45 protein-coding genes (1 of these 45 running past the window's edge) are annotated in these 57671 nt (G+C 42.5%); 20 read left to right on the top strand and 25 right to left on the bottom strand.

Features of this window, described 5'->3' with window-relative positions; genetic code table 11:
- A protein-coding gene (locus tag ACFFGT_RS00465) for a glycoside hydrolase family 76 protein (RefSeq protein ID WP_377020520.1) crosses the window boundary here: on the top strand, window positions 1–1156 show its 3' portion. The gene continues 2 nt to the left of window position 1, outside the view; the window shows 1156 of its 1158 coding nt (coding positions 3–1158); the start codon is cut by the window's left edge — 1 of its three bases falls inside, at window position 1; the stop codon is at window positions 1154–1156.
- 114 nt (window positions 1157–1270) lie between these two features.
- On the opposite strand, the gene ACFFGT_RS00460 is transcribed toward ACFFGT_RS00465, so the two are convergent.
- Together ACFFGT_RS00460 and ACFFGT_RS00455 are read right to left on the bottom strand one after the other, a co-directional pair.
- Window positions 1271–3178 (bottom strand): DUF294 nucleotidyltransferase-like domain-containing protein, encoded by a 1908-nt coding sequence (locus ACFFGT_RS00460; RefSeq protein WP_377020519.1) that lies wholly within the window; start codon window positions 3176–3178, stop codon window positions 1271–1273.
- Complete coding sequence (locus ACFFGT_RS00455) at window positions 3162–3866, bottom strand: 3'-5' exonuclease (protein ID WP_377020518.1); 705 nt, start codon at window positions 3864–3866, stop codon at window positions 3162–3164. The genes ACFFGT_RS00460 and ACFFGT_RS00455 overlap by 17 nt, the downstream gene beginning before the upstream one ends.
- 123 nt (window positions 3867–3989) lie before the next feature.
- On the opposite strand from ACFFGT_RS00455, the gene ACFFGT_RS00450 reads away from it, so the two are divergent.
- Window positions 3990–6662, top strand: a complete 2673-nt coding sequence (locus ACFFGT_RS00450; RefSeq protein WP_377020517.1) for a glycoside hydrolase family 2 TIM barrel-domain containing protein — start codon at window positions 3990–3992, stop codon at window positions 6660–6662.
- A gap of 140 nt (window positions 6663–6802) precedes the next feature.
- Here the strand turns inward: ACFFGT_RS00450 and ACFFGT_RS00445 are convergent, their stop codons facing one another.
- The 3 genes from ACFFGT_RS00445 to ACFFGT_RS00435 form a co-directional block, all read right to left on the bottom strand.
- Window positions 6803–7624: a DUF4249 domain-containing protein gene (locus ACFFGT_RS00445; RefSeq protein WP_377020516.1), complete on the bottom strand. Its 822-nt coding sequence runs from the start codon at window positions 7622–7624 to the stop codon at window positions 6803–6805.
- A 4-nt stretch (window positions 7625–7628) separates the two neighbouring features.
- Window positions 7629–10292 carry a TonB-dependent receptor gene (locus tag ACFFGT_RS00440; protein WP_377020515.1) on the bottom strand — a complete coding sequence of 888 codons (2664 nt, stop codon included), beginning with the start codon at window positions 10290–10292 and terminating at the stop codon, window positions 7629–7631.
- Window positions 10293–10354: 62 nt separating this feature from the next.
- The gene (locus ACFFGT_RS00435) at window positions 10355–11347 is read right to left on the bottom strand and encodes a FecR family protein (RefSeq protein WP_377020514.1); all 993 of its coding nucleotides are present in this window, start codon (window positions 11345–11347) and stop codon (window positions 10355–10357) included.
- A gap of 176 nt (window positions 11348–11523) precedes the next feature.
- On the opposite strand from ACFFGT_RS00435, the gene ACFFGT_RS00430 reads away from it, so the two are divergent.
- On the top strand, window positions 11524–12078 hold the full coding sequence (locus ACFFGT_RS00430; protein WP_377020513.1) for a dihydrofolate reductase family protein: 555 nt from the start codon (window positions 11524–11526) through the stop codon (window positions 12076–12078).
- Window positions 12079–12090: 12 nt separating this feature from the next.
- On the opposite strand, the gene ACFFGT_RS00425 is transcribed toward ACFFGT_RS00430, so the two are convergent.
- The 3 genes from ACFFGT_RS00425 to ACFFGT_RS00415 form a co-directional block, all read right to left on the bottom strand.
- A complete protein-coding gene (locus ACFFGT_RS00425; RefSeq protein ID WP_377020512.1) occupies window positions 12091–12678 on the bottom strand; it encodes an RNA polymerase sigma-70 factor in 588 nt (195 codons plus the stop codon).
- A 203-nt stretch (window positions 12679–12881) separates the two neighbouring features.
- Window positions 12882–15656, bottom strand: coding sequence for a TonB-dependent receptor (locus tag ACFFGT_RS00420; protein WP_377020511.1), 2775 nt, complete (start codon window positions 15654–15656; stop codon window positions 12882–12884).
- A gap of 279 nt (window positions 15657–15935) precedes the next feature.
- Complete coding sequence (locus tag ACFFGT_RS00415) at window positions 15936–16271, bottom strand: hypothetical protein (protein ID WP_377020510.1); 336 nt, start codon at window positions 16269–16271, stop codon at window positions 15936–15938.
- A gap of 266 nt (window positions 16272–16537) precedes the next feature.
- Between ACFFGT_RS00415 and ACFFGT_RS00410 the strand changes: the two genes are divergently transcribed.
- Both ACFFGT_RS00410 and rlmF read left to right on the top strand, forming a co-directional pair.
- Window positions 16538–17008, top strand: a complete 471-nt coding sequence (locus ACFFGT_RS00410) for a pyrophosphohydrolase domain-containing protein (RefSeq protein WP_377020509.1) — start codon at window positions 16538–16540, stop codon at window positions 17006–17008.
- 22 nt (window positions 17009–17030) lie between these two features.
- The gene (rlmF, locus tag ACFFGT_RS00405; protein WP_377020508.1) at window positions 17031–17999 is read left to right on the top strand and encodes a 23S rRNA (adenine(1618)-N(6))-methyltransferase RlmF; all 969 of its coding nucleotides are present in this window, start codon (window positions 17031–17033) and stop codon (window positions 17997–17999) included.
- Window positions 18000–18112: 113 nt separating this feature from the next.
- Here rlmF and ACFFGT_RS00400 read toward each other — a convergent pair whose 3' ends face one another.
- Window positions 18113–19261, bottom strand: a complete 1149-nt coding sequence (locus ACFFGT_RS00400) for an acyltransferase family protein (protein ID WP_377020507.1) — start codon at window positions 19259–19261, stop codon at window positions 18113–18115.
- A 276-nt stretch (window positions 19262–19537) separates the two neighbouring features.
- Between ACFFGT_RS00400 and ACFFGT_RS00395 the strand changes: the two genes are divergently transcribed.
- From ACFFGT_RS00395 to ACFFGT_RS00380, 4 genes are all read left to right on the top strand, one after another.
- Window positions 19538–20215, top strand: coding sequence for a pseudouridine synthase (locus tag ACFFGT_RS00395; protein ID WP_377020506.1), 678 nt, complete (start codon window positions 19538–19540; stop codon window positions 20213–20215).
- Window positions 20216–20274: 59 nt separating this feature from the next.
- Window positions 20275–20544 carry a hypothetical protein gene (locus ACFFGT_RS00390; RefSeq protein WP_377020505.1) on the top strand — a complete coding sequence of 90 codons (270 nt, stop codon included), beginning with the start codon at window positions 20275–20277 and terminating at the stop codon, window positions 20542–20544.
- A 207-nt stretch (window positions 20545–20751) separates the two neighbouring features.
- Entirely contained in the window at window positions 20752–22053 is a 1302-nt protein-coding gene (locus ACFFGT_RS00385; RefSeq protein WP_377020504.1) for a DEAD/DEAH box helicase, read from the top strand.
- Window positions 22054–22077: 24 nt separating this feature from the next.
- On the top strand, window positions 22078–22326 hold the full coding sequence (locus ACFFGT_RS00380; RefSeq protein WP_377020503.1) for a DUF1456 family protein: 249 nt from the start codon (window positions 22078–22080) through the stop codon (window positions 22324–22326).
- A gap of 195 nt (window positions 22327–22521) precedes the next feature.
- Here the strand turns inward: ACFFGT_RS00380 and ACFFGT_RS00375 are convergent, their stop codons facing one another.
- The 10 genes from ACFFGT_RS00375 to spt all read right to left on the bottom strand — a co-directional run bounded on the left by ACFFGT_RS00375 (window position 22522) and on the right by spt (window position 34782).
- A complete protein-coding gene (locus ACFFGT_RS00375; RefSeq protein ID WP_377020502.1) occupies window positions 22522–23079 on the bottom strand; it encodes a CAP domain-containing protein in 558 nt (185 codons plus the stop codon).
- A 109-nt stretch (window positions 23080–23188) separates the two neighbouring features.
- Complete coding sequence (locus tag ACFFGT_RS00370; RefSeq protein WP_377020501.1) at window positions 23189–23989, bottom strand: tetratricopeptide repeat protein; 801 nt, start codon at window positions 23987–23989, stop codon at window positions 23189–23191.
- Window positions 23990–24234: 245 nt separating this feature from the next.
- Window positions 24235–25170, bottom strand: coding sequence for a phosphatase PAP2 family protein (locus ACFFGT_RS00365; RefSeq protein WP_377020500.1), 936 nt, complete (start codon window positions 25168–25170; stop codon window positions 24235–24237).
- A gap of 1 nt (window position 25171) precedes the next feature.
- Window positions 25172–25795, bottom strand: coding sequence for a sterol desaturase family protein (locus ACFFGT_RS00360; protein WP_377020499.1), 624 nt, complete (start codon window positions 25793–25795; stop codon window positions 25172–25174).
- Between the two features lie 283 nt (window positions 25796–26078).
- On the bottom strand, window positions 26079–26816 hold the full coding sequence (locus tag ACFFGT_RS00355; RefSeq protein WP_377020498.1) for a CDP-alcohol phosphatidyltransferase family protein: 738 nt from the start codon (window positions 26814–26816) through the stop codon (window positions 26079–26081).
- A gap of 27 nt (window positions 26817–26843) precedes the next feature.
- Entirely contained in the window at window positions 26844–29408 is a 2565-nt protein-coding gene (locus tag ACFFGT_RS00350; RefSeq protein WP_377020497.1) for a DUF5686 and carboxypeptidase-like regulatory domain-containing protein, read from the bottom strand.
- Window positions 29409–30013: 605 nt separating this feature from the next.
- Window positions 30014–31336, bottom strand: a complete 1323-nt coding sequence (locus tag ACFFGT_RS00345; RefSeq protein WP_377020496.1) for an inositol-3-phosphate synthase — start codon at window positions 31334–31336, stop codon at window positions 30014–30016.
- Window positions 31337–31368: 32 nt separating this feature from the next.
- Complete coding sequence (locus tag ACFFGT_RS00340; protein ID WP_377020495.1) at window positions 31369–32355, bottom strand: NAD-dependent epimerase/dehydratase family protein; 987 nt, start codon at window positions 32353–32355, stop codon at window positions 31369–31371.
- Window positions 32352–33470, bottom strand: a complete 1119-nt coding sequence (locus tag ACFFGT_RS00335) for a GNAT family N-acetyltransferase (RefSeq protein WP_377020494.1) — start codon at window positions 33468–33470, stop codon at window positions 32352–32354. Before ACFFGT_RS00335 ends, ACFFGT_RS00340 begins: the two co-directional genes overlap by 4 nt.
- A 103-nt stretch (window positions 33471–33573) precedes the next feature.
- Window positions 33574–34782, bottom strand: coding sequence for a serine palmitoyltransferase (gene spt / locus ACFFGT_RS00330; RefSeq protein ID WP_377020493.1), 1209 nt, complete (start codon window positions 34780–34782; stop codon window positions 33574–33576).
- Window positions 34783–35155: 373 nt separating this feature from the next.
- On the opposite strand from spt, the gene ACFFGT_RS00325 reads away from it, so the two are divergent.
- From ACFFGT_RS00325 to ACFFGT_RS00305, 5 genes are all read left to right on the top strand, one after another.
- Window positions 35156–36508 (top strand): TolC family protein, encoded by a 1353-nt coding sequence (locus ACFFGT_RS00325; protein WP_377020492.1) that lies wholly within the window; start codon window positions 35156–35158, stop codon window positions 36506–36508.
- A gap of 51 nt (window positions 36509–36559) precedes the next feature.
- Window positions 36560–37735, top strand: coding sequence for an efflux RND transporter periplasmic adaptor subunit (locus ACFFGT_RS00320; RefSeq protein WP_377020491.1), 1176 nt, complete (start codon window positions 36560–36562; stop codon window positions 37733–37735).
- Window positions 37736–37810: 75 nt separating this feature from the next.
- A complete protein-coding gene (locus ACFFGT_RS00315; RefSeq protein ID WP_377020490.1) occupies window positions 37811–40987 on the top strand; it encodes an efflux RND transporter permease subunit in 3177 nt (1058 codons plus the stop codon).
- Window positions 40988–41389: 402 nt separating this feature from the next.
- Window positions 41390–41962, top strand: a complete 573-nt coding sequence (locus ACFFGT_RS00310; RefSeq protein WP_377020489.1) for a hypothetical protein — start codon at window positions 41390–41392, stop codon at window positions 41960–41962.
- Window positions 41963–42079: 117 nt separating this feature from the next.
- Window positions 42080–42655 carry a hypothetical protein gene (locus tag ACFFGT_RS00305; RefSeq protein ID WP_377020488.1) on the top strand — a complete coding sequence of 192 codons (576 nt, stop codon included), beginning with the start codon at window positions 42080–42082 and terminating at the stop codon, window positions 42653–42655.
- Window positions 42656–42860: 205 nt separating this feature from the next.
- Here ACFFGT_RS00305 and ACFFGT_RS00300 read toward each other — a convergent pair whose 3' ends face one another.
- Window positions 42861–44054: a pyridoxal phosphate-dependent aminotransferase gene (locus ACFFGT_RS00300; RefSeq protein ID WP_377020487.1), complete on the bottom strand. Its 1194-nt coding sequence runs from the start codon at window positions 44052–44054 to the stop codon at window positions 42861–42863.
- A gap of 92 nt (window positions 44055–44146) precedes the next feature.
- On the opposite strand from ACFFGT_RS00300, the gene ACFFGT_RS00295 reads away from it, so the two are divergent.
- Genes ACFFGT_RS00295 through ACFFGT_RS00280 form a run of 4 tightly spaced genes read left to right on the top strand, consistent with a single transcriptional unit; the run spans window position 44147 to window position 47432 of the window.
- Window positions 44147–45121, top strand: coding sequence for a cation diffusion facilitator family transporter (locus ACFFGT_RS00295; protein WP_377020486.1), 975 nt, complete (start codon window positions 44147–44149; stop codon window positions 45119–45121).
- Window positions 45121–45561, top strand: coding sequence for an NUDIX domain-containing protein (locus tag ACFFGT_RS00290; protein WP_377020485.1), 441 nt, complete (start codon window positions 45121–45123; stop codon window positions 45559–45561). The genes ACFFGT_RS00295 and ACFFGT_RS00290 overlap by 1 nt, the downstream gene beginning before the upstream one ends.
- A complete protein-coding gene (bioA, locus tag ACFFGT_RS00285; RefSeq protein WP_377020484.1) occupies window positions 45558–46823 on the top strand; it encodes an adenosylmethionine--8-amino-7-oxononanoate transaminase in 1266 nt (421 codons plus the stop codon). The genes ACFFGT_RS00290 and bioA overlap by 4 nt, the downstream gene beginning before the upstream one ends.
- A 3-nt stretch (window positions 46824–46826) precedes the next feature.
- On the top strand, window positions 46827–47432 hold the full coding sequence (locus ACFFGT_RS00280) for a hypothetical protein (protein WP_377020483.1): 606 nt from the start codon (window positions 46827–46829) through the stop codon (window positions 47430–47432).
- Between the two features lie 127 nt (window positions 47433–47559).
- Here the strand turns inward: ACFFGT_RS00280 and ACFFGT_RS00275 are convergent, their stop codons facing one another.
- The 4 genes from ACFFGT_RS00275 to ACFFGT_RS00260 all read right to left on the bottom strand — a co-directional run bounded on the left by ACFFGT_RS00275 (window position 47560) and on the right by ACFFGT_RS00260 (window position 52762).
- Window positions 47560–49437 (bottom strand): LTA synthase family protein, encoded by a 1878-nt coding sequence (locus ACFFGT_RS00275; RefSeq protein WP_377020482.1) that lies wholly within the window; start codon window positions 49435–49437, stop codon window positions 47560–47562.
- A gap of 72 nt (window positions 49438–49509) precedes the next feature.
- On the bottom strand, window positions 49510–50154 hold the full coding sequence (locus ACFFGT_RS00270; protein WP_377020481.1) for a hypothetical protein: 645 nt from the start codon (window positions 50152–50154) through the stop codon (window positions 49510–49512).
- A gap of 79 nt (window positions 50155–50233) precedes the next feature.
- Window positions 50234–52336: a ComEC/Rec2 family competence protein gene (locus tag ACFFGT_RS00265; protein WP_377020480.1), complete on the bottom strand. Its 2103-nt coding sequence runs from the start codon at window positions 52334–52336 to the stop codon at window positions 50234–50236.
- A 90-nt stretch (window positions 52337–52426) separates the two neighbouring features.
- A complete protein-coding gene (locus tag ACFFGT_RS00260; protein ID WP_114940357.1) occupies window positions 52427–52762 on the bottom strand; it encodes a MerR family transcriptional regulator in 336 nt (111 codons plus the stop codon).
- A 230-nt stretch (window positions 52763–52992) separates the two neighbouring features.
- On the opposite strand from ACFFGT_RS00260, the gene ACFFGT_RS00255 reads away from it, so the two are divergent.
- On the top strand, window positions 52993–54873 hold the full coding sequence (locus tag ACFFGT_RS00255; RefSeq protein WP_377020479.1) for a transglutaminase-like domain-containing protein: 1881 nt from the start codon (window positions 52993–52995) through the stop codon (window positions 54871–54873).
- On the top strand, window positions 54870–57110 hold the full coding sequence (locus ACFFGT_RS00250) for a DUF3858 domain-containing protein (protein ID WP_377020478.1): 2241 nt from the start codon (window positions 54870–54872) through the stop codon (window positions 57108–57110). The genes ACFFGT_RS00255 and ACFFGT_RS00250 overlap by 4 nt, the downstream gene beginning before the upstream one ends.
- Window positions 57111–57246: 136 nt before the next feature.
- Here the strand turns inward: ACFFGT_RS00250 and ACFFGT_RS00245 are convergent, their stop codons facing one another.
- Window positions 57247–57447, bottom strand: coding sequence for a hypothetical protein (locus ACFFGT_RS00245; RefSeq protein ID WP_377020477.1), 201 nt, complete (start codon window positions 57445–57447; stop codon window positions 57247–57249).
- Between the last annotated feature and the right edge of the window lie 224 nt (window positions 57448–57671).

The raw sequence follows: 57671 nt of genomic DNA, 5'->3' as shown, positions 1-57671 counted from the left end.
GAAAAATAAGCTATTCAACAATATAGCCTTTGCTGCCCTGATGGGCTGTATGGCCCTACCTTTTTCATCGTGCTTAAAGGATAAACCCTTTCCGCTGTATGGCAACAAAGCTTCGGCAAAGGTGGAATATAAGTACGCCGAAACAGCAGATTCCTTACAGGAAAAAACATATACCACTTTCATATCGGCAAACGGCAATTATTTTGTGCAAAATAATGCCGGCAGCACCCAGTTTAACTACTGGCCTAACGCTCATACGCTGGATATTTTTACCGATGCCTACCTGCGCACCAATAATGATATCTACAAGCAACGAATGAGCTCACTTTTAGCCGGGATTAAAACCACCAATGGCGGTCTTTCCAATAATTTTTATGACGATATGGAATGGCTGGATCTGGCAAGCCTGCGCGCTTATAGCGCCACAAATGATGCCGCTTACCTCACCGCGGCCCATACGCTTTGGACAGATATCCAAACCGGCGAAAACAGTAACCAGGGAGGTGGGATAGCCTGGCGCAAAAATCAGTTGGATTATAAAAATACACCTGCAAATGCGCCTGCCATTATTTTTGCCGCCCGCTTATACGCGCTGGAAAAGAACGAAGCCGACCTCGCGACAGCAAAACGCTTGTACACCTGGCTGAAGAAAACCCTGCTTGATCCTTCAGGCATTATCTGGGATGGTATAAACGCCAATGGCGACGGGCAGATCAGCAAGTGGAAGTTCACCTACAACCAGGGGGTATTTATTGGTGCTGCTTTGGAGCTCTATCATGTTACCAAAGATGCTGCCTATCTTACCGATGCTGTAAATACGGCCAACGCCACTATTAATGATACGGATATTTCACCGGGCGGCATCCTGAAATCAGAAGGGCAGGGTGATGGTGGATTATTTAAGGGCATCCTGATCCGGTATCTTACACTATTGGCCCTTGATCCCGATGTATCAGAAACCGACAAAACTAAGTTTATCAGCTTCCTGAAATTTAACGCTGAAACACTATACACCACAGGTATAGAACGTCCATCACTCATGATCAGTCCGGATTGGAAAAAGCAACCATCAGGTACTACCGACCTTACTACGCAGTTAAGCGGTGTAATGATGGTTGAAGCTGCTGCTACTTTAAAGAAGGCAGGGAAGTTGTAAGGGAAATGTTTTTATGTCATTGCGAGGAGGAACGACGAAGCAATCGCATGCTATACAGGGCGACCATGCTTCCGTGCAATTGCCGCGCTACGCTCGCAATGACATTTTTTTGTTTTACCCAAACAAATTATTAGTAAACTCCAGCTTTATCCTTGTCTGAAAATTGTCTATCGTTTTAAAGATCTCCTTTAAGGCTACTTTTTCAATTTTGGTGAGTTTATCCGGGTCAATGTAGTTGTCTGGTTCGGTACGGTCCTGGATAATTTGAGAGGCCTGGTTACGGAGACGCAGGCTCATTAAAAAATAGTACGACTGGATCAGCTCGTGGACCTCCTTTTCATTGAACACGTCTTTTTCTTTCAATGCTTTCAAACGTTCGCCGGTGTTAACCTCAAAAATACGGTGGCGCAGGGCATACATTCGCACAAGGTCAACAATGGGTGTCATCGACTTTTTAATATCAAAAACCTCCTGGCTGCCTTTGGTGAACGTTTTGATGTTTTTGAAAAAGGTGAGCGGCGGCTCATACTGCAACGCATTTTTAGCCATATGGAAAAAGATCTTGCCCAAAGGCTTTTGTAGCTCCTCGTCCAGAAACTCCTTCAACTCGTCCATAATGCCGGCTTCGCCGTACAGGTAGCGGCAATCAAAAAAAGTAGAGAACTGGATCACGGTTTCGGGAACAGCCTCGGTCATCCAGCTTTCATAATTGCGTTTCCAGTGGGATAGGGAGTGTGTCCATTTAGGGTTTTGGGCCATATAGCCCCCGGTACAAAAACTGAAACCAATATGGTCCAGCTTTTCAGAGACTTGTTGTGCGAAGCTCAGGAAATATTCTCGCACCTCTTCCCGGTGTTCATTGGCTTTATCTTCATAGATAATGGCGTTATCCTGGTCGGTTTTAAAGGTTTGTTCTTTACGGCCTTCGCTTCCAAGCACCATAAAAACAAATTTGGCAGGCGGTTGCCCCATTATTTCAATAACGCTCTCAATTACTTTTATGGCAATGGTATCTGCAATGGTGGTGATCACCTGGTTTACGATTTCGGCATTTACACCGCGGCCAAGCAATTGCGTAACCATTTGCGGTACCGATTCCCATTTGCGTTTAAGTTCCTGTACCGAGATAGCCTGTTTAACCGATTGTATAAATACCAGCGGTGACTGCGCCTGCTCAGCCAGGAGTTTATTCCTGCTGATGCTGCCCACAAATTCATCGCCGTTTTTAATGAGCAGGTACCGCGTTTTGGTGCGGAACATCATCAAAATAGCCTCATACACATAGGCATTGGTGCTGATGCAAACGATGGGGTTGTCCATAACATTGGCAACAGGCTGGGCAGTATCGGCCTGTTTGGAAACTACATTATCGCGCAGCGTAATATCAGTTACATAGCCTACAATTTTGCTTTGCTCATTGCGGATAAAAATGCAGCTCACCTTATGTTTAGCCATTAACCGGGCAGTTTCATATACCGGGGTACTTTGCGGACAGGAAACTATTTCGCGGTATTCAATGGTTTCAATTTTGCGCGAGTATAATTGCTCGGACGCTATATAGCTTTCTTCAAAAGTGGCCGGTCGTTTATAAAAATGAGCAAACTCATCATTGAGCATGCGCTTGCCAAAATCGGAGGTGAAATATTGAAAAAACTCTTCGTAGGTTTTGCAAAGCGAGCGGAAATCTTTGCGGTGCAAAAAGAAAACAGTAGTGCCCTTTTTTGCAATCACCGTACGGATAGACTGCTTACGGTTAAGCAATACCGAAATTCCGCCATAACAATAGCCTGAATAGTGATGTTCCAGCAAACGCTTGTTTTGCTGGCTGTCATAAAAAAAGGATTCGTATTCGCCTTCGGCAATGATATCCACACCGCGCATTTTGGTTACTTCCTGCTGGTAAATAACGGTGTCCTTACTATAACGGATCTCCTGCAATTGATCGGCAATCTCTTCTAATACCTCCGCAGGCAGCAAGTTAAAAGGGGATACTTTGCTTAAAAATTCAAGACGTTGAACCATATAACCAAAAAGCTATGATGATGATCAATATTAAAACGATGGCTGCAGGTAAAAGGTATTTTTTTTCGGAACGGATTTTTTGCAGGTAAACTTCCTGGTGTGCAATGCGCTCTTCGTCAATGTCGCCGCGTTTCAGCATCTCAAAAAAGCATTCGGCGGTAGCCTCGGCATCCTCAAGGGCGTTGTGCTGCCTGTCTAAAGTTTTGTTAAACAGTACTTCGTACAATTGGTTTAACCTTAAATATTTGGCCTGTGGATTTTGCACCCATTTGGTGGTTGCCAGCATGGTGCAAAAGGTTTTTAAGTTTTCGAGCGGGTTGGGAATTCCTGCACGGTAAAACTCAACACCGGCAACATTTAGGTCAAGCTCAATAAAGTGACCTATTACTAACGGCTCATACTCAAGTAGATCATTAGCCAGCATGGTCATTACATCTTTGCGCCATTCGCCATGTTCGGCCAGGTATTCAAGGGTAAGACCGTGAACATCATAAGCTTTTTTGCTTATGGTGAAATCATTGTCTTTAATAAAATGGTCTTCACGCTTCAGCTCAACCATATCGCTGGTGTAAATGATCCATGACACCTGCAGGGCGTATGGCCAGTTATCGTTATTACAATAAGGCTGGTCCCACTTTTTGGGGAGGCCTGAAGTTTCGGTATCTATGAATAACAGGTATGCTTGCACATGCTAAATTTATGAAATTATTTGAATGATGGTAGTGGCGTGAGTTTTTGTAACCAATTTGTGAACCATCTTTTTTAAAAAATACCGTTATTTTAGCCCGCCCCTTTAAACCAATTCTGCCAAATGTTCAAAAAAATCACTGTTAGCTTTATCCTGTGTTTCTGCAGCGCATTAATATTAGCGCAAACTACTATTAAACAAAGTATCAATACCAGCTGGACTTTTCATAAAGGCGATATAGCCGGTTTGCCCACCATAACAACCGATGCATCGGCATGGCAAAAAATCTCCTTGCCCCATAGCTGGAATACAGTTGATGCTAACGATGATGAGCCGGGCTATTATCGGGGCATTGGCTGGTATAAAAAGACCATCTATGTGCCGGCCCAATGGAAGGATAAACAGCTTTCCCTGTTTTTTGAAGGGGCCAATGAGGTAGCCGAAGTGTATGTAAACGGTAAACTTGCCGGAAAACATATCGGGGGTTACACGGCGTTCAGTATCCCGGTTAATACATATTTAAAGCCTTTTGCAAAGGATACCTTAACGGCTAACGAAATTATGGTAAAGCTGGATAATAGTCATAACGAAGACATCCCGCCGCTCGATGCTGATTTTACTTTTTACGGAGGCATTTACCGCGATGTATATATCGTAGCATCCAATCAAATCTCCTTTGATACTGAACTTGCTTCCCCCGGGATCAAAATAAAAACACCCGCTGTATCTGCCGAAAGTGCTGAGTTGCTGATTGAAGGAACAATAAATAACCTGTCAACCAAAAAAACTAAAGTTAAAGTTATAAGTGAAGTGGTTGATGCCGATGGCAAAGTTGTAGCAAAGTTGCAAAGCGCGTTGAGTTTGGGTACCAATCTTGCATTTAGCCAGAAACAAATGGTAGCTAATCCGCATTTATGGTCGCCGGGTGCGCCTTACTTGTATCATGTGGTTTCAAGGATAGTTGATGCCTCAACCGGGCAGCAGCTGGATGAAAGCAGCAGCGCGTTTGGTTTCCGCTGGTTTAGTTTTGATGCCGATAAAGGTTTCTTTTTAAACGGGAACCCTGTTAAGCTGATAGGGGCCAACCGTCATCAGGACTTCCAGGGAATGGCCAATGCCATACCCGATGCTATCAATATTCATGATATGGAATTGCTGAAGGCTATGGGCGCTAACTTTATCCGCGTAGCTCATTATCCGCAGGATCCATCGGTATTGGAGGCTTGCGATAGGTTGGGCATCCTGGCATCGGTAGAAACACCCGAAGTTAACCGGATCACTGAGACCACGGCCTTTGCCGAAAACACCAGACACATGCAGATGGAAATGATTCGCCAGAATTTTAATCACCCAAGCATAATTATCTGGGCCTATATGAACGAGGTAGAGATCGTGCCGCGATATAAATCAGGATCGGACGAGCAGAAGAAGTATTTTGTTAACCTTGTGAATTTAGCCAAGCAGGTGGATAGCCTTACCCGTCAGGAAGATCCATCGCGATATACCATGATCCCCTGCCAGGGCGATTTCGACAGGTATTATAATACTGGCCTGGCTGCCGTACCGCAAATTGTAGGCTGGAACCTGTACTATGGCTGGTATGCCAAAGATTTTGCCGGACTTGACAAGTTTTTAGAGAAACACCACAAAATGCTGCCAACCAAACCCATGATCATAACCGAGTACGGGGCCGATGCTGATAGCCGCTTACATAGTTTTGACCCGCAGCGTTTTGATAAAACAGTTGAGTACGAAGTTAAATACCATCAATATTATCTTGAACGCATTAAAAAACTACCTTTTGTAGCAGGTGGCGCCATCTGGAACCTCGTTGATTTTAATGCCGAGATGAGGCAGGAGGCCACCCCGCATATCAATACCAAAGGTTTGCTCACCAATGATCGCCAGCCAAAGGAATCATACTTTTTTTACCAGGCCAACCTGCTTAAGCAGCCATTTATTAAAATAGGTACAAACACACTTAAAGCAGGAAATGCCGATGAAAACAATGTTTGCCAGCAGCCGGTAAATGTGTACAGCAACCAGCCGCAGGTAAAGCTATGGCTTAATGGTAAGCTATTGGAAAGCAAAGCTGTGCAGGATGGGCTGGCTACATTTACTGTTCCTTTTACATCAGGCAAAAACACGCTTAAGGCAACGGGTGGTGAGGGCGATAACCAGCAGGAAGATTTTATGACGGTTGATTTTAACCTCATTCCGCACAACTTGAGCAACCCACAAACGCCATTTACCGAGCTTAATGTAAGCCTCGGTGATAAGCGCCAACTGGTTGATGAAAAATTGCATGAGGTTTGGGTGCCTGAGCAACCTTATACCAAAGGCAGTTGGGGCTATGTCGGCGGCGAGGTATTTACCCTTGGCCAAAACGGGCAGCTTCCATACGGTTCAAATAAAAACATCCTCGAAACTAATTACGATCCCATTTATCAAACGCAGCGTGTTGGGTTAAGCGATTTTAAGCTGGATGTGCCTGCCGGTAAATACGAGGTCACCCTGCATTTTGCCGAGCTCACCACTAATGATAATTCGCCGCAGTTGGTTTATAACCTCAATAACTCAACCCAAAAACAAACCGCCATTGCCCGCAGTTTTGATGTGCTTATCAATGGACAAACAGTAATTGAGGGATTGGGTAACGGCAATTATCTTGAACCATTGAAAGCTTATTCAACGAAGGTCCCGGTTATTGTTGGCGGGGATGGGATAACGATCAGCTTTAAAGCGATAAGCGGGCAGGCGATATTGAATGCAGTGCAGGTGAGGAAGGTGTATTAAGGAAAAAAATATATCATTGCGAGCGCAGCGTGGCAATCGCATATTATACAGGGCGGCCATACTTCCGTGCGATTGCCACGCTGCGCTCGCAATGACATTTTTGATAATTGGATGCTCCCCCTTTAGGGGGGCCGGAAGGCTTACGGTGCCGTTAACGTTTTCCTTTCCACAGTATGCACGCTAAAATATCCCAGTGCCCCGCCCTTGATATTGGTTAGCGGGTTTGAGGGGGCGGCGTTATTGGCATTGCCGGTGGCACCGTTGCTGAGGCTGTAAAAGTATTTATAAACTGCCTGTTCAATGCTCTGCATTTCAATGGTTACCTGGTTACCGGGGCGGATGTCCCTGGCTGGGTTATCATTATCATTGTTGAAGTTAAGACGGGTGTTCACCTCCTGTCCGTTGCTAAACTCATCATCATCAAGCAAAATTGATTCTTCTTTGCGGTTGTTAACGTACTGTACAAAGCGGTAGTAGTTTTTGGTAGCTGCAGGGTCGTGGTATTGTACAATAACATATTTACGCGGTGTGCCGTCTTTGTTATTTTGAAGCTCGTCTTTTACAAGGTAAATACTATCCAGCGGAACGGCGGGGAGCATGCCAGCGCTTGAGGTGAATGTTTTGCCATCAATGCCCACACTAAGCCGATAAGTATGACCGGGAACACCTGTTAAGGTACTGTTTTGATAAATGCCTGTACTTGTTGCCGTAAGCGGATAAACATTGTTGTTATCATCAGCAATGGTAACGGTAGCGCCGCTTATGCCATTGAAATCATTGTTGTCGGTAAAGTTTTTGGTTTGGCTAAGCAATACCTTGCAGCCTCCCGCCTCGTTGGTCAATATGCCTTCAACCATGTATTGCGGTGTGGTGTCTTTCAGTTTTAGGTCGATGGCTTTTTCGCAGGAGCTTAGGGCTGCTGCAAAAAGTATGATGGTTATATATTTTATAGTGTTTTTCATCGGCTTAAAATTTAAAGTTATAGGTAACCGAAGGTACAAAGGTGAACAGAGTAGTGCGCACAGCCTCGGTACGGCTTGCATCGGTTTTGTTATCGCGGAAAAATATGCGGTATGCGTTAGGGTTTCCGTAAGCATTGTATAAGCTAAAGGTAAGGTCCGACTGAAATTTGGCCGTTTTTTTCAGCTGGTGGGTAGCACCCAGATCAAGGCGATGATAGGCCGGCATTCTGTCGGCATTGCGGTTGGTGTAGTAGTAATAAGTAACGCCATCAACCTGGTACTTGCCGCTCGGGAAAGTTACTGCATCACCGGTGTAGTAAACAAAATTGGCCGAGAATGTCCATTTTTCGCTGGCTTTGTACATAGCCACAATGGCTATGTCATGCGTGCGGTCCTGCCGGGCATTGTACCATTGATTGTTGTTGATGCCATCAATCATTCGCTCAGATTTTGACAGTGTATAGCTGATCCAGCCGCTAAGACGGCCGGTTTTCTTCTTCAATAAAAACTCGGCACCATAAGCACGGCCCTTACCGTAAAGCAGTTGTGTTTCGATGGGCTGGTTGGTGAATACGTTGGCGCCATTGCGGTAATCTATCTGGTTCTGCAGATTTTTGTAATAGCTCTCAACAGTAAATTCATAATTGTGTTCGTTGAAATCCTTATAATAACCTACCGAAAACTGGTCGGCAATTTCGGGTTTGATAAGGTTGGTGCTTGCAACCCATTTATCAGTTGGCGAACCCGAGTTGGAATTAGAGATCAGGTGCAGGTTTTGCGCGTTACGTGCGTATGATGCTTTTATGGAGCTTACATCATTTAACTGGAACGCCGCTGCAATGCGTGGTTCGGGATTAATATAGGTTTTAACCTCTTGCCCCTGGGTGTAATGTTTTGAGCCGATGATGTTGCCATCAGCATCAATATCATAATAATCGCCCGATCCGAGTACGGTAAAGGCCGATAGGCGCAGGCCATAGGTTAGGGTAAAACGGTCGGTTGCTTTCCATGTATTGGTAACGTAGGCCGCGTTTTCAAGGGCATACCTGTTTTGCAGGCTTTGTGATATAATGCCCGAATTGCCCGTGGCCGAAATTTCGCCCGGTTTAATAGTATGGAAAATACTGTTTACGCCAAAGCTGATGGTGTTTTTATCACCCGCATACCATTGCAGGTCTTCCTTAAAGTTAAGGTCGCGGATCTGCGAAAAAATGGTAAAATCGTTTACATCCTGTTTGATGTTGAGCTTGTAATCATAATTGCTGTAAATGAGCGAGGTATTGGAAAAAAGCTGGCTGTTAAAAATATGGTTCCAGCGCAGGGTAGCCGTGGTGTTTCCCCAGTTAATACCGGCTATATCAGAAGCTTTAAGCACATCCTTGCCAAAATATCCCGAAACAAATAAACGGTCCCTATCACCTAAAACATAGTTGGCCTTGGCGTTAACATCATAAAAATAAAGCTGACTTTTTTTAGCCACACTATCTTTTGATAAGGCCAGGAAAGCATCGGCATAAGTACGCCTTGCCGAAATCAGGAAAGAGGATTTACCTTTTTGAATGGGCCCTTCTACATTAACCCTTGCCGCTATCAGGCCCACGCCGCCGCTAACACCAAACTTTTGATTATTGCCGTCGTTCATTTTAATATCCAGTACAGATGAAAGCCTGCCGCCATATTGCGCTGGCATATCGCCCTTATAAATATTGATGTTTTTGATAGCATCCGAGTTAAAGGTGGAGAAGAAACCCAGCAGGTGCGATGCATTGTATACAGGCGCTTCATCCAGCAAGATCAAATTCTGATCGGTAGCCCCGCCGCGGACAAAGAAGCCGCCGCTGCCTTCTCCGGCCGATTTGATACCCGGCAGCAACTGGATAGTTTTGATCACATCGCGCTCGCCAAGCAGTACAGGGATGTTTTTGGTTTCCTGGATGCTGAGGTGCTCAACGCCCATTTGCGGACTGGCTAAATCGCGTGCCCCTGCCGGGGCTGCTTTGATGGTTACTTCCTGCAACAGCTGTGAATTGTCTTCCATTTCGATATTTAAACGGAGGTTGCCATCTAATGATACCGGCATCACCAAGGTTTTTTGCCCCATGGCACTTATCGAAAGTTCATGATCGCCGGCAGGCAGGGTAAGCGAATAAAAGCCGTACTCATTACTTGATGTACCCGCGTTTGCGCCGGTAACCCTGATACTTGCACCGATAATGGTTTCGCCGGTTTGCTTTGATTTAATGGTACCGCTTATGGTGTATTTGCCATCGGTGCCGGTGGCAGCCTGCTTTTTTACCTTGCCCGCATCGTATTTGATCAGTACTTCATTATCGAGCACTGTAAAACTGAATGGGTGAGAGGCGAGGGCTTTACGTAAAACATCGCCCAAAGGCTGGTTTTTGGCATTGATGCTGATTTTTACCGTGCTTTTAGCAACTGTTTCATTGTAGGTAAACCTTACGCCACTGGCAGCTGTGATCTTATCCAAAGCCTGCTTAAGCGGCTCGTTATTTATTGTAATGGTAAGGGGTTTATCTAAAGGGTCCTGGGCTTGTGCCTTGCTTTGTACTATCATCAAAAACAGCAACATGCAAAGCGCCGTTCGGAGGGGTATTCGCGTTATTTCGCAAATCAGCATGGAAATCCATGCCGGTCTGTTGGTTTTCATAAATGTTTTAAATTGTTGATGTGGTTATTTATCCTTTTGAGGATGTTTTAAAAATGAAAAGGTTAATTGTTGGATGGTAAAGATTGCAGGTAATAATCGTTATCAACCCTGTTCCAGCGGATATCCATTACAGCGCACAGTTTATTGAACGTTTTGGCAATGGACTCATTAGTGTTGATATGACCGTAAAAACCTTTTTTGCTGATTTCAGGTGAAAGGGTTATGCGGATACCATACTGGAGCGACAAATCATCTGCAACGGTTTGCAGCGATGCCCCATCATAACTGAACAAGCCGGTACGTTGTGCAAGATATTTTGCAGCGTTGGGGTAATCCTGTTTAATTAATGATCTGTCGGTTTTGTTATACACGGCCCGTTGGTTAAAAATCATGATAGCCTGCTGACTTTTGGGCAGGTTATGCTCCTGTACGGCAACTTTTCCACTGATAACCGTAACCTCAGATATGATCTGGTCTGGGTAAGCCTTAACGTTAAAACTGGTACCCAGCACAACGGTTTTGAGCTGGCCCGATTGGATCACAAATGGATGGTCCTCATCATGCACTACGTCAAAAAATGCCTCACCCTCCAGTTTTACCAAACGTTCTTTAGTCCTGAATTTGTCCGGGTAGCTGATGTGACTGCCGGGACTAAGCCAGATCTGGGTACCATCGGGCAAACTGATTTGCCTGTGTTTGCCGGGAGCAGTTACCAGCTCAACCTGTTTGGCGGGATCAACAACTTCTAACACCTCGTTTTTGTAAAGCGCGGCAAACGTAACCAGCAATACCACGGCCGCTGCAGCAGCTATGTTTCGCCATAAGGTAATAACCTTACGCGCGGGTTTCCCCGGTGTTTCCATTTGTGCGGTTATCTTATTCAATATACCTTCCCGCAGCTGTTCGGGAGTTTGGTATTTTGAGGCCGATAACAAAACTTCCTCATCGCTAAAGCCGGTATACCAGGCATCAAGCCAGGCTTTTTCATCGGGGCTAATGGTGCCCTGTATTAGCTTATGAGCAAGCTCTTTTACATTATAGGTATTGTTTTCCATTGTAACTGATCTTTCAACCTTTTGCACATATAGTCAGTGTTGAAGGCAGATACCCTTAGTGGAAAATGAAAAATATTTAATTGCTATGTTTTTTCCTTTTTTAAGATTGAAACCTGAATGGGATATGTCGACCGGAAATTTGTTAATTTTAACTAAACCAAACTAACCCCAACTAAATGAGAAAAGTAATCTACGGCATCAACCTGAGTTTAGATGGTTGCTGCGATCACACCAAATTCAGCGGTGGTGAAGATATACTGGAATATTTTACGCAGCTCATGCATGGCGTTGACCTGATTATATACGGACGTAAAACCTACGAACTAATGGTACCTTACTGGCCCGATGTTGCAAAAGATCAAAATACAAGCAAAGCAGACAGCGAATTTGCAAAGACATTTGACGCTATTGATAAAGTTGTTTTCTCACGAACATTAGACGATATTGAAGACAACAAAACGAAGGTTATTCGCGGTGACCTTAAGGACGCGATGCTTAAATTAAAACAACAGCCAGGCGGGAATATTTCAATCGGCGGTGTAAACCTGCCGCTGCAAATGATAGAACATGGCCTGGTTGATGAATTTTATTTTGTTATCCATCCTGTAATAGTAGGCGAAGGGAGAGGGTTGCTGGAAGCTAAAGGCTTAAAGGAGAACCAGGGCTTAAAGCTAATTGAATCAAAAGTACTTGAATCGGGATGTATTGCGCTTCATTATGTGAAACAGTAGCCCGCCCTAACGTTAATTAAGCAGTAAAAACAGTACCGGTAAAGAAACTCCAAGGGAGTGACGTAGAGTACTCAGCGCTTTTGACATGTGCGCCTCAACCGTTTTTTGAGAGATCCCCAGTTCTGCAGCTATCTCTGCATAGGTTTTATTTTCATCGCGGCTAAGCAGGAACACGATACGGCATTTTTCGGGCAGCTGGCCAATGCTGTGGTCAAGCCGTTCACGCAGTTCTTTTTCCTCCAACCATTGAATGGTACTGTCTTCTGTTTCGGATGAAGTGAAAGAAAGTTCATCCAAATGCTGCTGCTTTCGATACTGGCGATCGAGATGGTTAATCACCTTATATTTAACCGCTACTGAAAGATAGGTAGCCATTGTATGTGTTAATTTAAGGCTGGCCCGGCGCTGCCAGATGCTTAAAAATACTTCCTGCACAACTTCCTCCGCCTCATGTTCATCATCCAGGCGATGATAAGCTACGGCAAAAGTTTTATCCCAATACCGGTTATACAGCTCGGTGAAAGCCTCACGGTTGTCGCGGGCGAGGAGCTGCAAAAGATGCTCATCTGTATGGGCTATATGCTGATTTAGTGCAGGCATTGTTTTATCTGCAATGCTATGTTAAAACGGCATGAAATTTAAATTTTGTGCCCTCTTTAACATGTTTTAACAGTTTACAAGTTTAGAGTTTTATCAGGGTATAAAGTTACATTGTTATCAATATTTATAAATCTCCCGTAAAATAAAAAAGCCGCCCCGGAAAACGGGGCAGCTGAAGTTATTAGATCAGTCAGTTAATAGTTTTAAAATGTAAAGCCTACGCGGGCAAAAAAGCGGCGGCCGTTTTGTCCCATTTGCACGGCATCAAACGGGCCAGATGGTTCGTTGTTGAAGGCATAACCTTTAGCTCCTTTTACATAAGCGAGATCAGGGTGCACGTTAAAAATGTTGTCGGCGCCAATTGATAAACGAACAGATTTCGCCACTTTATAAGCAAAATACAGGTCGCTTACAACCTTACCACTGTAGACATACTGATCTGGCAGTTGCGCCGAACCATCATCAGTTGGTACGGTAGGGGTAAGCGTTGTGCCATCGCCGTAACCGTCAAGTGTTACTTTGCCGAAGTAGGTGAAGCGTGCACCTACAGTAAAGTTTTTGCGGCCATACTCAGGATTAAGGCTAAGCTTTTGAGGCGGGGCCGATGCCAGGATAAATTTCTTTTCACGCTCGCTCAGGAAGGTTTCACGCAGAGCGGGAGTAGTGCCAAGTATCGGCGGGTAGTTTACCTTATCGATTTTCATGGTTTGGAAATTGCCTGTAAACAGCAATCTGAACCTGTTAGCGCCAATAGTTTTGTTGTATTCAATTACTACATCCAAACCTTTGTTGGTGGTATTAACAGCATTGGCAAAAAATTGTGCCGAACTTACATGCAGGTTTTTAAGGGCATCAGTAAATGTTGGGTCGAGGGTATCATCATCGGCACTGAACTGGCCCGAAAGTACTACGCGGTCGGTAACTTTAATATAGTAGCCATCAACAGTGAAGCTTAACTCAGGCAATGGCTTAAAGGTAAAGCCCAGGCCAGCATTTTTTGATTTTTCCTGCTTAAGATTAGGGATGCCTGCCGCCTTGGTGATAGGGCTGTAGTTTGGCGCTATTTTAACTTCAGATATTACTGTTCCCTGTACATTGGTAAAGGTTGAGCTGTAATTGATTTGTTGTAATGATGGCGCACGGAAACCTGTACCTAATGAACCGCGGATGTTAAAATTATCGGTTATTTTGTAGCGGGTGGCCAGTTTGGTGTTAAAGTTTGAGCCAAAATCGCTGTAATGCTCGTAGCGGTTGGCAAAGTCGACCAGCCATTTTTTGGTGATATCACCTTCAAGATCAACATATACACCCTCAACCGATCGGTGGGCATTTACCACATCGCTTGGCTGGTAGCCGGGAAAACCCTGTGAGCCTGCCGCTTTTACGCCGGTTGGATCATAGTTTTTGTATGAACCTTCTTCGCCCGAAAAGATTTTGTAACGCTCGTAACGGTATTCGCCTCCGAAACCGAGGTTGAGGCCCTGCATTACATTACCAAAATGCTTATTAATGTTCAGGTTGCTGGTGTTCTGCAAAAACTCCGATCCGCCATCGTCAAAAGTGGTTTTATCGGCCCCTAACGAGGCGTTAAATGTTTTGTAACCAAAAAAGTGGAATTTGTTGTTACCAATGTTGTTGCTCAGATCCCAGTCCCAGGCATCGCCTAAAGTACCCTTAGCCCCAACTGCTACAGCGATATCGGTATTGTGGGTACGGATGATGGGGTTATAATATGACTCGCCATCTGGCGTGTTAAAAATAATGCCGCTAACCGGGATTATGTTGCCGCTGTTATCGGTAGGGAAGCGCTCTGGCCTGCCCGAAAAATTACGGGTAAAGGCATAATCGTCAGATGCTTTATAGCTGTAGCCGCCAAAGCTGTACAAAGTTGTACGGGTACCTGCAAGCGGCGATTCATGGTTGAAAAAGAAGGTACCGCTCTCGGCCGATCCATCGCCATTGGCGCGCCTGTAAGGGTTTATAGGCAATGCTTTAGGGTTTGAGGTGGTGGTGTCATGCGTTTGACGGAAGGTTTTGCCGTTTTTGGCATAATCGCCGGTAAGGTTGATGAAACCACCGTTTTTACCAAGGGCTAAGCCATAGTTGGCATCAATGGTAATGCCGTTGCCGTCGATAGCGCCGCCGTGCGGATATTGTGAAGCAACAACACTTTTGCCGCTGTTAAAGGCAGGGTCATAATATCCGGAGTAACCAACATTTGCATTAAACACACCGGTGGTTTTCTTTAACACAAGGTTGATAACACCCGCGATAGCGTCAGATCCATACTGGGCCGAAGCACCGTCACGCAGGATCTCGATCCTGTCGATAGATGCGGTTGGGATAGAACTCAGATCGACACCCGAGTTACCACGGCCACGTGTACCAAATACAGAAACGAAAGCGGTAGAATGGCGGCGTTTGCCATTTACCAAAACCAGGGTTTGATCGGGCCCAAGACCGCGTAATGTACCCAGCTCAACGTGGTCGGCACCATCCGAGCCAGATTGTTTATTGTAATTAAATGATGGGGCCGAGTAATTAAGGATGTCTGTAATATCCATACGGCCGGTTACCGATGCCGCTTTACCCACATTAACAATATCAACAGGAACGGCAGTTTCCAGTTTTACCCGCCCTGCCGATCGTGTACCTATTAATACTACCTCATTTAACTGGGCTATATCGCTAACCAAAGTAATATCAATTTTAGTGCGCCCGCTAATGGCCACTGTTAGGGTTTTGTAACCCGTATAGCTTATAACCAATTCATCAGTTGCAGCCGCCGAAATAGAGAAAACCCCTTTTGCGTTGGTGCTTGTGCCCAAATTGCTTCCTTTAATATGTACCGATACTCCGGGCATTGGTGTGCTATTTGCAGCATCGGTAACGGTTCCGGTTATGGTTTGCTTTTGTGCTAATGCCAATAGGGGTGATATGCTTAGCAAAATGAAAGTAAATAGTAAAAATTTCTTCATAAAATGGGGGTTATGATTACAATGATAATATAAATTTCAATGTAAGTTAATAATTGTTTAATAATTATCAATGTAAAACCAGTTTTATTATGAAGTTTGTATATAAAAATGGATAATTATGAGAAATGGGCTAAAATTTTGTTTCAATTATCTTGATTTTTTATGTCTAAATAATCAAACAATAAAAAAAGCCAATTATTAAAGACTTAAATCTTTAGTAATTGGCTTTTTTGGATTTAAAAGATAAACTAAATGTTATTTTGGCTGTTGTTTTTTTAATTAAACAGCTTTTTCAGGCTCGGCAACTTTAGCTTTTTTACTTACAGGGGCCTTTGCAGGAGCAACTGGTGCTGTTTCGGCAGGAGCAGTTGCTGCTTTTTTCTCTTTTTTTACTTTTGGCTCAGCAGGAGCGGCGCTTACTTCAGGGCTTAATTTTACTGCCAGAGTTTTCGCCAGATTTTTTGCAGCTTTGTCAATAGCCTTTTTGGTTTTGTTAATGTCGGAACCAAATTCGCTTACCAGGGTTTCAATCTGGATCACTAATTTCTCTTTTAATTGTTTTTTCAGAGCTTTGCGGGCTTGCTTGGTAGCGGCTTTATCTTTTATATTTTTCATGTGAATGGATTAGAAAATCGATTGGAGCGGAGTTTTTCTTCGCGCTGCAAAGTTAAGTTAATATAATGTGTTTTTAATATTATGTTTATGTTAACAATTACTATCTATGTTAAATTTTTATTAATTGATAATCAGCGCTATTAATTGTTTTAAACTTATTTATTTTTCTACTTTATAACGTTCCCGCCCAATGCAGCTTACATTAATTTTTGATAGCCTTTTAGTTAATTCATAACTTAGCCATTTATTTATTGCCCTAAAACAACATGATCAAAGATTTAAGCGCATTAACCCAGGTAGCCGAATTTCATACCACTTTTAAGCACCCTATAGTTGAAAAGCCTGCAATGCCTTCAAAAGCGCGCTGTGATTTGCGTATTGAACTTATTGCCGAAGAATTAAAGGAACTGCAGCAGGCCGTTAATGACAATAACATGGTTGAAGTGGCCGATGCCCTTTGCGATCTGCAATACGTATTATCAGGAGCAGTGCTTGAATTTGGCCTTGGTTCAAAATTCAAGGAGTTGTTTGATGAGGTGCACCGCTCAAACATGAGCAAGGCCTGCAAAACAGTTGAGGAGGCCGAAAAAACCATTGAACATTATAAAAATACGGCCGATACGGATGCGTACTATAAAGAGATAGACGGATTGTACCTGGTGTACCGTACAGCTGATCATAAAACATTAAAATCCATCAATTATTCACCTGCCGATCTGAAAAGCATCGTAGGCTAATTATATCAAAAAAACTATTCCATTGGCAGTACAAGAACCCAACCAGCCTGAGGCTAAAACTAATATGCACCCGCGTAATAAACACCGCGAGGGGTATGATTTTAAAGCATTGATAAAAGCCACGCCTGCCTTGAGGCCATTTGTGCGTACCAATGAATATGATAATTTCACCATTAATTTTGCCGACCCTGAAGCGGTAAAAATGCTTAATAAGGCATTGCTGCAGTATCATTATGGTATAAGTCATTGGGATATCCCCGAAGGGTTTTTATGCCCGCCTATCCCGGGGCGCGCCGATTATATCCATTATGCGGCCGATTTGCTTGCTTCTGTTAATGAAGGGGTTGTGCGCAAAGGCAGGAAGGTACATGTGCTTGATATTGGAGTAGGTGCCAATCTGGTTTACCCCATAGTAGGTTTTAAGGAGTACGGCTGGAATTTTGTTGGCTCTGAGCTTGACCTGGAGGCGATGGCATCGGCACAAAGCATTGTTGAGCAAAACAGCCAGTTAAAGGTTGCCGTCGAATTAAGGCAGCAAGGTAAAAAGGCCGATATATTTAAAGGGATCATCAAACCCGGCGAACTGTTTGATCTTACTATCTGTAACCCACCCTTCCATGCTTCGGCCAAAGAGGCTGCTGCCGGCTCGGCCCGTAAATGGGATAACCTGGGTTTAAGAAAGGATAAACAGCCTATACTTAATTTTGGTGGGCAAAATACTGAGCTCTGGTATCCCGGTGGCGAAGCCGCATTCCTGAAGCTGATGGCAGCACAAAGTAAACCTTTTGAAAAACAGGTTTTATGGTTTACCACGCTGGTATCTAAAAAGGAAAACCTCAGGGTCTTGTATAATGCCCTTCAAAAAGAAGGTGTAAAAGATGTGCAGACCATCAATATGTCGCAAGGCCAAAAAGTAAGCCGTATCATGGCCTGGACATTTTTAACTCCTGTTGAGCAGCAGGACAGGGGTAAGCGGAACCATGATTTATAGGATTAAAGGATTCCCTGATACTTTTATTTTTTGAACCATGATTTATGAGATTGAAAGATTTCCCTGATATGCTTTATCATGTAATCCTCTAATCCCATAAATCATGGTTCAGATTATACTCTCAAAAAGGTCTTCTTCGTATAAAGATAATACAGGAACATCCATTTTACCATCACGTAGCAAATAGCCATTACTACAATATTAAATGGATCGCCAACTAATTGGCCAATCCATCCAAAAAAGCCTTCCGTAGTATAATCCCATTTAATGAAATGGCCGGATACGTAGATAAGGATAGAGTTCATACCTATCACCCTGAAATAAAAAGCCCATTTCTTGTAGCCCTTTACATCAATAATATAGTAGAATAAGGCCATCAGCAACAAGCTTAAACCGCCTACGTGCAGTACGAACGAGCTTGTCCACAGGTTTTTATTGATCGGGAAATCGAGGTTCCAGATTTGGGCGAGGATCAGGAAGATAACACCAGCCACAGCCATGGTAGCTACCTTGCGCATTTGGGTAATATCGCTTTTTTTAAGCAGTATGCCCGTGAGGATCCCTAAGATACCGGTACTGATAGCCGGAATGGTTGAAAAAAGCCCTTCAGGATCATGAATGCCTAAATACAGCCGGCCCGGTAATATGCTGCGGTCAACATATGAGGCAAAGTTGCCTTTCATGGTGAGGTCGCCCATAGGGAAGCCCGGGGCCGAAGTAAACTTAAGCAGCAGCCAGTAGCCGATAATGAAAAAGCAAAACCAAAACATTTGCCAGCTTTCTTTACTATATAGGTAAATGATATTGGCAAACATATAAGCAATACCAATGCGCCCGAGTACGCTCGGAAACCGGATCTCCGAAATCGGCATAATTTTTATTCCGTTGTTTACAACAAGGCCAAGCAGCACTAAAATAAATGCCCTTTTTATAACGCGGAGCAATAATTGCTGGCGGGTTTTACCTTTTTCCAGCTCGCGCCCAACAGAAAACGGGGTTGATACACCGGCCATAAACAGGAACAACGGGAAAATGAGGTCATACAGGTGAAAACCGTTCCAATCGGGATGGGTGAACTGGTTGGCAATAGCACCCCAGAAAGGCGAGCCGGTGGCTTTGGCCATACCGTGAAAGATCTCTTCACCGCCCATGATCCAAAACATATCAAAGCCGCGAAGGGCATCTAATGAAAATAAACGGGTAGGGGCTGCATTAATATCGTCGGCCTGTTTGGCGCTTGCCTGGTTTGCTGTGGTAGCCATTAGTTTAATTGCATTTTAGGTATGAACTAAAGATAGTAAAAGCCGCACTATTTAAAATTATTTTTTTAAATCATTAAACTTTTAAAAGATGTTTAAAAAGATTTCCGGTTTTTGTAGAGACGCATCACATGCGTCTGCCATGAGTACAGGCCGCTTGATATAGCGTTAATGTACCGTAATTTGCATGCTGCAGACGCATGTGATGCGTCTCTACAGAAAAACATTTAAAATAAAACCAAAACACTGCCGTAACTTCGCAGCCTTGTAATTATGCCGATGTTAGAGATCATATATCGCGATGAGCACCTGATTGCCATTAATAAGCCGCACGGGTTACTGGTACACCGTTCATCCATTGCGGCCGATGCCTCAGAATTTGCCCTGCAATTGCTCCGCGACCAGATTGGCATGAAAGTTAACCCTGTTCACCGTATTGATCGTAAAACAGGTGGCATCCTGCTTTTTGCTTTTAATAAGGAAGTTGAAATCGCCATGCAAAAGGCTTTTATGGAAAACCAGGTGAGCAAGAAATACCTGGCCATAGTACGTGGCCATACACCCGATGCCGAGAGCATTGACTATCCGCTGCGCAAGGAGAACGGCACTCTGCAGGATGCTTTTACCAGTTATGCTACCTTGAAACGCGCCGAGCTTGATATTGCCTTGGGTAAACATCCAACCTCTCGATATTCGTTGGTTGAGGCCGTACCAACAACCGGTCGCATGCACCAGCTTCGCAAGCATCTGAGCCATATTTTTCATCCCATTATAGGCGACCGAACCCATGGTTGCAACAAACAAAATAAGCTCTTTTTAGAGCAATGGGAAATGACGACTATGCTGTTGCATGCCTCGCAGCTAATCTTTAAACATCCGGTAACAGGTGAGGAGGTAAGGATAGAAGCCGCTCTTCAGCCCGAATTTAGCCGGGTTATGGGGATCATGGGATGGTAATTGTATTAACCTTTAGGTAATTATTTAAACAAAACCGGTTTAATATTGTAGTTAAATACATGGAAAAGTCGGTGGTTTTTGATCTGGATACCGAAGATGGTATACGCCGGATCAGCATTGAAGCGGTACACCAGTTGATCCCCGCTACACATATGTACGCAACCGGTGTATTTAGGTTAAGGGAAGGAGAAACAGATCTTGGAGAAATCGTTTTTGATGATCATATGGATGAATGGGAATATACCTGTATGGGGAATTTAAAGCATCCTGAAGTTCAGGAGGTAGCTGGGTTTATAAAGCATAATTTTAAAACGGAAGCTGCAGAATAGGGCTTTCAAAATCTCCTCTAACGCACGTTCAAGCGTCCTTCGCTTGAATGCCAATAAACAGGAGCGTCCACGCTCCCGGTTTAAGTTAAGCGTGGACGCTTACCTATCAGAAGGTTCAAGCGTGGACGCTTAAACCTGCACGGTTATGCACAGATGATTAGTCCCAGGGATTTTTACCGTATCTTTGCGCCTCAACAAAAACAAATCATGATTGATCAGGCATTAAGTAACCTTGGCATAACTGCCCTTAACCCCATGCAGCTTGCCGCGCTTAGTGCCGCTAAAAAGAGCGATGTAATTCTTTTATCGCCTACCGGTTCGGGGAAAACGCTTGGCTTTTTATTGCCTTTACTTAACCTGCTTGATGAGGGTGTTAATACGGTGCAGGTGATGATCCTGGTGCCATCGCGTGAACTTGCTTTGCAAATTGAACAAGTTTGGAAGTCAATGGGGACAGGCTTCAAGATCAATTGCTGTTATGGGGGTCATGCCGTAAAAATTGAGCGTAACAACCTTTCACATCCACCTGCAGTTTTGGTTGGTACACCGGGGAGGATTGCTTTTCACGTGCGTGAAGAGAATTTCAGTACCGATACTGTACGTACGCTCATCCTCGATGAGTTTGATAAAGCGCTTGAATTTGGTTTCCAGGAGGATATGGCTTATATCATCAGGCAGTTGCCTGCCGTTAAAAAGCGGATCCTTACATCGGCTACTAAAATGGAGGAGATCCCGGAGTTTACAGGTGTTACTAAACCTGTTGAAGTGAATTTTTTGAGCAATGTTACTTCAGCACCAGATATTAAACAGAAAGCGGTGATATCTGAAGCTGCCGATAAATTGGATGCCTTATTTGCCCTGATCTGTAAAATAGGAAATAGGGCGACCCTTGTATTTTGCAACCACCGTGAGGCGGTCGACCGGATCAGCGAGCTGTTATGGTACAAAGGGTTGGAGCATGATGTTTTTCACGGCGGTATGGAACAGGATGATCGTGAACGTGCCTTGCTGAAATTCAGAAACGGAAGTCACAGATTGCTGATCACTACCGATCTGGCTTCGCGTGGGCTGGATATCCCGGAGATAGAATATGTGGTACATTATCAACTGCCGCACAATGAAGAGGCCTTTTTACACCGTAACGGCCGCACAGCCCGGATGAATGCTAAAGGCACTTCATACCTGATGTTAACGCCCGATGAAAAGCTTCCATATTTAAAACAACTGCCCGAGATTGAGGAACTCCCAGAAAAGCTGATACATCCACCGGCATCGCCATGGGTTACTTTGTACATAGCCTCCGGGAAAAAGGATAAGGTTAACAAGGTGGATATAGTAGGCCTGCTGCTTAAAAAGGGCGGGCTTGCAAAGGAAGACCTTGGCCTGATAGAAGTGCTTGATTACTCATCATACGCTGCCATAAAACGCGACAAGATAGAAGCAGTAGTAAAGCAGGTAAAAGCCGAAAAAATTAAAGGCAAAAAGGTGAAGATGGAAATTTCGAGGTAATTTTGTTAAAAATAAAGATATACAATGAGCAATAACGATATCATGAAAAAGCTGCGGGTGGCTATGAAATTTACTGATGATGATATCATCAAGGTTTTAGAGCTGGTCAATTTCAGGATAACCAAAGCCGAAATAGGCGCCATATTCCGTGCTGATGACCACCCCAACTTTAAACCCTGCGGCGATCAGATCCTGCGTAACTTTTTGAACGGCCTTATTATTTACAAACGCGGCCCAAGGGAACCAAAACCGAAGGCGGAGCCTGAGAAATAAGTTATTGGAGACAACTCCAAAAACGGCGGAAAGAAATAAAAAATATGTCATTGCGAGCGCAGCGTGGCAATCTCGTAGCTATTCTATCGGATATGCAAAGCCGCTATGCATAGGCCACGAGATTGCCGCGTCGCCCCTTACTTTACCCCATGCTGCTCCTCGCAATGACATGATTTTATCCAGGTTCAGACAATATCAATGCCCTTCTACAGGTTTTTCCTGTATCAACTTATACTTTCCTGATTTAATCAGCCTTTGCTGCTGGGCCGAAAATGATGTGCGGCCTCCAAAATCCTGTACCCAGTAGGTTTTATATTCAGCTACGCCAACTTCTTTAAAGTCGGGGTTCATGAGGTTACGGCAATGGCCTTCGCTTTTAAACCAGCCGGCCATTACTTCTGCAATGCTTTGCTGTCCCTGTGCTATGTTTTCGCCTATGGCAAAACTCTTGAAACCTTTAAATTTATAACCGGCGTAAACGATACGGTCTTCCATGCTGCGGCCATCCTTGCTATCATGACTAAAATAATTTTGACGGGCCATATCCTTAGCGTGACCTACGGCTGCATCTTCCAAATCATTATTCCAGGTGAGGGGAGGGGCTGGTGGAAAATATTTGCTGCCGCAGTTGCAGCCCTTTTGGCGGGTAGCATTAATGCTGTTTAAAAATTCGGTCCTGAATTGTTTGCTACTCTGACTGTAAGCGTTGCCAAGCCATATTAAAGCAACAAAAAATACTATCAACTTTTTCATCTTAATGCTTTGACAGTTTTAAACGCCTGTGGTTTAAATTATTGTTTCGGTCGCCTGATAGCTAAACGCCAGCGGCCGGTTTTTCTTCGCCTGTAAATGATAACAATGGCTATAACGACGAGAATAAGAGTTGTGGAGATGAGACCGACAATGACGTTATGTGCCTGGCGGATCTTAGCATTGGCCTGCGTTTGGAGTTGCTGGTATATACTTTTTTTTTCGCTATTACCGAATCCTGCTTTTTGATCTTGATGGAATCGGCTGCGGCTACTTTGGCAATACTATCTATGGTAATATGGGTGAGGCTATCCTCTAAAAATTCATGGCGTTTAATGGCTTCGGCAGCCTTATCGTAATCGTTCATTTTCCGGTACAGTTCTGCATAGCCTATCTGTACTACTGATTCCTTTTTAGGGTCGTGGGTTTTGAGCGATAAAGCAAGGGCATCGTTCAGATCTTTCTTGCTTAGCTTATAATCCTTTATATCGCTTTTAATAGCTGCCAGCTCAATAAGCGAATTGATGATATTAAGCGTGTCCTTTCTTTGCCTTGATATGGTGTTTGACTGTAAAATGAACCATTTGGCCTGGCTAAATTTATGTTGCGAGCGGTAAACCTTCGCCAGCGCGTTAAAGCTTGTACGTAAGCCTAAAGTATCGTTATAGTTTGAATAACTATGCAAGGCAAGCATGGTGTAATTAAGGGCCTCGGTTTGAAAATAGTATCTCATACGCCGGGTGGATACGGTATCGTATGTTAAATAATAAGCTGCTATTTGTGTATAGATAGGGCCTTTTAAGGAGTCGCTGGTAACCTGTAATTTTTGCTTAAGACTATCCAGGTCACCGGCGTGTGCTGATAATTTAAATACGGCTGTCAGAATAAAAAGTAGGGTAATAAGTCTCTTCATATAACAGATTACTCGAAAATACAATAATCCGCTTATAATTAGGCAAATAGCGTGCCTGTTTAGGCTCGCTTTAATAAGGTTTTGTCAAAGTTGCGTAGCTTTTTATTCGTTTTTAGGCCATATAGGCTGTTTTTCAGGAGGATATCCCTGAAAATATTAATCAACAATTATTTATACGTTTTCCACAGCATCAACTTTATGCCGAAGAATTGTATACAAAAGAAGATTTTGTGCTGCAGCGGCATTTAAGAGATCACCCGTTCGTATTTATTTAAGGCTGATCGTAAGCCGGCAAATTTCTTTACCAGTACATTGTATAATGTAATGCCTAATGCCGCACAAGTGATGCCAGCCAGCACGTCAAGCACATAATGATGACTTGCATATACAGCCGTAAACCAGATGCCCACAGTTACAATAGCAAAGAAGATATTGGCAAGGCCCAGCCTGTTTTTTAAGCCATAATAAAGCACTATAACGGGATAGGAAGAATGCAGTGATGGCATAGCGGCAAACACGTTTGAACCTTTGGTGTAGATACCTTTAAAGATCCCGGCATGAAAATAGGCATCAAACCTTGCCAGCCCGGCTGTATTACCCATGGTTAAAGGGATAAAATGAAAACCATGATATTGAACAAACCAAGGTGGTGCGGCAGGGTAGGTGTAATAAACTATAAAGCCCAGTATATTCACCAAAACAAAGGTTAACGAAAAATTGAGAAACTGCTTTTTGTTTTTGAAAAACAGGTAAGCGGCAAAGCCCAGCGGTACAGGTATCCAGCACAGGTAAAATAAACCTGAAACCACATCAATAAAAGTATTACTGTTGGCCAGCCAGTATTCATTTGGTGTAAGCAGCTTGCCGTTAAAATGGATGCCAAACAAATGTTTTTCGGCATTATAAAGCTCGGCGATATGTACCGGGTTGTAGTTGTAATTAGGGAAGGCCTTCATGTAATCAAAAATGATCCAGTACACTATAAAAATAGTGAAGCCCAATATAAACTTGCGGGTTATTGCCGATGCGTAGAACAGTACGTTGAAAATGATTACCAACGTTAACTCATCGGGTTTGTAGCCTATTAAAAAGGTAGAAAGCGCCAGGTAAGCAATGGAAAGCAGCGAAACAATAATTATCGAACGGATATTTATCGTGACGCCATTGTTGGCATCGGTCATGCTATTTTTTTAAGAAATCTGAGCGGAAAATTTTATCCCAAAAAGGAGAACTCACACCATAACCCTTTTCAGGGTCCTGGTAGTGGTGCAGCATATGGTGTTGTTTTATTCTTTTGAACAGCCCGCTTTTAAAGTTAAAGTGGTGCATGGCATAGTGCGATATATCATAAAACAGGTAACCTAATATAAAGCCCGGAAAAAAGCCCCAGATATAGTTTACAGGCAAAATCCATTTAAACAAAAAGAAAAAGCCCGTAGCCAGCGGAATGCTTAATGATGGAGGTAATACCAAACGTTTGGCATCGCTTGGGTAATCGTGGTGTACACCATGCATAATAAAATGCAGGCGTTGTGCCCATTCCAGTTTTTCATTTGGCTGGTAATGAAATACAAAGCGGTGCATAATGTATTCGGTGATGGTCCAGATGAAAAGGCCAAAGATAAACAGGCCGATATAAGTTAATACATCAAATCCTAAATCGAAAAATTTATAGCTGCAATATAAAATAACAGGTACAAAAATATACAGGGGAACGGTGTAATGTACTTTTGATAAGCCTTCCAAAAAGTCGCTTTTGAACATTCGCACAGATTCCTGCGAGTTGGATATATATTTCTTTTTCATTGTTATAATCAGGGTTTAAAACGTTTTTAGGATCTCTCTGCCTGTTATTGTGTATTTTAATTTATTAAAGATGGCTGGCCTTTAACCAACAAAAGGTAATTTTAGCAAAGATATTGCTAAGTGTAAATGCCTTTATTTTATTGTTACGAAGATATGATATTTTGGCGGTAGTTGTAAGCCTTAAGTTCTAAGTCGGAAGTCCGGAATCAACATTATTAGCAATAGTTTCAAATGTTGCCGCTCAAAAACTGCCAACTGCTAACTGAAAACCGCCAACTGAAAATTATTCCTCCCCTTCTTCCAGTTTCATTAAAGCTTTTTTAGCTTCTCTTAACCGGTTAAACGCGGTAATATTGGTTAACACAGCAAGTATTACCAGTGGAATTGTAAATATCGATATGGTTTCAAATACATGAAACTTGATACCAGGGACAAACAATTTATAGTTACCGCCAATGTACTGGGCTACTATGCCTGATAAGGCAGCACATAAGCCAATAGTTACCACACGCTCGGGCCTTTGCATTAAACCTCCTTTTATTTCAACTCCTAAGCCTTCGGCGCGGGCACGTACGTAGCTAACCATCATTGAGCCTATCAGCGCTATAAAGGCAGCTATCGAGCTCAGGAAGTAATGATGTGCCACCAGGTAATAACAAATACCCAAAAACATGATCAACTCGCTGTAGCGGTCAAGTACCGAATCGTACAAAGCGCCAAAGGTTGATTTCATATTGCCTAAGCGGGCTACCTGTCCGTCAAGCATATCAAATAAACCTGCAAAAAGGATGAGACCGCCGGCCCAGCCCACATAACTGAGGTCGCCGCGGTTACCTTCTTCGGCACCTAAAATAAATATCCCTGCTACGCCTACGTTAAGCACAAAACCTATCGTAGTAACGGCGTTGGGGGTTAAACCTATTTTTATAAGGATCTTCACAAATGGATCAATAACCTTATAAATACCTAACTGGAGGTTGGTTCTGAAAGATCTTCTAAGTGTTGTTGTTTGCTGTTCCATTTTCTCTCTGCTATTTAGGTACGATGATTAGAAGTCAAATTTAAGCCTTGTGCGCAAACCCCATTGGGCAACGTTTGGCTGGTCAAGGTATGTAAAGCGCCTTACAAAATCTATGCGTATAAATTTAAATATATTTTCGATACCAACACTACCTTCAACATAAGGTGTTTTACCTAATGTATAAGTAATTGGCACACCATCAGCACCTACTGGTAATTGATATAATGACGGATGTATTGACGGATTGTTTTGATCAGATAAACCTCCGTATAATACTTTTACGGATGCTGTTTCGCGCCATTTCAGTTTCTTTAACAACGGTATTTTGTTGAAGAAAAAACCGCTGAAGTGCTGATCAATCCTGAAGCTTGCATATTTATCACTCACAAACTCTAAAAAGTTCATTAAGTTATATGAGTCGATATCATATGCATAAGTTTGGTTGGCCCTGTGTATAGTTAACAATGGGTACGGTACCGAACCGAAAATTTTACCTGCCGAAACATTGATATCCGCATAACCTAACTGCGAAAAGTAAAAGCGTTTATCAGCACGGAAATCAAGTTTTTCATAATTGTATTCGCCGTTAAAAAAGCCTTTTATACCCTGTGCATAATCAAGCTCAAATGCAGGATATTTGTTAGGGATAGGGATGCGGTAAATTTTGCCCTGGTAAAACTGCTCATGAGGCGCCCAGCGTACGCTTGTGGTAAGCTCGGTAGTTGTTAAATGATGGATAGAGTTTGGCAAATCATTAATAACGTTGTCAAAATACAATGACCCCGCTGGTTCCTGTGTCCATTTTTTAAAACCCGCAGCATATGAAAAATGGCTTTCCAGCTCGTGTACATAATCAAACCTGTAAAAATCATTGTACAGGAACTTATCGTTCACACCACGCTTAAATGATAACAGGAAGTTGTCCTCCTGTACAAACTGCAGGCTGGCACCAGGGATCTTGGTATCGCGCTGAAAGCTCGCCCTGATATAATTTTGCGGGAAACGATAGATGGATTTATCATTGAGGGAGTAGGTTGCACTTAAAAAGTACTTCCAACGCTCGTCTTTAAAACCATAAGCCGCGTAAGTTTCAAAATAGTAACGCTTGCTTAAGTCAGGTGTAGTTCTACCGCCCACACGTAAACGAAAGCCCTCAACCGGGTTAAAGCTGTAAAAAGTATTGGCGGGACCTAATTCAAACTTGCCAAAACCTTTATAACCGGCAAGTAACAGCGTAGCAATATCAACGGTACGCTTAAATGAAGGCATGTTGCGCAGGCTATCAATGTTTTTATAAACCTTTGATTCGGCAGTTCTTAAAGTATCAGGCCTGTTTTCCTGCCAGAACGATTCAGGGCGATGTTTAATCTCATCACTTAATTCAGCATATTCAGATCCCTGGTAGGTTGTATCAGGCCGGGGCTTATTAACAACATAATTACTGTAAGTAATGGCCCGTATACCAAACAAACCACTCTTTGCATCTTTTTTGGATGCACCAAAGTCGGCAATAGTGGTGCTTTTGCTCAGGTGATAACGGCCATCAGGGTTTTGTTGAAACTCCAGGTTCACAGTCATGGACCTGATGAAGTTGATGTTAATATGTTTATTGATGGTCAGGTCGCACTTCTGCACGGCGTAATTACCATCAAGTGTAATATAGATACTTCCTTCAAAAAGTACATCGGTTGTATTACGTGGCGTAAAATCAAGCTTTACAAGCTTATTGTTGTGCTCGTCAAGAACGGTATCAGCAATAAAGTATTTATAATAATTAGGCGAGTTATCAGAAATTGGGCTCAGGAACTGGCTGGTTATTAAGAATACGTTGTTAGTGTAAATATCCACCTTGTTGTATAGGTGTTTAAAGTATTGGGTAAGACCTTCATTGTCAATGCCCGGGCCAAAGTTCACACTTTTTTGCCCTGTTATATTTTCCCTGGTTTTTTCAGGGTTTTTACGATAATAAACCTGCTGCAGCTTTTCATCAAGATAAATAGGCAGCAGTGATTTACCCGGTATCAATGTACTGTCACGGTTATCTAAAATGAACTTATACTTGCGGAAAAACTTCCTGTCCGAAAATTGAGCTGATACATTGCTCAGCGCAAACATCATTTTATCATACTCCTTGTACTCAACATAGTTGTATGCTTCGGGACGGTTTTTTTCTTTGTTTTCAATAACCTTGCGGATCAGCTCAACAGCAGGGTTCTCTTTATTGCGGTATTTTGGTTTTTTACCAGATTTTACTACAACCTCGTTAAGCTGTTGTGAAGCAGGGAATAACCTTACATTGATAACCTGTTCTTTACCAGGAACAACAGCTAAAAAAGCATCCTTATAACCTAAAAATGAAATTTTGATTTGTTTATATTGCTGATTGTTTGTTGCCAGGCGATATTTGCCATTGAGGTCGGTAGTGGTACCGGTAGTAGTACCGGTAAAAGAAATACTAACGGAAGGCAGGGTTTGCTTGTTACCGGCATCGGTAACGGTACCTGTTATAACCGTTTGCTGTGCATATAATGCCGAAGCAGAAAAGAACAGTATTAAGAAAAATAAGCTTTTATAAATTTTTTTACAATCCATGTACTTTGTGCATTGTGCAAATACAAACGTCTTTTTTCGGCTTAATACTGTATTATTGGATAAAGAGGTATGTATTAGTTATTCAAATATTTTTGGCAGATTAATTATGCCTGCCCCTGTATGTTTTTTGTTGTTCTGCCGCCGAACCTCTCCCCATTTACCCTACTTTGTACACTCCCGGCAGATGCTTACTTAAGAGTTTACAATTAACAGGCCAAAGGTAAAAAAAATCACTACAGACTAATGTGGTCAAAAAGTCAAATATTGGTTACAGCTATTTATGCCATCATATTGCTGCAGCTATAAGTAAATCCAAACAACGGCTTTAACAGGTAGTTAGTATCCAGGTTGTTTTGACTCTGCTATATTGCTAATTACGCAATGTGTTGATAGTTAGATGTTATTGGTGGTTTTTACCCTCGGCTGGAAGGCTTTCAGGCTGCACAAATAACATTATTTAACAATTTTATACTTAATGGTAATAAGACTATAGCTTTAAAATAATGTTACCCGGCTATGATTTTTTTACCTCATAAAAACAAAACAGCCGTGAAGCAGGGTTCAAATGCTTACGGCTGTTTTGACGGTATTTAGTAATTTAACGACTATTCGGTCGCGAACATATCGTCATAATAATCCAAACCAAGGTGGGTGATCAGATCTTCGCCCATTAAGTAACGAAGGGTATTCTCCAATTTGATCAGCTGTTTGAAGATATCATTTTCAGGGTGTAAACCGGCTGCTGTTTGAGGCGATTTCAGGTAGAATGATAACCACTCCTGGATGCCGCTCATGCCTGCACGTTTTGCAAGGTCACTGAAGATAGCAAGATCGAGCGCGATAGGGGCAGCAAGGATCGAATCGCGGCAAAGGAAGTTGATCTTGATCTGCATTTTATAGCCTAACCAGCCAAAAATGTCGATGTTATCCCAGCTCTCTTTGTTATCGCCGTGAGGAGGGTAGTAGTTGATACGGATCTTGTGGTAAATGTTACCGTAAAGCTCCTTGTTATCTTCAGGTTTGAAGATATCTTCCAATACACCCAGTTTTGATACTTCTTTAGTTTTGAAGTTATCCGGATCGTCAAGAACCCAGCCATCGCGGTTACCCAAAATGTTGGTTGAGAACCAGCCATGTACACCTAATGAACGTGCTGCCAGGCCTGGAGCCAATACAGTTTTCATTAAAGTTTGACCAGTTTTAAAATCTTTACCTGCAATAGGGGTTTTAGTTAATTTAGCCAGTTCAATCAGCGCGGGGATATCAACTGTTAAGTTAGGGGCACCGTTTGAGAAAGGAACACCTAATTTTAAAGCTGCGTAAGCATAGATCATACTTGGAGCTATCAGCTTATCATCGTTTTTCAAACCTTCTTCAAAAGCAGCTAATGACTGGTGTACAGCCGATGCTTCGTAATAAATCTCGGTAGAACCGCACCATACCAATACAACCCTGTCAAGACCGTTTGCTTCTTTAAAGTTTTTGATATCTTCCATAACCTGCTGGGCAAGCTCAAGCCTGGTCCCGGTTTTAACGTGGGTACCATCAAGGTTTTTAGCGTAGTTTTTATCAAACGCAGCTTTCATTGGTTTTATAGCTTCCAATTCGGCTTTAACAGCGTGTAATAAACCTGGTTCAAGCACCTGCGCGTTTGAAGCAGCTTCAAATACGTTATCTTCATAAACATCCCAACCGCCAAAAACAATATCGTTCAAATCAGCTAAAGGAACAAATTCTTTAATTTTCGGGTTACGGTTTTCGGTCCTTTTTCCTAAACGTATGTGGCCCATTTGAGTGAGGGAGCCAATTGGCTGCGAGATGCCTTTTTTTACGGCCTCTACGCCGGCAATCAAGGTAGTTGCTACAGCGCCCAATCCGGGGATCAGGATACCAAGCTTACCCTTAGCAGGTGTAATGTTGATTTTCATTTATGTAACTATTATTTATTTAAATTAAGCGGCTAAAGCCATTTGTTGGCTTTATACCATTTTAGCGTTTCGGCCATACCGTTTTGCAGATTGTATAAAGGATAAAAACCCAGGTCGGATTTAGCTGCTTCAATATCACAATTCCAGTTAATGGCGGTTAATTCATTAAGCTTTTCAATATTCAGTACCGCAGCCTTGTTGCTCAAAGAACTTATTTTTTCGGCCACAGCAGCAATTATTTTTACAAAATTTACAGGCAGATGAAACTTTAAGGTTTTTAGTTTCAATACCTCTTTGGTAATGTTACCCAACTCATAACGGTCGTAAAAATTGCCGTCGCTCAGGTTAAATGTCTTGTTATTACCACCATACAAAGCCTTAACACTTGCTTTAGCCAGGTCTTTGACATATATAAAGCTTAACTTTTGCGGTGTATTGCCTATATACGGTTCAATGCCCCTCACTACCTGTTTAAAAAATATAAATATGCCTGTATCCCTTGGTCCGTAAACCGCAGTGGGCCTTAGTATGGTATAATTTAAGCCGGTTACTGTTTTTAGTTTTTCTTCGGCAAGCAACTTGCTCCGGCCGTACGCTGTAACAGGCTTGGGCGGGGTTGCTTCGGTTATAATACCGGTTAGCGTATTAAGCGGCCCAACCGAAGCCAGGCTGCCGATAAGTACAAACTTTTTTAAGTCAGGGCAGGCTTCATAGGCTGCCGAAGCAAGATTAAAAGTATATGTGGCGTTTATACGGTTATATTCGGCTTCGGAGCGGGCACTGGTTACACCTGCTGCGTGAATGATATAATCAGGCTTTATTTCTGCCAGTTGTTTCTTTAATGTTTCCTTATTGTTAAATTCTGGGTAAATATATTGAATCTCCAAATTTTTCAGGTGATCAATTTTACTGCTTTTACGAACAGCTATAAAAACCTCCAGGTTGTTTTGTAAGGCTTCTTCAATCAGATGATATCCCACAAATCCGCTTGCACCGGTTATTAAAACCCGTTCCCTCATATTGCTTTTTGATATAACCTGTATTTTTTATAAGGATCGCCTTTGATGGCCTCGATGGCACGGTTCATCATATCGTTGTTTTCCAGTGTCCAGCCGGCTTCTGCGTGCTTGTAGCCTTTAGCTTTATATTCCTTGATAATGGTACCGTATAAGCAGGCTTCGATGCCCATTTTGCGGTAATCTTCAATAACGCCTAATGCGTAAATGCGAATGCCGGTGATGCTCTTTTTGCCAAACAGCAATTTGAAAATACCGGTAGGCAATAAACGGCCGCGTTTTATTTTCTTGAAAATGTCATTATAATCGGGCAGGGCCAGACCAAAAGCAACTAATTTACCGCGCTGCTCGGCTACGATGGCAAAATCAGGATCGAGGATTAACTTAAGATCTTTAGCCAGGTAATCGTATTCCTCATTGGTTAAAGGTACAAAACCGGTGTTTTTGTCCCATGCCGAGTTATAAACTTCGCGCAGCTTGACGGCCTCTTCCTTAAAGTTTTTAAGGTTGATTTTACGGATAATGATATCGTTACGCTTTAGCCGCTCTTCAAGGGCGTTTAATAAACGTACCGATTTATCGTCATAAGCTTGTCCTTCCCAATGCCATCCTATCAGGTCAACATCTTTGGTAAAGCCAAAATGATCAACCAGGTTGGCATAATAAGCAAAGTTATAGGTGTTCATCAGGAAGGGCGAACTGTCAAAACCTTCTATTAACAACCCGCAGGGTTCATTGGTCGAAAAGTTGGTAGGCCCCAATAATTTGCCTGTAACACCTTTTTCTTTAAGCCATTTGGTAACGGTTTCAAAAAGGAGGTCAGAAACCGCTGTATCATTTATGCAATCGAAAAAACCAAAAAAGCCATCGTTAACGTGGCTGTACTCATTATGGCCATTGTTAAGGATGGCTGCTATCCGGCCAACTATCTTATCGCCATCATAAGCTAAAAAAGGCTGTACGGTGTTGTGCTTATGAAAGGGGTGTTTAGTTAGCAGGTCCCTTTGGGCAATAAAAAGTTCGGGAACATAGTAGGGGTCGTCCTTGTACAGGTCATGCGGAAAATCAATAAACGAAGCCAGTTCTTTTTTTGATTTAACCGTTACAATTGTAATCATGTGTGGTAAATGATTAATAAAGCAAATTGGTATGCTTTAAATAAAAATGTGCATTTAGCTTACTTTAATAAAAAAGCAGCTAAATGCACAATAGGGTTATTCATTATATTTTTTCTTTAACAGAAGCGTTTACACCAACTTCTTTAAAGGCTTTTGCAAGTTTTTCAACAGCTTCGTCAATTTGCTCAAAAGTATGGGTAGCCATTAATGAGAAACGAAGCAACGACGAATCGGAAGGAACGGCAGGGGATACAACCGGGTTAACAAATACACCGGAAGCTTGCAGGTGCTTGGTAACCGCGAAAGTTTTTTCGTTATCACGAACGTAGATCGGCAAAATAGGGCTTTCGGTAGGGCCAAGGTCAAAACCTTCTTCCAGTAAAAGCTTCATGGCATAATTGGTATTATCCCACAATTTCTCGATCCTCTCGGGCTCAGTTTCAATAATGTCCAATGCCGCAATTACGCTGGCAACAGAACCCGGAGGCATGCTTGCGCTAAACATCAATGAACGTGCACGGTGTTTGATATAATCAATAGTATCCTGATCGCTGGCTATGAAACCACCTAACGAGGCTAATGATTTACTGAAGGTACCCATGATGAGGTCAACCTCGTTGGTAAGGTTAAAGTGTGAGGCTGTACCTGCACCTTTATCGCCAATTACACCAAGGCTGTGCGCATCATCAACCATGATATTAGCACCGTAAGTATCCGCAAGCTCAACAATTTTAGGTAATTTAACAATATCGCCTTCCATGCTGAAAATGCCATCAACGGCAATAATCTTCACGGCATCTTCAGGAAGTATGCTTAATTTGCGCTCAAGATCTGCCATATCGTTGTGTGCGTACTTGATCACTTTTGAAAACGACAGGCGGCTACCGTCAATGATACAGGCATGGTCATACTCATCAAGTATGATATAGTCATTACGGCCTGTAATGCACGAGAGTACACCAAGGTTTACCTGGTAACCGGTACTGAACAAAACAGTCGACTCTTTGCCTACATAGCTGGCCAGCCTGTTTTCAAGCTCAATGTGGATATCAAGCGTACCGTTCAAAAAACGTGAACCAGCACAGCCTGTACCATATTTGTCAATTGCTTTTTTTGAAGCTTCTTTGATTTTTGGATGATTGGTAAGGCCTAAGTATGAGTTAGATCCAAACATTAATACCCGCTTGTTGTCAATAATTACCTCAGTGTCTTGTGCAGACTCAATAGGCCTGAAATAAGGATATAACCCCCGTTCACGCAGCATATTTGCTACTTGAAACTGAGCGATTTTCCCATGTAGTTTTTTAACCATGTATATTAACTCTGCTTAAATTTTGTGTAAAAATACCATGAATAAGCATATAACTTATACGGTGTGTGTAAATTTTTTTTAAATAATGCCTATTAACGTATCAATACTACTTAAGAAGCACACAAATTCTTACAAGGCAAATTAATTAATTTTTTTATTTATATCGAGCCTATTATTTTCATTTTTTTGTAAAAAGCCCAAAAAGCTTATACTATCCCGAGTTTTTGTAATTTTTTACGTAAAATTCTTGTTCCAGATTTTAAATTCGTAATATTAATTACATATTCGCATTCCCCCGTATAAATCCCGCACAAATTATAAAACTTTTCTTTATTATTTTTGCTTGATATACATTGTTATCTATAGCTACCGTATGAAAAAACACAAGTACTTTTTAGCGCTTCTTGTACTTAATTTAACATTTAATTTATATAGCAATAGTTATGCCCAAACTGCAGCCGATAGCATAAGCGGTCCGGTTACGCTGAAACAGGCTATTGATTTTGCTTTACGTAACCAACCAACTGTAAGGCAAGCCTCAATTGATGAGCAGATCAATGAGCGTGATATTAAAATTGGCCTTTCGGGTTGGCTACCACAGGTAAACGGATCTGGCCTCTATAATTATTACTACAAAGGTAGTCCGCAGGCAGGTGCATCCGGTGCTAATATCCCAAGCAATGCAGGCAGTATCCGTAACCTTTCAACTTTGGGGGTTACAGCCTCGCAGGTTTTGTACAACAATGATGTATTTCTTGCCTCGAGGGCCAAAAGGTATTCGCGTGAGTATTATAAACAGAACACACTGAGCAGCCAGATTGATGTGGTAAGTGATGTAAGCAAAGCTTTTTTTGATGTTTTGCTGTCTGAAAAACAGCTTGACATTACTAACGAGGATATCATCAGACTACAAAGGAGCTTGAAGGATGCCAAAAGCCGGTATACCGCCGGTGTGTCTGATCCCACGGATTATAAGCAGGCTACCATTTCTTTAAATAATTCACTGGCTACCCGTAAGCAAACCGAAGAGGCCATTAAGAGTAAAACTGCTTTACTGAAACAGATCATGGGTGTAGGGGCGGCTGCGCCATTAAGCCTCTCTTATGATTCAACCCGGTATGAGCAGGAGGCCAGTATCGATACATTGCAGATGCTCAACGTAAACAATCGCATTGAATATCGTTTGCTCGAAACAACAAAGGCGCTCAATAACCTTAACGTAAATTATTACCGCTTTGGCTTTTTGCCTTCGTTATCGGCAGTAGGAAGCTATCAGCATGCATACTTCAGTCATGATTTTGGTGATCTGTATAACAATTCGTTCCCCACGGGTTATGTTGGCCTAACACTGGCTGTACCTATTTTCCAGGGAACCAAGCGGCTGCAAAATCTTGCTAAAGCCAGGTTGCAGGTTGAGCGTACCGATCTGGACCTTGTAAATACAAAAAACAGCATTTATACGGAGTATACACAAGCGCTGGCATCATATAAAAGTAATTACACCAGCTACCAGCTCATTCGCGAAAACGTGAACCTTGCAAAGGATGTATATAAAGTAGTAAGCCTGCAGTACCGTGAGGGGGTGAAAACCTACCTGGACGTGATTATATCACAAGCCGATCTGCGTACGGCCGAATTGAGCTATTATAATGCCCTGTTTAATTTACTAAGCAGTAAAATTGACTTGCAGAGGGCCCTTGGGATCCTGCCTGTGCAGCAACCGTAAAATATCGTCACAAAACAAAAACAACAGCAATACACGAACAACCTATTCTACATGAAACATACATACATATATTGGTTAGCCCCTGCAGCACTTTTAACATGGGCATCATGCAGTAAACCTCAAAAAGGCGGACCGGCCTCCATGCCTCCAACCCCGGTATACCTTGCCGATGCCAAAACGGCCGAAGCAGTATACTATGATAAATACCAGGGCATTGTTGTTTCAATCAACACTGTGGAACTGCGCAGCCAGGTACCGGGTTTTGTGACCGGCATATTTTTTAAAGAGGGGGATGTAGTACAAAAAGGCAAAGTATTGTATGAAATAGATAAACGCAAATACCAGGCTGCTTATGACCAGGCCAAAGCCAATGTGTTAAGCGCCGAAGCTAACCTGGTTAAGGCACAAAAAGATATTGACAGGTATAATATGCTGCTCAAGAGCGATGCGATTGCCCGCCAAACCGTTGATCAGGCACAGGCTACTTATGAAACCAATAAAAGCCAGGTTGCAGTAGCCAAGGCCGGATTAGAGTCGGCCCGTACCGATCTGTCATATGCTACCATAACAGCACCTTTCACCGGTCGTATCGGTATCTCACAAGTGAGGCTGGGTACCCAGGTTTCGACAGGCACTACGCTTATGAACACCATATCTGCAGAGCACCCTATAGGTGTTGATGTGGTGATCAACGAACAGGATATCAACCGCTTTTACAATCTGCAAAAATCAAGCACCGACAGCACCTTTAAACTTGTACTGCCCGACGGAAGCAAATACAACAAGACCGGGAAAGTACTGGCAATTGACAGGGGCGTAAGCAATCAAACAGGCAGCCTTAAGGTCAGGATCCAGTTCCCGAACGAGGATGATGTGCTTAAAGATGGTATGAGCTGTGTTTTGCAGGTGCTGAACAGCCAATCGGGCAACCGGGTGCAAATTCCATATAAGGCAGTAACCGAGCAAATGGGCGAATTTTTTGTTTTTGCCACAAGGGATACCGTTATAAAAGATACTGCTGCCGATAAAACGGTTAAAGACAGGCGTGATACGATTGCAAAGCAGGTGAAAGTAAAATTAGGGCCGCGTATTAATGATGATGTGGTGATAATGGATGGTATAAAACAAGGCGATAAAGTGATTACCGATGGTTTTCAGCGTTTACGCGATGGGGGCAGGGTAACTACCGGATCAGCAGCCCCGGCAGGAGCAGGGCCTAAGAAATAATTTTTATATCCCAAAAAGAGATTTTAAGCCGAACAAGGGGCACAGCTACCCTGGAAAACTTAATATAAAGAAATAATGATCGCAGATACTTTTATAAAACGACCGGTTACCGCAATTGTAATATCATTAGTGATATTAATAGTGGGGATCCTGTCAATAACCAGCCTGCCGATAGGCCAGTACCCGGATATTACACCCCCTACCGTATCTGTTAGCGGTACCTATATCGGTGCTGATGCATTAACAGTTGAACAAACCGTAGCTACACCGGTAGAGGTACAGGTGAATGGTGTACCGGGCATGACCTACCTGCAAAGTAACAGCAGCAGCAATGGCCAAATGAGCATGACCGTTAACTTTGATGTTGGTACCGATATTAATATTGCCGCGCTTGATGTGCAAAACCGTGTTGGTATCGCCTTACCTACCTTACCGCAGGAAGTACAGCGTTTGGGTATGGTGGTACGTAAACGTAACCCCAGTATATTAATGCTTGTGGCAATGTATAGTCCCAACGGGAGCCATGATGTTACTTTTACCGATAACTACACCAACGTATTTATAAAAGATGCTATTTTACGTACCAAAGGCGTGGGCGACGTTGTTACACGTGCCGATGACTTCAGTATGCGCATTTGGCTTAACCCTGATAAGCTTGCCGCATTAGGCATGAGCGCTGCCGATGTTACCAATGCCCTGCAGGAGCAAAATGCGCAGGTAGCTGCCGGTACGGTAGGTGCAACGCCGCAGTTAAAAGGGCAAACTTTTGAATACTCGGTAATTGTAAAAGGCCGTTTAAGTAAACCGGAAGAGTTTGGCAACGTGGTTATTAAAACCCAGCCTAATAATGGCGGTATAGTACACCTGAAAGATGTTGCAAGAATTGAGCTTGGCAAGTTCAACTACTCGGGTAACTCGTTTGTTGATGGTAAAAGGGCATCTTACCTGCTGGTTTACCAGGCCCCTAACAGTAACTCGCTCGAAACAGCCGACAACGTTTACGCCACTATGGACGAGCTTAAAAAGAGCTTCCCTAAAGATATTGATTATGTAGTTCCGTTTGAAGCTATCACAGTAGTAAAAGTATCAGTAAGTGAAGTGATCGAAACACTGGTTATAGCGCTGGTGCTGGTTATTTTGGTGGTGTTCCTGTTTTTACAGAGCTGGCGTACAACACTTATTCCGGTACTGGCTATTCCTGTATCCATCATAGGTACGTTCATCTTCTTTATCCCGCTCAATTTTACAATCAATACACTAACGTTATTCGGGTTCGTACTTGCAATCGGTATTGTGGTGGATGATGCCATTGTGGTAGTTGAGGCCGTACAGCATTACATGGATGAAGAGGGAATGACCCCTAAAGAGGCTACCCAACACGCCATGGCCGATATTTCGGCGCCGGTAATAGCCATTGCATTGATCCTGGCGGCAGTGTTTGTGCCTGTAGGTTTTGTACCAGGCATAGTTGGGCGCTTGTACCAGCAGTTTGCTATCACTATTGCTATTTCGGTGTTGATTTCTGCTTTCGTTGCATTGTCATTAACTCCGGCCTTATGTACATTGCTGCTGCGCCCGCATAAGATTGATGAAAGCTCCAGGGGGCTTAATAAATTCTTCTTTAAGTTTAACACCTGGTTTACCCGTGTAACCGGTAAATACCGTAACACGGTTGATAAAAGCATCAAAAACTCAAGGTACGTGATCATTTTATTGGTGTGTATCATTATAGGCGCAATATTGTTATTTAGGAGTAAACCATCAGGGTTTATTCCGCTGGAGGATGATGGTCGTGTTTATATCACTTACGATTTGCCTGAGGCGTCATCAACAGGGCGTACAGTTGATGTATTGCACAATATGATGAAAACGCTGGATAGCGTACCTGAAATAGCCCATTACGCTGCCTTGGGTGGTTTGAACGCTATCAGCTTTGCAAGTAAATCAAACAGCGCCACCATATTTGTACAGCTTAAACCATGGGACGAGCGTAAAGAAAAATCGCAGCAAATAACTGCTCTTGTTGCCCGGTTAAATCAAAAACTGAGCAAATATAAAGAGGCCAACGTGGTGGTGATCCAACCGCCGGCTATCCCGGGTTTGGGTAGTACAGGTGGTTTCTCGTTCATATTAGAAGAGAAACAGGCCGGCGGTGACATTAAGGTGTTTGAAAAAACATTGAAGACTTTCCTCGGCGCAATCAATCAACGGAAGGAAATAGCAAGGGCCTTCTCGTTCTTTACCGCCAGTACGCCTGCCTACCAGTTAACGATAGACAGGGAAAAGTCCAAAAAGCTTGGGGTAGCGATATCTGATGTGAACAACGCACTGCAAACTTATTTAGGCAGTACCTATATTAACGACTTTACTATTTATGGCCGTAACTTCAGGGTAGTGGCCCAGGCAGATACCAGTTACCGTACCAGTGTGCAAAATATAGGGCAGTACTTTGTACGTAACTCTGCCGGAGCTATGGTGCCCTTAAGCACGCTTACATCATATAAGGTAATAGAAAACTCGCCGTTAATATCGCATTATAACCTGTTCCGCTCAGCCGAGATCAATGGTAGTACCAAGCCTGGTTACAGTAGTGGTGATGCTATCACCGCCCTGAAGGAAACAGCCGCGCAGGTATTGCCGCAGGGTTATGGTTACGAGTTTTCCGGGTTGAGCCGTGAAGAATTATTATCCGGTTCAAAAACGGTTTACATCTTTGCCCTTTCAATAGGTTTCGTGTTCCTGTTCCTGGCCGCTTTGTATGAAAGCTGGTCAGTGCCGTTTTCTGTATTGTTATCGGTGCCATTGGGGGCTTTTGGGGCTATTCTGTTCCTGTCGTTTTTTGACGGCCTCACCAATAACGTTTATGCGCAGATAGGTTTGATAACGTTGATAGGCCTGGCAGCCAAAAACGCCATCCTGATCGTGGAGTTTGCCAAGGAGCGTGTAGATGCAGGTATGGAGCTGGAAAAGGCAACGCTTGAGGCTGTACGCCTTCGTTTACGCCCTATTATCATGACATCGATGGCGTTTATATTAGGTGTAGTGCCCTTGATGATTGCATCGGGCGCCGGTGCCGAAGCACGTAAAACCATTGGCTGGACAGTGTTTGGAGGGATGCTTACTGCTACATCATTAGCTATATTTATAGTACCAGTATTATTTTACCTGATCACTAAAATGTCGTACGGTAAAGAAAAACTCGCCGAGCTTGAAAAAAATTATGACCCTAAAAAGCACGGGCCGGAAGCTTAATAATATTGTTTAAATTTTGTAAAAAAGAGGGGCGCAAGCCTCTCTTTTTTGTTTTATACTGGTTTTGGTACGGCCCTGTACTTCGTAATTCAACTATTTATAGCCACAAAATTTCGTGTTTGTGTACACTTTTGAAGTATAAGCAGGGCAGTTTTTAATGGATTTTTAATGATGCAGCCAAGCAAGTGTGCGGGTAATTCTACTGGTTTTTATTGGTTAAAACAGTGCTGATTTTCAATTATTAAGCCGCCAAAGATTGGACTAATCGCATTTATTTTAATAGTTAAAACAATATCTGCAATGGCAAATGATGTCAACAATGGCAAAGTATTTGTTAAGGAGGAGTTAATACAATGAAAAATTAAAAATGAGCATTGTAGAATTTGACTAAAAAACACAACTATGAAAACAATGACTAAAATGATAGCTTCGGCATTTACTGCGGCAGCTATTTTTATCGGAACAAATGTAAAAGCACAAACTACACCGGCAAACGCGCTACGTTTTGGTATCGGTTTGGAAGCAGGTATTCCAACTGGCAATGCGCACGATATTTCGAATTTCGAACTTGGCGGTACCGCCCGGTTGCAATATGGTGTAAGTAATGACATAGCTCTTACGCTAACTTCAGGTTATTATAATTTTTTTGGTAAAACTTATAGTTCAAGTTTTTCTAATAATACCTCTACAACTACGGTAACTGTAAAAGGCCGTTCATTAGGTATGGTTCCTGTAAAAGCCGGTATCAAAGCGTTTGTTGGCGATGGCTTTTATTTTTCAGGTGAAGCGGGTGCCGGATTTGAAGTACATGAACCGGTTGCAGGAGCAGATAAGAACACTAAGCTGATTTTATCACCAGGATTAGGTTATGCAACCAAATCATGGGATGTAGGTGTACGTTACGAAAACTTCTCGGGTCAGGGTAATAGCTATGGCCTTGTAGGCTTACGTTTAGCTTATGGTTTTGGCTTATAAGCTGATAACAAAAACTGTTACAAAAGCCCCCTGTTATGTATAACAGGGGGCTTTTGTTTTTTTATACATTTGCCGCCTTGTTAATAAAAAGTTAACAAGAGTTTAAATTATAGCTATATGAAAAACACAATTACAAAAATTATGGCCGGCGTATCACTTTCCCTGGCTTTATTTACCGCAAAAAATGTTAATGCTCAAACAACCCCGGCAGATAAGTGGCGTTTGGGAATAGGACTTGAGGTTGGCAGACCAATTGGAAACGCTCACGATATCTCCAACTTTGAGTTAGGGGGTACTGCAAGGTTGCAGTATGGTTTAAGTAATAAAACTGCCATAACACTCACCTCTGGCTATTACAATATGTTCGGCAAAAGCTATAATCAGCGTTTCGTAACTCCTAACGGGGTTTCTGAAGTGACGGTTGATGGAAAAGATCTGGGTATAATCCCGATTAAACTTGGCTTCAAATCTTTCCTTGCTCACAGGTTGTATTTCGGGGCAGAAACAGGCGCTGGTTTTGAAACTACCTCTCTTTATGCTGACGGTAGCAAAAACACCAAACTGATCCTTTCGCCAACTATTGGCTATGCCACCAAAGTGATTGATTTAGGCTTACGTTACGAAGGCTTTTTTGGTCAGGGCAACAGTTATGGTTTGATTGGCTTGAGGATAGCCTATGGATTAGGATTGTAAATGACCAGAAGCATGATTTTTAGGATTTCAGGATTGCCTTGATTTTCAAAAAGCAGTTGCAACAAAAATCCCCTTGCCAACGGCAAGGGGATTTTTTTATTTCAGAACCGGGATTTGGGAAGATTTACCGGATTTTTGGGATTTGGATGGTGACCGGATAAGTATCCGGAGAATCCCTTAATCCTAAAAATCATGGTTCAGACAATTATGCCAGTTTACCTAACGCTTCTTTTAACCTTCTCATGGCCTCAATCAATTTATCTTCGGCCGCGGCATATGATAAACGGATTGAAGACGGATCACCGAATGAATCCCCACCTACGGTGGCTACGTGACCTTCTTCAAGCAGGTAAAGGCTCAGGTCGTCCGAATCATTGATCACACGGCCTTCATAACTTTTACCAAAGAACGAGGTAACATTAGGGAAAAAGTAAAATGCGCCATCGGGCAGGTTCACTTTAACACCTTCTATATCGCTTAATAATTTATATACCAGGTCGCGGCGTTTTTTGAATGCTGCACGCATTTCAAGTACGCTCTCCAAGCCGCCTTCGTAAGCGGCAACACCTGCACGCTGGGTAATTGAGCAGGTACCTGAGGTTACCTGTCCCTGCATTTTATCAAAGGCCGATGCAAGCTCTTTGGTACTTGCAGTGTAGCCTATCCTCCAGCCGGTCATAGCAAATGCTTTCGACCAGCCGTTGATGATCACTACGCGATCTTTAATATAATCAAACTGCGCAATTGATTCGTGCTTGTCAACAAAGTTGATGTGCTCGTAGATCTCATCGCTCAGAATATAAACATGCGGGTGTTTCTCAAATACTTTAGCCAAACCTTCCAGTTCATCTTTGCTGTAAACACTGCCTGTAGGGTTACATGGCGATGAAAACATGAACAGCTTGGTATTAGGTGTAATAGCAGCCTCTAATTGCTCAGGCGTAATTTTAAAGTTGGTATCAACAGTAGTATTGATGAAAACGCTTTTGCCTTCGGCAAGCTTAACTACTTCGCTATATGAAACCCAGTAAGGAGTAGGAATGATCACTTCTTCGCCGGGATTAACCAAACATAATACCGCATTGGCGATAGCCTGCTTGGCTCCTGTTGAAACCACGATCTCGCTGAAATCATAATCAAGATTGTTCTCGTTCTTCAGCTTGGCAACTACGGCTTTACGAAGTTCAGGGTAGCCTGCTACTGGTGTGTAGTAGGTGAAGTTCTTGTCCATGGCCTGCTTGGCAGCTTCCTTGATGTGCTCAGGGGTATGAAAATCAGGTTCGCCAAAGCTAAGGCTGATCACGTCGACACCTTTAGCGGCAAGTTCACGGCCCAATTTGGCCATTTTAATTGTTGCAGATTCGGACAGGTTATTTATCCGGGTACTTAATGCGCTCATATAAATTATGTTATCGCGGCAAATATAGAAAATAACTTTACTGCTACTTACGCTTGTTATTTTTTAAATTTGCGGCCTAATACCACCTTGCTTTGAATCAACAAAAAAGGATCATCTTAATTTCGCTGATAACGGGGATAGTGCTGATGCTGGCGAAATTTGGCGCCTATTTTTTAACAGCCTCCAACTTTGTACTCACTGATGCCGCCGAAAGCATTGTAAACGTAATAGCAAGCTCATTTGCCTTTTACAGTATCTACCTGTCGGCCTTACCGCGCGATGAAAACCACCCTTACGGGCATGGTAAAGTGGAGTTTTTCTCTGTTTTTATTGAAGGTTCGCTTATTGGCATCGCAGGGTGTATCATCATCGTAAAATCGGTCTACAGCTTTTTCTACCCTAATATTATCCATGATCTGTTTACAGGTGCTATTATTATAGGTATTACGGGTGCTATCAACGGCGCGCTTGGTTATTACATGATCCGTAAGGGAAAGGAACTCCACTCCATGACCCTTGATGCCGATGGCCGCCATTTACTGGCCGATACCGTTACCAGTGGTGGTTTGGTTGTTGGTTTGTTATTGATTGAATTTACCGGCATTTTATGGCTTGATAGTGCGTTATCCATATTGGTTGGTTTGTATATAGTATACAGTAGCTATAAGCTGGTGCGTAAATCGGTAGGGGGATTGATGGATGAAGCCGATTTTCAGGTGGTGACAGATATTATCAACGTTTTAAGCGAAAAACGCCGCGAGCCCTGGATTGACGTTCATAACCTGCGTGCACAGAAATATGGTCATGAGCTGCATATCGACTGCCACATGACCCTGCCCAGTTATTTTGATCTGACCACCGTACATACCGAAATCTCGTTGGTTGATAAAATGATCAATAAGGATATGGGCATCAAAACGGAGCTTTTTATCCATGCTGATCCTTGTTTGCCCGATTGCTGCCACTACTGCAGTATGCCCAATTGTCCTATCCGGTCGGAAGCACAAACCGAAATCATAGCCTGGACACTGGAAAAGGTTGTACGTAACAAAAAACACTTTGAATAATGGAATACTTTAATGTAAGGGTTTACGGCCTGTTGTTGAATGATGAAGATGAATTGCTGATAAGCGATGAGCAGGAGTATGGCATGCGTTTTTCAAAATTTCCCGGCGGCGGCCTGGAGCTTGGCGAAGGCCTGATAGACGGCCTTAAACGCGAGTTTATGGAGGAATGTAATATTGAGATTGAAGTTGTAAGCCATTTTTACACTACCGATTTTGCTGTTAAGTCGGCCTTTAATAATTCACAGATCATCAGTGTATATTATTTAGTAAGGAGCATTACCCCGGTTAACCTCAACATCAAAACCGTTGCGTTTGATTTTGATGGTGAAGGAGAGGTGCTGCAGGCTTTCAGATGGGTACCGCTTACCGCGCTGAGCGTAGCCGATTTTGAATTCCCGACAGATAAACGTGTGGTTGAACTTTTACAAAACGAACTATGAACCTTACCGAAAGGGATTTAAAAGTAATATGGCACCCTTATACCCAAATGAAAACCGCGCAGCCACCTATTGGTATTGTACGGGGAGACGGGGCTTTATTATTTGACGAAGAAGGCAAACAATATATTGATGCGGTGTCATCATGGTGGGTAAATATTCACGGGCATGCGCATCCCTACATAGCAAAAAAGGTATCAGAGCAGCTACATAAACTGGAGCATGTAATATTTGCAGGCTTTACCCACGAAGGCGCTGTTGAACTGGCCGAACGATTGCTGGCTATTTTACCTGCTAACCAGAAAAAAGCATTTTACTCTGATAACGGTTCAACCGCTATTGAGGTAGCCATAAAAATGTGCCTGCAATACTGGCTTAACAAAGGTGATCAGCGAACTAAGATCATCGCTTTTAATAATGCTTATCACGGGGATACTTTTGGTGCTATGGCTGTAAGCGGCCGCAGTGCATTTACCAAAGCATTCGATAGTTTATTGTTTGAGGTCGAGTTTATCGATCTTCCAAATCAGGAAAATATCGAAAGTCTCAAATCTCAGATCTCAGATCTCAAATCTCAGACAGCCTGTTTTATTTTTGAACCGCTGGTGCAGGGTTCGGCAGGTATGATCATGTACGAGGCCGAATATTTGAATGAACTAATGGCACACTGCCGTAAGGAAGAGGTGCTGCTGATTGCCGATGAGGTATTTACCGGATTTGGGCGTACAGGCAAACCTTTCGCTACGAATCATGTACTGGTTGAGCCGGATATCATGTGTTTTTCCAAAGGGCTTACCGGTGGCACCATGGCCCTGGGCTTAACAACCTGCACGCAGCAAATTTATGATGCCTTTTTATCGGAGGATAAACTGAAAACGCTTTTTCACGGGCATTCATTTACAGCTAATCCGATAGCCTGTGCTTCGGCGCTTGCAAGTCTTGATTTGTTTCAACAGCCTGAAACGGTGGAAAATATAGCCAGAATTAAAGCTGCTCATACAGTGTTTGCTGATAAGATCCGTAATCATCCTAAAATAAAAACAGTAAGGCAAACAGGCACCATCCTGGCTATGGAGTGGGAGACGGGCGATAATACCTCGTACTTTAGCTCGCTGAGGGATAAACTATATCATTACTTTTTGGCCGAAGGGATCATATTACGGCCATTAGGCAACGTTATATATATTTTACCGCCATATTGCATTACTAATGAGCAACTCAATTATGTTTACAGCAAAATTGAGCAAGCTCTTGAAGAACTATAAATTATGCTGAACAAGATACTCCCTACCATAATAGCCGATAACGAACTGCACTCACGCTGGTTAAACACATTATCATTAATGGAAAATACCGGCGCACGCAAGATCTCGGCCAGTGAAGACCCGCTTACGGTTACTTATATTATATTAAAGCATGCCGCCGAAGAGCACCGCCACGCCTTTTACCTTAAAAAGCAACTGGAAAAAACGGGCGTAACATTGCCAACTTATGCGGCCGAATATCTGTTGGCGCCCGGCTCAAGCAAGTATTATTTAAACCAGCTGGATGTTGATGTTTGCCGCTATTTAAAAAGTGAGCTCAACCTGAAAGGGGCCGAACTTCGTTTTGCGGCTTACCTGCTGGTTACCTACGCTATTGAAGTACGTGCCGATGAACTTTATCCCATTTACCAGGATGCCCTTGACGAAGCAGGAAGCAAAGTGAATGTAAAATCGATCATTTTAGAAGAAGAAGGCCATCTGGAAGAGATGATTAATCAGCTACAGCATTTTTCCCCGCAATGGGAATTCCATGCTCAAAAAGCTGTTGAGTTTGAAACTAAATTGTTTAATCAATGGGTTGTGCAGTTGGGCAAGGAGATAACTTTATAAACTCCCGTCATTGTGAGGTACGAAGCAATCCCCTATATGCAGAGTCGCTTTGAAGGCCGCCCTGTAATGTTCGCGATTGCTTCGTACCTCGCAATGACGTTTCTTGAGAAACTGGCCTCCTTATATCTCAATACCCCATATACTCCGTAAATACCTGCTGCAAATAAGCCTTACCATCATTAAGTGCAGTTTCGGTAGCTTTTTCATCGGTAGTTGGTTTACTGTTGTAGATCATGGTCCGGCCGGAATTATCATAGGATACTGCCTGCCCCGGCTGCATAAAACCGAAGCCATTATCCCAGTCAAAAAAAGCAAAATCTTTGGTGCCGGGGTTCAATAAATCTTTCGACCATTTAAACTGGTTATGCGGCATGCTCAATTGTGCCAGCAGGGTAGCTGCAACATCTGTTTGTCCGCCTAATTTGCTGATCTTTTTGCCTCTATATTCGGGTTTGATCACATCGCCAAAAAACAGCAACGGGATATGGTATTTTGCCGGATCATAAGCTTCGGCGGTATTGCGTGGTAAGCGGTGACCATGATCGGCCACTAAAATAAATAGCGTGTTTTTGTACCAGCTTTGTTTTTTCGCATGTTCAAAATAAGCATTGAGGCATGAGTCGGTAAAGTAGGCTGTACTCCTGAATTTATTGGCAGGATCGCCACTGGCATCATCAGCAAAATGGTGTTTTACCGGTAACGTAAAGGGTTCATGATTTGACGATGTTTGTACATAGTTAAAAAAAGGCTGTTTCTGCCGGGCTAAATATTGCAGGTTGCGGGTAAGCAGGTCATCGTCATAAACACCCCATTGTGTTTTTACATGGGTATTATCAAAGCTGGCTTCATCAATAATATGGTCAATATTGTGCGAGGTCATGAACTTATCAAAATTCATGTAATTGCTTTTGCCGCCGTAAAAATAGGCGGTTTCATAACCTGCATTTTTAAATGATGCAGACATTGCCGGCAACTTTTTATGCTTAACGGTATCGCTGATAATAGTACGGATAGCCTGCGAAGGGAAGCCGCTCATGAGGGCTACAATGCCTTTGTCGGTACGATCGCCGGAGGCGTAGATGTTATTGAAGAATAAGCCGTTTTTGATCAGCTTTTCAAAGTTTGGCGCTACGCCTTTATCGCCGCCTAATGATTCAATGACATCGGCTGTATAGCTCTCCATTTGGATAATTACCACATTTGGCCTGGTGGTAGTAAGGATCTGCGTGGTTGAATCATTCCTGGTATTGTATAGATCATCGACAATTTTTGCAGCGCTATCCGGATGGTTATACAGGTAAGGGTTATAAGGTTTGCGCAAATTTTCAAATACGTTGTTAAACAGGTTCCACTCGGTATTAAGGGCGCTTTGGTTCAGGATCTGCTTTTCAGAAAAATAGGCGGAGTTTTGGCTGATGGGCTTAGCTTGCAACCCGCCGCGCATCAGCACAAAATTTAAAAAAAGCAGTAGCGTAGTAAGCGAAACTTTCAGGCTCGGCCGGACTTCGGGCTTTTTAAATTGGTAATTGATGATGAAATGAGAGAGGATGCCGCCCGTCGCCAGTAACGCTAACCCAATAAAAATACATTTGCCAACCGGCGATGAACCGCTCGAGGCAATAGCCTCTGAAGGGGCATGATAAAAGGAAGTAAACACCCTGAAGCTAACTTTAGTACCCCATTCGCGAAAAATATTGAAGTTAAGTACGGTGTTTAAGGAGATACAGAAAAGGCAAAACCAAACATATAGTTTTAACCAGATGGGCTTTATCTGAACCTTTGGAATGAACCAGTTGATAGCAAATACAACAATGGGTATAATGCAAATATAAGCGGTGGCCGAAGCATCAAGTCTTAGGCCCCAGAAAAATGTTTGCAGGATCTCGCCTAAGCGTGCGTTATCAAGCTTGTGCAGAAAATAGTTCTCAAACGTGGCCCTCGTAATAGCGAAGAAGATGAGCCAAAAGACAAAAAATCTGATAAAGCTGAAAAGGTTCCTTAACATTGGGTAACAAAAATAATATTTTGCTACAATGTTAAGGAACCTTTAATGAATTGTTAATGAAATATTTTTTGATTACCTGCCGCCGCTCATTGCTTTCAGGTCATCAAGGGTGATCTTTTCAAAATCAGCAGGAATCCCGAATGTACCGGCAGGGTTTTTTTGCTCAGTTATGCTTTTAACAGTAACCTCGGTGCTTTGACCTTGTGAAAATGAGGTGTATTGTACCGGGAAACCACCAACACTGCGGTAATATTTAGCAATAGCAGTTACAGGTACAGTAACATCATTAGTTACCCAGATATCATAAGTTTTGTTGGCTTTAGCGTCTGTAGCTACCACTTTTTTGCAGTTAAAGCCCGAAATTACTTTGGTTTCGGTGCTTGGGGCAAAAGTAAGGGCAGGTAATGATGCCATGGCCTGGTCAACTTCATCAGGAGTTGCTACTGCTGCTTTTTTGATAGATGCAACAGGAACATCAACCATTACAACCAATGATTTACCATCGGCATCGGTTAAAATTTTTATAGTAGCCGGTCCTGTAGTAAATTGCATAGCGGCCGAGTCGGCGCGGAAATAACTTTTGGCTTCAACCTGTTGCCCCTGCATAGCCGTCGAGATAGTTACCACACCTTCTTTGTAAGCTTTTTGAGCATTCGCGCTGATAGCTGTTGCGGTAAGGGCAAGGCCTAAGGCAACGTTGAAAATTTTAATGTTCATGTTTTGAGTTTGATTTAATGCCAAATTAATTTTTAATAATTAAAAGACAAATTTTTAGATAAGTAGTTTAATATGTTTTTCAATTAGATGCCGCCAAGAACGATTTGTTACGTTTTAAAACCACATAATTAGCATGCAGGGCACGGGCCTGATCTACAACAAGCTGCACAGTTTTAGGTGAATTTGTGGCATCAATAATTATAGTATGATATTCGTGATTTTTATTAATAATAGCAAGCGGAATTTTTGGGTTCCCAGTAATGTACAGATAACCGGTTTTTAATTTTACTGCCGATGCTGTATCCGTATAGTCTTTGTTGATGATGGCTATGGATTGATTTCGGAACTGAATTAAATTGCCTTGTTTTCGTAAAAATGCCGAGCGGAGCTCCTGATCGGGTTTATACAAAATAACATCATTTATCTTGCAGCTATCCAAATACGGTTTGATGGAGTAATTGTAGTTTTTGTCGGTATCGGCAAGGTTACTTAATACAACAGCATGATCGCCGTTTTTAAACACTATCCCCGTGTTTTTACGCAGGTTAAAAAAGGCAATACTGTTTGTGGTGTACGAGCGGTACCTTTTTATGCTGATGCTTGCAGCTAATAAAAATATCAATACAATGCCTGTTCTTAACAGCCAGGCTTTTCTATCGTACAAAAAGTAAAACACGCAGATAATAATGGCGTAAAGCAGCAGGTATTCCGTTGTGGTAAGCCATATTTTGTTGATGCTTGCAAAAGGCAAATGTTCAACCCATGCCAGTACATGGTTCATGAGCAGGATGGTTTTTTCAAGTATCCAGGCAAGACCGGCGGATACGTAAGGTATTGGTGGTAGTACAAGATAAAAGATCCCGCTGTAGATAATAACAGCAGTAGGGATACCGATGAATAAATTGCTGAACAAAAAATAAACCGGGAACTGGTGAAAATAAAAGGCGCTTAGCGGAAATGTGATGACCTGTGCCGCTATAGATACTGAACAGGGGAGCCAGATTTTATCGGCCCATTTATTATCAAACGTAAACCAGGCATAAACAACGGGCTGTAAAACAACAAGCCCGGCCACTGCGAGGTATGAAAGCTGGAAGCCAACGTCGGTTATCAGCAATGGGTTATAAAGCAATAATATAAACGCCGATACAGCAAGGATATTTAAATTATTGATATACCTGTTGTAGGTTTTACCGATGATAACTGTGCTAATCATTACTGCTGCCCGGCAAACCGCAGGCGAAAACCCTGTAAGCATGGCATAATACCAGATAATTGGAATGATGATCACAGTTTTGATTACCCTGCCATGTTTAAGCCTGTTCAGGAAACGCAGCATAAATGCCAGCAAAGCCCAGATAATAGCCACATGCGCGCCCGAAACCGAGAGCACATGGATGGTACCCGTTTTGGAATAGGCTTGTAGCACATCTTCGCTTAAATCCGCCTTGTAACCTAATATCAGGGTGGAGGCTACAGCTATAGCATTGGGATCATGCAGTTGCCGTTTTATTTTTTCAACCATTTTTCGCCTTAAAGCCAGGGCCTTTGCAATAAACGGATTGCCGGTATTTGATTGTATTATCCTGTATTGGCCGGGGTATAAAAACTCCTGGTAATAGATGTTTTGATGAGCCAGGTATTTTTTATAGTTGAACTCAGCAGGGTTAAAAGGGGGATCGATAGGAGCGTACTTGCCGGGAATCAGTAGTTCATCTCCATAAGTCAGCTGCAGTGCGCTGCTATCTTTTATGGTGATCATCAACGTTCCGCTCGCCGGGGTTGGTTGCTTTTGATTGATGCCTGCAATTACACTAACTGTAAAGCGGATAAGCCCGTTTTTGAGCTGCGGCTCACTATTAATGCGTAAAAGCAGCCTCTGCGCAGGCAGCTTTGAGAAATGCCTGGCGTTATTGAGTTCGTTATTATTGATAGTAGCTATCCAGCCTGCAAGCAATAACAGCAGGTGAATGGTTATCCCGCCAAGCCATCGTTTTTTATAAATTTTAAAGTGCGTATAATAAAAATTAAGCAGCAGGAACAAGATCAGCAGGCTTGTAAAACCAACCGCCAAAGAAATTAAGTATCTGCCCGAATTGCAATTGAAGCCAATGCTTATGCCCAATATAAAAGGGAGCAATAAAACAACAACCGGAATTTCGCCCTTGTGGTTAGCGATCATATTAGTTCCGGAATTGTTATTGCAAGTGATGGCATGGTTATAGATTAACCCAACAGGTTCTAAAAATAAAGATAGTTTTTATGCCGAAGATTACAACTGGTCACGAACCTCAAGCAGGAATTTTTTGAGGTTTTCGAGCGAATCGATAACGCGCTGGTTATCCTTGGTATCGCCCATGTTGTTTTTAAGGTGCTCTTTGGCACCGTTTAAAGTGTATCCCTTATCGCGGATGAGGTGGAAGATGATCTTGAAATTTTCGATATCCTCGGGGGTGAAATAGCGGTTGCCCTTTTTGTTTTTCTTGGGCTGCAGTACATCAAACTCCTTTTCGTAAAAACGTATAAGCGACTGATTAACATCAAACATGGCCGATACCTCGCCCATGGTGTAGTACATCTTGCTTATTTCACGTTCTTTATAAGGCATAATACAAATGTATCTATTTGATTTCGGAAATGGGAATTCGGTTTCGGAATTTTCTGTCGATCCTGGTTTGTACAATTATTGTGGCCGGCCCAAAGATAATTCGTTTACAAACTGCTCTTATGTTTTATTCAATCAGGTCTCATTTTCCCAATATAATTTATCTCAACAGGCAGCCATACATGTTTTTATTAAATCAAAAATAGTGATATATTTATTGCGCTAATAACCTTATGACTATTAAACTATTGATAACATACAGTTTATGTATGTTTTGTGCCCTGCAGGTAAGTGCTGTTGAAGCTGATTCGGCAGTAACTATAACTTCCTTAAAAAATGAGTTCCGGTTTAACTGGAACAGCAAAAGCAACCGTGTAGAGATCAGGCAAAAACTCAACAATATTTACACCAGCAATGCTTACCAGGTAAATTACACGGTATCCGAATTTTACAACAACAATATCTCCATTGATGATATAAGCTGCAAAGTTGATGGCCATACGCCCCGTGGCTTTAAACCTGAATATACCTATTATGGCAGCGATGATATTTTTTATTCGGATGAGCGGGTGTGTTACTTTCCGCTCGAGCTGGCAAAAAAAGGCAGCGTTGGGAATGTCACTTTTGAAGAAACCCTTAATGATCCCCGCTATTTCACTAATATTTATTTTGCTGACAACCTGCCTGTGCAGCGGGGCGAAGTTAGTATTGAAATTCCGCGCTGGATGAAGCTGGAGATTAAGGAGTTTAATTTTAACGCCTTTAATGTAAAAAAAAGTACCACTTACAATAGCGGCAACGATGCAGATATTATAACCTATACCTTTAGTAATATCCCGGCAATGAAAAAAGAGCCGCATAGTCCGGGGCCAACCTATATATATCCTCATTTACTCATCATGTGTAAATCGGCCACGGCGGACGGCAAGCAGTTTACGTATTTCAATACCCTGGCCGATCAGTATGCCTGGTACCGCGAGCTGGTAAAAGATGTTGCCGGCGATCCAGCCCTGCTCCGTGCTAAAAGTAAAGAGCTTACCGCCGGGCTAACCAATGATATTGATAAAATAAAAGCCATATTTTACTATGTGCAGGATAACATCAGGTACATAGCATTTGAAGATGGTATGGCCGGTTTTAAACCCGAAAAAGCCGATGAGGTGCTCCGGAAAAAATATGGTGATTGTAAGGGTATGGCCAACCTGACCAAGGCCCTGCTTGTCGCTGCCGGTTATGATGCCCGGCTTTGCTGGCTTGGTACAAAACATATTGCCTATGATTACCAAACCCCTTCAATGGCGGTTGATAACCATATGATATGCGGTTTAAACTACAAGGGCAAAACCTACTATCTTGATGCTACCGAAACCTATTTAGGCTTTAATGAATACGCTGAGCGTATACAGGGCAGGCAGGTTTTAATGGAAGATGGTGATAAATATATTCTTGGTAAAATACCATATGCATTGCCTGCACAAAATTTAAGCAGCGAAATAAGCAAGCTGCATATTAATGGTACAAGCCTGGCAGGCAATGTGAGCAACACCTGGAAGGGCGAGGATAAAGAAGAGGTTTTGGCAGGGTTAAACAGTATTAAACATGAAAATATTGATGATGTTACCAAACGTTACCTTGCTGCAGGCAGTACAGATTATATCATTAATAACCTTGTTTTAAGCACCACAAGTAACCCCGATAAAGATTTAACAGCGGTGTACGATGTTGAGCGCAAAAGCGGTATATCTGCTTTTGGTAAAGAGTATTATATTGACCTGGATAACCGCAAGGAGTTTTCAGACGCGGCCATTAGTATTAATGAGCGAAAAAATGATTACTGGTTTTCGGGGAAAGATCATATTGTTACCGAAACGGAACTTACGCTGCCGCCAAATTATAAAGCCTCAAGCATACCGCCGGATATGAACATATCAAAACCGGGATATGAGTTTCATATCAGCTACGTTAGCTCGCCGGGAAAACTCACTTATAAAAAAACACTGCTCATTAAAAATACATTGCTTACAAAAGCAAATTTTGCCCAATGGAACCAGGATATTGAGCTGCTGAACAAAGCTTACAACGAAAATTTAATTATAAAACCTGTATCACAATGAAGAAAACTTTACGTTTATTATTTTTCTTTTTACTGTTTGCCGTAACGGCAGGCGCACAAAATAATAACCAGACCTACGCAGAAAAAGCAGCCGAAATTCAGAAGGAGGTTTGGGGGACAACCGTACCTGAATTTGCCGCTACAACGGTTCCTGCCAATTTAAGTAATGAAAGCGCCGTGGTTTTTGCAAAATCATTTAGCATGCAAAGGTCATTGACCAATAAATTTAAATTTATGATCATTACCGCGTCCTCAACTACGCGGGTGCTTAAACTTACCACCTTTCATCAGCGGGTTAAAATAAATGATAAATCGGCATTGGAAGATTTCTCGACCATATCATACCAAAAACGCCTCGATGAAAGTGTCCATTTTATGAGCGCTAAATTTTCTAAGATCCATGATACTTACATTGGCGCCAAGATCATTAAACCTGCCGGCAAGCAAATTATCGTGAATACAAGTGAAGAAGTGCTGATTAAAAATGAAAAAAATGACCAGGTAAGCAAGCTTGCCATATCTGATTTGCAGGTTGGCGATATATTGGATTATTATGTGAGCACCGTCGACATAAGCGAAGATGCAAACGCCGATAACTTTACCGATAATGACCAGGTTTTTGTATTGGCCGGCGAATATCCTGTTTTATACAGCAGCTATGATTTTCAGTATGCCAAAAAAGATATAGTAAAGCATATCTGCGCAAATGGCGCCCCCCAGTTTGATGTCAGTACCAATAGCGCAGGCGACCAGATCTACAGTCTAAAGGTCAGGAACCAGGCTAAGTATTCGAGTGAGTTCTGGATCTCCAAATTCCGCCAGTTTCCTTATATCGAAATCAGCAGTTCGCACACTATGGGTTTTGTGAAATTTGTTTCGGGTGGTAAGGCCGGCGAAAGCGCCGCCGAACGACTGCAGGCCAATAAAGCATTGTTTGAGGGAGCATTTGTTGAGCGTGAGCTTCCTTATTTTAATGATGTTGTTGATCGTTTGAAAAAATATTTCGACGGCAAAAAAAATATCAAAGCTGCCCCGCTTGACAGTGTAATGAAAGTACTTTACAATATCAGGAAAGGGATGGTTTTGGGCAGCTACTCAAAAGATGATGTTGGCAAGGTTGATGAAATCAACTATCGCCGCATGGCTGCCAAGGCTAATACTGTTATTATGAGTATGGCTTTAAATGACTTGAAAATTGATCATGATGTGTTGCTGGTTTGTTCACGCAACAGTAATACGCTTGATAACATTTTTAACTACAGTGATTTTGATGCCTGCATCCGCATAAATGATACAAAGCCACTGTATATGTTTTTTGATGATGCAACAACTCATTTTAATGAGATCCCACAGCGTTTCCAGGGCGAAAAAGTGATTGTGCTTACACCTAAACGTGAAAGCGGTACCAAATATTCGTTTACCGAGGGTACTGCTGTTTTACCGGTAATGGCCGCTGCTGCAAATACCATAAATGAGGATATCAGGGTATCACTTTTACCCGCCAACATGCAAAAGCTAAAAATACAAAGACTGGTTAAGCAAACGGGTGCAATGAGGCACGATGATCAGTTAAATTTGCTGCCCGTAATTGATATTGATAATGCCCTTATGGAATTGTCAAAGAGTGAAAAACTGGAAAAAAGACTGGCAGAAAACCCCGAAACAAAAAAGCTGCGTGATGATTTTAGCTATGCCTTTTCTGATGATCAGTCTAAAGCAGTTAAAAAATTTACAGCTGAAATTAAATCCCAGTACGAGCAGGAGCCAACCCAGGTGGCCGATTGTAAAATTATTAGTGCGGGCCTTGATAACAGCAGCCCGGTTTTTCAGTACTCCGAATCGTTTGTGCTGGATAACCTGGTGAAAAAAGCAGGGAATAACTATATTATTGATGCGGGTAAACTTGCAGGCTCGTTTTACAAATTAGAAGAAAAGGAACGGAAACGCACATTTGACGTGTATATGCCATGTTCGCGTAGTTTTAAATATACCATAAGCATTGCTGTTCCGCAAGGGTATATTGCCAAAGGCCTGGAGGAAATAGCTGCAAAGAAAACCAATAAAACAGGTTCGTTTTCATCCGAAGCTACCCTTAACGGCAATACTTTAACTATTGTAATGACACGTGTTTACAATAATAACTTTGAAAAAGCTGAAAACTGGGCGCTCCTTACCGAAGTAATTGACGCTTCGTCGGGCTTCAACACTCAGAAAATACTGCTGGAGAAAAAAAGCTAAGTAACTGTAAAATAGAAAAGTCCGGAAAACAAATCCGGACTTTATTATTTCTGTTTCAGCGGATTGAACAGGCTTTTGCCGGCATACTGTTTTTGCCCCCTTTAACTGCTGATGTGTTCCTGGTGAAACAGGGAGGTTATTTGCTTTCGCTCCAGGGCAGAGAAGAGGCTTTACCTGCCAAAAAATCGGCTTTGCGGCTAACCATTTCTTTTGCCTGCTGTTCAAGCACAGCATCGCTTTCATTATCTATGCGGTAGTTATAATCCAAACTATCAAGAAATGCCAGGAGCACTCTTTTCTCCTGTTCGTTTTGAATATCTACTCTTAAAGTTTCCATATACAAATTTAAACCAAATATGACAATTTGCATTAATTGTATCGACGAACGGGAGGTAAATCAGTAGTAATTAATAAATAAATCCGAAATCACGTCCCCTCAGGGTCTCTCACAGATTAAAGTTAACCCACAAAATTATGAGCTGTTGTTAGCATAGTTAAATCCGATTACTAAGGATTGAAAAAATGAATAACCTTTCCAAAGGGTTTGCCAACCGGGCAAAC

It is taken from the genome of Mucilaginibacter angelicae (assembly GCF_042434235.1).
In the GTDB taxonomy this organism is placed as follows: domain Bacteria; phylum Bacteroidota; class Bacteroidia; order Sphingobacteriales; family Sphingobacteriaceae; genus Mucilaginibacter; species Mucilaginibacter angelicae.
Note: the sequence above shows the minus strand (reverse complement) of the source record. Positions and strands in the feature narration are given on the sequence as shown.

Bases quoted from the DNA above. Each gene is read 5' to 3' on its own strand.
- ACFFGT_RS00460 (WP_377020519.1), bottom strand. From the start codon at position 3,178: ATGGTTCAACGTCTTGAATTTTTAAGCAAAGTATCCCCTTTTAACTTG.
- ACFFGT_RS00450 (WP_377020517.1), top strand. From the start codon at position 3,990: ATGTTCAAAAAAATCACTGTTAGCTTTATCCTGTGTTTCTGCAGCGCA.
- ACFFGT_RS00445 (WP_377020516.1), bottom strand. From the start codon at position 7,624: ATGAAAAACACTATAAAATATATAACCATCATACTTTTTGCAGCAGCC.
- ACFFGT_RS00440 (WP_377020515.1), bottom strand. From the start codon at position 10,292: ATGAAAACCAACAGACCGGCATGGATTTCCATGCTGATTTGCGAAATA.
- ACFFGT_RS00435 (WP_377020514.1), bottom strand. From the start codon at position 11,347: ATGGAAAACAATACCTATAATGTAAAAGAGCTTGCTCATAAGCTAATA.
- ACFFGT_RS00430 (WP_377020513.1), top strand. From the start codon at position 11,524: ATGAGAAAAGTAATCTACGGCATCAACCTGAGTTTAGATGGTTGCTGC.
- ACFFGT_RS00425 (WP_377020512.1), bottom strand. From the start codon at position 12,678: ATGCCTGCACTAAATCAGCATATAGCCCATACAGATGAGCATCTTTTG.
- ACFFGT_RS00420 (WP_377020511.1), bottom strand. From the start codon at position 15,656: ATGAAGAAATTTTTACTATTTACTTTCATTTTGCTAAGCATATCACCC.
- ACFFGT_RS00415 (WP_377020510.1), bottom strand. From the start codon at position 16,271: ATGAAAAATATAAAAGATAAAGCCGCTACCAAGCAAGCCCGCAAAGCT.
- ACFFGT_RS00410 (WP_377020509.1), top strand. From the start codon at position 16,538: ATGATCAAAGATTTAAGCGCATTAACCCAGGTAGCCGAATTTCATACC.
- ACFFGT_RS00400 (WP_377020507.1), bottom strand. From the start codon at position 19,261: ATGGCTACCACAGCAAACCAGGCAAGCGCCAAACAGGCCGACGATATT.
- ACFFGT_RS00395 (WP_377020506.1), top strand. From the start codon at position 19,538: ATGTTAGAGATCATATATCGCGATGAGCACCTGATTGCCATTAATAAG.
- ACFFGT_RS00390 (WP_377020505.1), top strand. From the start codon at position 20,275: ATGGAAAAGTCGGTGGTTTTTGATCTGGATACCGAAGATGGTATACGC.
- ACFFGT_RS00385 (WP_377020504.1), top strand. From the start codon at position 20,752: ATGATTGATCAGGCATTAAGTAACCTTGGCATAACTGCCCTTAACCCC.
- ACFFGT_RS00380 (WP_377020503.1), top strand. From the start codon at position 22,078: ATGAGCAATAACGATATCATGAAAAAGCTGCGGGTGGCTATGAAATTT.
- ACFFGT_RS00375 (WP_377020502.1), bottom strand. From the start codon at position 23,079: ATGAAAAAGTTGATAGTATTTTTTGTTGCTTTAATATGGCTTGGCAAC.
- ACFFGT_RS00370 (WP_377020501.1), bottom strand. From the start codon at position 23,989: ATGAAGAGACTTATTACCCTACTTTTTATTCTGACAGCCGTATTTAAA.
- ACFFGT_RS00365 (WP_377020500.1), bottom strand. From the start codon at position 25,170: ATGACCGATGCCAACAATGGCGTCACGATAAATATCCGTTCGATAATT.
- ACFFGT_RS00360 (WP_377020499.1), bottom strand. From the start codon at position 25,795: ATGAAAAAGAAATATATATCCAACTCGCAGGAATCTGTGCGAATGTTC.
- ACFFGT_RS00355 (WP_377020498.1), bottom strand. From the start codon at position 26,816: ATGGAACAGCAAACAACAACACTTAGAAGATCTTTCAGAACCAACCTC.
- ACFFGT_RS00350 (WP_377020497.1), bottom strand. From the start codon at position 29,408: ATGGATTGTAAAAAAATTTATAAAAGCTTATTTTTCTTAATACTGTTC.
- ACFFGT_RS00345 (WP_377020496.1), bottom strand. From the start codon at position 31,336: ATGAAAATCAACATTACACCTGCTAAGGGTAAGCTTGGTATCCTGATC.
- ACFFGT_RS00340 (WP_377020495.1), bottom strand. From the start codon at position 32,355: ATGAGGGAACGGGTTTTAATAACCGGTGCAAGCGGATTTGTGGGATAT.
- ACFFGT_RS00335 (WP_377020494.1), bottom strand. From the start codon at position 33,470: ATGATTACAATTGTAACGGTTAAATCAAAAAAAGAACTGGCTTCGTTT.
- spt (WP_377020493.1), bottom strand. From the start codon at position 34,782: ATGGTTAAAAAACTACATGGGAAAATCGCTCAGTTTCAAGTAGCAAAT.
- ACFFGT_RS00325 (WP_377020492.1), top strand. From the start codon at position 35,156: ATGAAAAAACACAAGTACTTTTTAGCGCTTCTTGTACTTAATTTAACA.
- ACFFGT_RS00320 (WP_377020491.1), top strand. From the start codon at position 36,560: ATGAAACATACATACATATATTGGTTAGCCCCTGCAGCACTTTTAACA.
- ACFFGT_RS00315 (WP_377020490.1), top strand. From the start codon at position 37,811: ATGATCGCAGATACTTTTATAAAACGACCGGTTACCGCAATTGTAATA.
- ACFFGT_RS00310 (WP_377020489.1), top strand. From the start codon at position 41,390: ATGAAAACAATGACTAAAATGATAGCTTCGGCATTTACTGCGGCAGCT.
- ACFFGT_RS00305 (WP_377020488.1), top strand. From the start codon at position 42,080: ATGAAAAACACAATTACAAAAATTATGGCCGGCGTATCACTTTCCCTG.
- ACFFGT_RS00300 (WP_377020487.1), bottom strand. From the start codon at position 44,054: ATGAGCGCATTAAGTACCCGGATAAATAACCTGTCCGAATCTGCAACA.
- ACFFGT_RS00290 (WP_377020485.1), top strand. From the start codon at position 45,121: ATGGAATACTTTAATGTAAGGGTTTACGGCCTGTTGTTGAATGATGAA.
- bioA (WP_377020484.1), top strand. From the start codon at position 45,558: ATGAACCTTACCGAAAGGGATTTAAAAGTAATATGGCACCCTTATACC.
- ACFFGT_RS00280 (WP_377020483.1), top strand. From the start codon at position 46,827: ATGCTGAACAAGATACTCCCTACCATAATAGCCGATAACGAACTGCAC.
- ACFFGT_RS00275 (WP_377020482.1), bottom strand. From the start codon at position 49,437: ATGTTAAGGAACCTTTTCAGCTTTATCAGATTTTTTGTCTTTTGGCTC.
- ACFFGT_RS00270 (WP_377020481.1), bottom strand. From the start codon at position 50,154: ATGAACATTAAAATTTTCAACGTTGCCTTAGGCCTTGCCCTTACCGCA.
- ACFFGT_RS00265 (WP_377020480.1), bottom strand. From the start codon at position 52,336: ATGATCGCTAACCACAAGGGCGAAATTCCGGTTGTTGTTTTATTGCTC.
- ACFFGT_RS00260 (WP_114940357.1), bottom strand. From the start codon at position 52,762: ATGCCTTATAAAGAACGTGAAATAAGCAAGATGTACTACACCATGGGC.
- ACFFGT_RS00255 (WP_377020479.1), top strand. From the start codon at position 52,993: ATGACTATTAAACTATTGATAACATACAGTTTATGTATGTTTTGTGCC.
- ACFFGT_RS00250 (WP_377020478.1), top strand. From the start codon at position 54,870: ATGAAGAAAACTTTACGTTTATTATTTTTCTTTTTACTGTTTGCCGTA.
- ACFFGT_RS00245 (WP_377020477.1), bottom strand. From the start codon at position 57,447: ATGGAAACTTTAAGAGTAGATATTCAAAACGAACAGGAGAAAAGAGTG.